A 57,671-nucleotide genomic window follows, 5' to 3' on the forward strand; every position below is an offset into this window, starting at 1 on the left:
GCAGGAATTGATATCCGGCAGCCGAGACTTGGCTGGTTGCTGGATTCCTCCAGACGCCAGGCAGCTCAATCTGCTTATCAGGTACTGGTAGCTTCAAGCCGGGAACGGCTCGATGAGGACCAGGCAGATATGTGGGATAGCGGCAAAGTGAGATCGGATCGTTCGCATGCCATCCGCTATGAGGGGCGCGAGCTGCAGTCCGGCTGCGAATATGTATGGAAAGTGAAGGTGTGGGACCGGCAAGGCGAAGAATCGTCATGGAGCGATCATTCGTCTTGGTCCATGGGGCTGCTCTCCCGCAAGGAATGGGAGGGCAAATGGATCGGATTGAAGTCTCCCCGTCAGCCAACACATGCGGAACCGAAGCCTGCCATCTATATGCGGGGAGCATTCCAGTCCCACAAGCCGATTCGTAGAGCCATACTGTATGCGGCTGCATTGGGGTGTTACGAGCTTTATATAAATGGCAGCCGAATCAGCGACAGCTTCGCGCCCGAGTGGACGGATTATAACATCCGCCTCCAATACCAGACCTTTGATGTGACTGCGGCAATCAGCAGTGGCGAGAATATGCTGGCTGTTCTGCTGGGGCATGGGTGGTACTCCGGCTACATCGGGATGTATGGTTATCAGCGTTACGGCAAGGACCCGCGGATGCTGCTTCAGCTGAATATCGAATACGCTGACGGCTCGCGGCAGTCGGTTGTATCCGGCCCCGATTGGAAGGCTTCATTTGGCCCGCTGATTGCGACCGATTTCCACATGGGCGAAATCTATGATGCCAGTCTTGAAATGCCTGGCTGGCAAGCCGTGGATTTCGACGACGGAGATTGGATGGCTGCAGAAAAATTTTACGACTATAAAGGACGTATCGTCTCTTCATTAAGCCCGCCGATCCATCCCATTATGGAACTCGCGCCTGTATCCGTCACGCCAAGGGAAGGCGGGCGCAGGATCGTGGATATGGGTCAGAATATGGTGGGTTATTTGCGGCTTGCGCTGCGCGGGAAAGCAGGCACCGTCGTCACGATCCGTCATGGAGAAGCGCTTGATGCCAGTCAAGAGCTGTACACGGAGAACCTGCGGTTATCGCGGCAGATTGATATTTATACGATGAAGGGCAGCGAAGAAGGTGAAGTGTATGAGCCTCATTTTACGCTGCACGGGTTCCGTTATGCCGAGATCAGCAGTGGCGGGGACGATCTCGAACTGACCGCTATCACAGGCGTAGTGGTGCATTCGGACCTGACACAAACGGGATTTATGGAGACATCCAACTTGCTGCTCAACCGGCTGCTGCAAAATATCGAGTGGACGCAGCGGAGCAATTTCATCAGTGTGCCGACCGACTGCCCGCAGCGGGACGAGCGTCTGGGGTGGAGCGGGGATGCCCAGGTTTTCTTCCGGACGGCCAGCTATTTGATGGATACCGCGCCCTTTTTCACCAAATGGCTGACAGATTTGACGGACGCGCAGCGTCCGACCGGAGCCTTTACGGACTTTGCCCCGTTTATTGCGGGCGGCAAAACCGAGCATGGCGGTGATATGACCTATGATCATACCGCCTCAGCCGGATGGGGGGATGCCGGTGTTCTCGTACCCTGGATGATGTATCAGGTTTATGGGGACAAAGACATCATCAGCCGTCATTACGAAGCTATGACCCGCTGGATCGAATTTCTCCATGACCTGCATCCCGGACATTTGCGCGAGGATCTGCCGCAGTTTGGCGATTGGCTGTCCATGGCTGAAGCTCGAGGCGCGGATGATTTCCCCAATATCTCGATCCATTCCACCACACCTTACGATGTATTTGCAACGGCATATTATGCCTATTCAACAGAGCTGATGAGCCGAATGGCTGCTTTACTCGGGAAAACGGACGACGCCGTTCGTTTCCGGAAGTTGAACGCGGACATCAAGGAGGCTTTCAATCACGCTTATGTGGATGGGGACGGGAAGATTAAGGGCGATACCCAGTCTGCTTATGCGCTGGCTTTATCCATGAATCTGCTGCCTGAGGAGAAACGAGAGTTTGCCGTTCAACGGATTTTGTATTTGCTGGAGCAAAGCAATTGGCATATGTCGACAGGCATTCATGGAACCAAATATTTGCTTACGGTATTGGCGGAGACTGGTTATGAGGATATCGCATACCGGCTGCTGAACCAGCAAAGCTATCCGTCCTGGTATTATTCGATTTTGCAGGGAGCAACAACAATCTGGGAGCGTTGGGACGGGTGGACGGAAGAAAAAGGGTTCCAGCGGCCGGGAATGAATTCCTTCAATCATTACGCATTGGGCTCGGTAGGCGAGTGGATATTCCGATATGTCGGCGGAATCGATCTGGATGAGGAGCAGCCGGGCTACAAGCATATCCGCATCCATCCCCGCATAGGCGGGGATCTGGAATATGTCAATTGCCGGTATGATTCCATCCAGGGAACGATAGCCTGCAACTGGCACACAACCGCAGCCGGGGTCCTTCTGAATATAAGCATTCCTGCCAACACCACAGCGTCCATCAGCATCCCCAGAGGTGCCGGGCAGCAGGTGAGGGAGAGCGGGCATGAACTGGAGCAAGCCGAGGGCATTATCATTGCAGGCGTATGGGAAGACCGGATTCTGCTCCATGCTGGATCGGGTGAATATGAGTTTGTTGTTTCCTGACCGCATGCCGACGGGCATCCATACTCTAATAGAGGAGCTTACTATGAACAAGCAAACCTATCTGGATTACATTAAGGCGGCTGTGCTTGAGGGCCGGAAGCATTATGATGAAAGCATTGCGCAGTGGCGGCAATCCTATCGTCCCGACCAGTTTCTGGGCATGTATATTCCGCCGGGGAATTTGATGATTCAGGCACAGACCGAAGGATTTCTGTATCATGTCACCGGCGAGGAGGAATATGGCAAGCAAGCCAGAGAAATGCTGCTCGCCATTGAATCGTTCAAGGATATTGTGCCGGAATCACTCCGGAACCGTCACCCGGAATATGAGAAAGGCGTTACTTCCTTCGATCCGATGTTCCAGGGAACCCATTATATCCAGGGATATTTGTTTCTGAAGGATTCGCAGCTGCTTACCAGGGAAGATAAGGAACAGATTGAGGATTCCATCCGCAGCTCCGTGCAAGCCGTCATGCATTATCCGGAATGGGGAGCGCATAATCGCTCCATGCTCCGGGCTTTCACGGTTGCTCTGGCGATAACGGCATTGGGCGATACGGCGGAAACACGAGAATGGGCAAAGATGCGTGATTACCTGGCCCAGGAATCCATCGGGGGCTGGTCGATCGAGGATGCGGAGCTGTATTTGCCCCTGTGGCTTGGCTCTTGCATGATGGTTGCGGATCATACGGGGAAGGAAGCGGCCTATTACGCCAAGCCGCAAACCAAATTTTATTTCGATTATATTACCCATGCGATATCACCCTATGGACAGCTGCCGGATTTTGGCGATGCCCATTACAATTCGTTTTGGTATTTGTGGCTGGTCTGTCTGGAGAAAGGAGCGGCCAAATACCAATGCGGTCATATGAAATATGCTGCAGGCTTAATTTGGCAGTATGCCATGTCCCATCAGGAGGGCGCTCCGTCTGTTTATCTGGCTTCTTATTTCACGAATGCTTATTTGTGGGCGGATGATGACCTGGAACCGGTAAAGCCGGATTGGCAGAGCGAATTGCTGCTGGAGGATCTGATTGGGAAGAAAGTCGCCTTTCGCGACGGCTGGGAGGAGGATTCCACGTATCTGCTGCTCAATTACCGGGACGAAGGCGAATATGCCCATATCGCTAGGGAATATTTGCGGAGAACGATTCAGGCTCCCGCGGAAAAAGCCCATCATGGCCATGCCGATGAGAACTCCATTGTGTTTCTTGCGCGCAAGCAAAACATCCTGCTCCATGACGGAGGATACCGGGAGGCGGCTCCGAATGGTAAATACCGCGCCGATATTTATCATAACCGGCTGGTGTTCCGGGAAGGTGAACGTGCAGAAGGAAGTACGCTTTATGACTTCATTCATGATGATGGAACCTATAAGCGCGTGAGCACCGAGAAGCTGCATTTTCAGACCTTTAAGGAATTGGATTATAGCCGGACCCGGCTGACGGATCCCCATATAGGCATTATTTGGGACCGGGCGATCACGTATTTAAAGCAAGAAGGCGTATTTGTTGTTGTAGACTGGACGAAATCACTGGGAAGCAAGCAGCTTAGCACAGCCAATCTGTGGCATCCGGGAGCTGTACTGGAAGCTGGAGATGCCTGGCATGTTGGACAGGTGCAGCATATCTGCCGTCAACCCGGAGACACCCATCCGTTAATCAACGCCAAAGAGCTTGCCCTCTTGATAGAATTTCCCGGAAGCAGCCGGCCGCAGGGCAGCGAAACGATCCGCAGATGCTACGGAGACAGTGAAATGGTTTATGAGCTGGATAGCGCTTATGTGCAGGTGGGGACGATGAATGCTTTTGTCACCGTACTTACCCCGTTTGCTGCGGATGACAGCGTGTCGGGCGTTAAGGATCGGGTAAAAATAACCCGTCTTGCGGAGGAGAAGGATAGCTTGTCTCTTCGATACGAAGCAGGAGGAACCGTTTTCCACTTGGCCTACAAGCTGGACTTGGATCTAGGCGTTATTGCCGGTACCAAAGATTTCCCCAAATATGCGTGGGAACAGAGCCGGCTGGATTATGGCGCAATTCAAACGGACGCGGATTTTGCTTACATCCATATGGCGCCGTCCGTACCGAGGCGTTACGGCTTTGTGAACGGCTGCGGCATCCAATTCGGAGATACTCTGTTGTTCCGGACGCCGCAGATGTCTTCCTATCAATTTCACAGCTCCGCTTTCCGCACGGCAGATCATAAATGGAGGGCATGGGACGGGGATTTCAACCAATAGGAAACCGGCTGCAGGTTAGCTTCTGTCAATATACTAATGATTGGTTAACCTAGTTCTGGTATAATGGTTAACAAATCAAAGAATTACAGGAGAACAACAGCCTATGACGATCAAACTGCGCGGCCATCATTTGCTTTGCTTGCTCGGATACCGCGGAATGGGGTATTCGGCCGATTTTTGCACAAACATGACCGATATTTATGAGACGCTGCGGTCCAAGCCGGATTCCCTGGTAGAACTTGTAGCTGGACCGGATGATATTTGCCGGGCATATCCGCCCGAACAAGACAATCATTGCAATGGAACGGTCCATCGGCTGGATGGCGACGTACTTGCCAAACTGGGTTTGTCGTCCGGCAACATAATCAGCTGGCAGGAAATATGCGCCGCTGTAGCGCTGAAGGTGGCACCGGATGATATCGGACATTTATGCACCAGCTGCCCCTGGCAATCCTACGGGGTTTGCCAGGAAGGCGTCCGCATGGTAGCGGAAGGAAGACCGCTCCCGGCAGTAAATAGCGGGGAGTCATCGTCCAATTAACATGACAAAAGTCCGAAGGAAAGGATGGATGGCTCATCATAGAAAGCCTTGCTTCCTGCAACCATCCGTTGCCCGCCTTGAGGGATAACGCCGCTTCCGGTCGTTATCCCTCTTTGTTCTCGGATAGGGTCTTCTTTTCTTTATTCGAAGAAAAAGAACGAATCCAATCCACAAGCAAATAGATCAGAGGTATAACTCCCGTAATGATGACCAGGGCAGTTCCGCCGTGACTGAGCATGTGATCGAGCTCCGGAACCGATCTGACCAGAATTAACGACAAGATAACCGCTGCTGTGGACATCGACAAAGCGAAAGGCTTATGGTCCTTCAGGGAAAAGACTTGTGTCAGCCCCACAATCGCAACAAATAAAAACAGGCTGATTTTGATAAACAAGCTGGACATCCAGATAGCAATCAAGGCGGGATCCAGATTTGCAAGATGGGAACGCGGGCTGGAGTACCGGAGCAGTTCGAGCTCCGTATATGACAGGTTGCCCGCCAGATCAGGGCCAAAGACCAGAATAGCCGGGATCAGGCTGGCTAAAATGACTAAAACGGAAGTGAACGTGGCCCATCCAAGCGATCTCATCGTAGTGCCTCCGCGTGTGAAGTAAGGGTATATAAAGGGAATAAACGCCATTTCCCCAAAGAGACTTTCTATAAAAATCGTACCATTCCACACCATTTTAAAGTCAAAATGATTGATCAGCGCTATGACCATATTGCTGTCAATTTGCGTGTAGATCAGGAAGGGAATCACCACGATACCGGCAATACTGAAGAAAAAAATACCCTGTGCGGCGCGGAAAATCGATTCTATTCCGGATCGTACCGAATAGGCCAGGCAGACCCCGAATAAAGCGGCGGCAGCCCACAGCGGCGTCAGAGGCAAATAGAATTGAATGAGCAGGTCCAGGAGCTGGCGCATAATTGCGGATGCTACATACATGTAGGAGATCACCATGAAGATGATTACCGGAACATGCAACCACTTACCCACGATTTCTTTTCCATATACGCCAAAGAATTGGTCCGGTCTTCTTATGGCAAGCCGATAAGAGCCATAAGTAACGGCCAATCCGAAAATTGCGCCCACGATGACACAAATCCATGATGAGAAATGAGCGATTTGGATTAGCGGAGTCAGTAAGAATCCGATAGTGGAAGTAAATAAGTATTGAGTGAACAGCATATAAACCTGCGATTGCGGGATTGTTCCGATTTTCCGTTTCATAAATGTTTATTCCCCAATCAGCAGCATACGATTAATGGGACCGAACAGGAATTCAAGAGTTTGTCCGAACGTCCAGCGGTCTCTCAGAAAAAAAAGGGTCTCCATCACAATAAACAAGATGACAACCGAAGCGATTACCAAAAAAAACGTACGCGGCTTACGCTTTTTCTGACGCAAATACCGGATATCTTGCCATAAAATATAGCCGTACAGAATGCCGATTACGATCATGAGTCCACCGCCATTTCCGGAGTTTTAGCATGAATAGGCTGCTGAATCGTACCCACTCGGCTAATAGAAATATCGATCATCACCTCAATTGCGATCTCCTTGCTGTACAAATCATGCCATTGTGTTTTGATCCGCTTCCACTCACGGGGATAACGCCAATCGAGATAGTCGCCAAAGTGAAAGACATCCGATTTAACTTCTCTGGTCTTGTCAATAGTCTGCATCATGACGTTCTTCACTCTTTTGTTCAGATCTTGCTCCAGCTCTCGCAGATGGTCGGGATCCTTCAAGTCAATCTTTGAATTGGAAGCAATGATTTCCGCAATCGCTTTGCTCCGGATGGTAATTGTTATTTTCTCATTATTTATTTTCGGACGGATTCGGGTATCCAACTGTCGGATAATGACGTCGATATTTTTGCCATCGGTACGTGATGGTATACTGATTTCCGAATCTTTCACCTGCTCGAGTACCCATAACCCACCTCTCATCTCTTGAGTAGTCAGGGATCCCACCATTCTCCCTTGTTTGAAAATTGCCGCTCCTCCCGTGCCCATCCAGGTCTGATTTTCAGCTTGCTCTTGATCAATATGTCGTTTTTCAAAACTCAGCAGCGGTATGATGATATCGCCCCCGCTGTAAGACGCCTTGAGAAAATCGGTTGCGGTCGCACTGAGTGCAATTTTCTCTTCTACGAAAGCCATCAGAATATCGGATACAAATCGTTCGAAAATAGGGGGGACTTTAATGAGCTGTTTCCCTTCACCGGAAGTAACAAACAGATTGGCATTGATGTGAAACGCCGGTTCGCGTGCCAGAAAATCAAGAGCCGATGCTACACCTTCCTTCGCCAGAGCTTCCCCAAAGATAACGATATAGGTTTGGCCGAATGTGATTTTCCGGGATAAATCGGCTTGTATTCTTCGATAGGCCTGACCGATATCCACACCGACCTCGGACAAGAATGTGTAGGGCTTTTGTCCGCCGCTCCCGCCTGAACCGCCTGCTGAACCGGGGATCAACCGGTTGGTAAGCGGGAAAGCAAGCGTCAATTCGACACCCTGTTCTGCTTTATCCAAAATGACCATACTGACAAAAGCCTGCTCATTTAACTCCGCCGAAGACCAGCAGCCTGCTTGCAGACACAAAGGAATGACGCCAAGGAGGAATAACAGAAACCGTTTCATCCGATAGTTCCACTTCAATCCGTATCACCCTCTTCGGCATTTCTCCATGGACGGGTATTCGTTTCCCGTAATTTCCCCTGTTTGTCTGACATTGACGGCCATTTATGCATAAACCATCGGGGAGCTCTCCAAAGAGTATCCTTCAAATCGCTAACATTTAAGGGAGCGACCGGGGTGAGATAAGGAGTCCCGAAGGAGTTCAAATTAATCAGATGTAAATAAATCAGCAGCATCCCGCAGGCAATTCCAAACAATCCGAATACACCGGCTAAAATCATAATGGGAAACCGCAGCAGCCGCAGTGCCAATCCCAGATCGAAATGAGGAACGATAAAAGACGCAATCCCCGTTAACGAAACGATAATGACCATAAAAGCAGACACGATTCCAGCTTCAACCGCAGCTGTGCCGATAATTAACGCTCCAATTATAGATACGGCCTGACCAATCGCTTTGGGAATACGAACAGCTGCTTCGCGAAGCGCCTCGAAAGCAATTTCCATGATAAGCGCCTCGATAAGGGCCGGAAAAGGCACGACCTCCCGGGAAGCCGCAATACTGATCAGCAATCTCTCCGGTATCATTTCAGTATGAAAGGTAGTAATTGCGATATAGGTGGACGGCAGCAGGAGAGAGAGGAACAGAAAGATAAAGCGGATCCAGCGGATCCAACTGGCGGCTACATAACGTTGATAGTAATCCTCAGCGGCTTGCAGCAGCATAAATAAGGTGACAGGTGCCAATAACACGATCGGCGTTCCGTCGACAATGATCGCTACCCTGCCTTCCAGTACGGAAGCGACCACAACGTCTGGACGTTCCGTGTATTGAAGCTGGGGGAATGGCGAATAGGGGGAATCTTCAATAAATTCCTCCAAATACGTATTCCCCAATATGCTGTCGATTTGAATACTCGACAACCGTTTTTTGACTTCATCAACCAGTTCCTGCTTGCAAGTTCCCTGCACGTAAGCGATAACAACTTCTGTTTGCGTTTCAGTTCCGATAAGCATGGATTCCGTCTTGAATTTCCGCGTTTTTATTTTTCTGCGGATGAGCGTCAGATTAACTTCGAGAGACTCGATGAAAGATTCGCGCGGTCCGCGCAAAACAGATTCATTAGGGGCTTCTTCGATCGCTCTTTTCTGGAAAGAGCATACCGGAAAATCGGCCATACGTTGATCACCGTCTATAAGCAGCAGGACATGACCATTCAGAATGGCCATAATTCCTTCGGACCGGTTGGCAGTTATTTTCATGTCGGCAACAGGAAGCTGCTTCAAATCGAATACCTGCCTGCGTAATACCGCGGCATCTGCTGCCTCCAGGGAAAAAAGGCCGTTCAGAATGTCCTCTTGAATGGTCTTCTGATCGACCATTCCCCGGTAATAAAGAATGGCACAGCCCGCTCCGGAATTCGTGCAGAACGTACGTACAATCAAGTCTGAGTTATCAGCAAGCTCCTGGCGAAACCATTGAAGCCTGTCCTTAAAGGACTCCGAAGGGTTTGTGCCGGGAGTATTTATCGTGCCTGCGTCTGGGGAACCAGGTTGAGGCCATGCGGGAGACTTTTGGGAAGAACGTTTTTTTTTATTTCTGAGCCAGGATGATATGGACATAGGATTTCCCTTCAGCTAACTATTCTCTCTATCCTTTTACAGGATTGCTCAAATAAGACGAAAATATTCCGGGTGCTGCTTAGGGGCGCGCTATCTGTGCGGCCAAATTATTTATCTTATTGGGCTCCACTAACGAAACATTTTGTATCATTCATGCGTAAGAAGGATGATTGAATTGCAGAGCAGTCTTCATTGGTGTAATTCGTATGATACTCGAAGAACAAGGGAGAGGGATGAAGTGAGAAGATTACAAATGATTATTTTATCGGTGCTGATCCTTCTGGCAGGTTTGCCTTTAACGCAAGCGGGAGCGGCTGAGCTTAATACCGAGCAGAAATTTCAATTTTTGCGCAATGAAGGTATTTTTACCGGTTTTTCAGATGGGTCCTCCCGTCTAGGGGAAGCCATGTCGCGCGAGCAATTCGCGACCGTGCTGTTCCGTCTGTGGGAGCTCAAGGAAGAGGCAGTCAAACCAACCTATAGTGATGTGCTTAAGACCCGATGGTCTTATGGCGAAATTGAGGCGGTTACGAAATCCGGCTTAATGAAAGGGATGGGGGCCGGCAAGTTCGGTCCAGCCGCAAAAGTGACGGTCGAGCAGCTTGCAGCAGTGCTCGTTAGGGCTTATGGTAATACCGGAGGCGGCTCGACCGTTGTATATGGCAAAGTATCGGCTTGGGCCAAGACAGATGTCAGTGCCGCGCTTGACAAGAGTTGGATTCCCGAGCAATCCGATTATACAGTCGTAGCCAGGCGTTCCTTGCTGGTAGAAGCTTCCTATGCCGTTTATCTGGATATGAATCCCGGTCTGAATCCTGATCGTGATTCATTGGATGCGGAATCGGTAACGGCCAAATCAGCCACGTCCGTTCAGATCAAGCTGAAGTATCCAGTCCAAAGTGCGATCAAAGAGCAATTTGTCATCGCCGATACGGCAGGGAATACGCTGTCGATACGAAATGTTGCATTAAATGCGGCGGGTACCATCGCGACGCTGACGACAGATAAGCAAACCGCCGGAATGGTTTACCGTCTTTATGCAGCGGGGAAAAGCTGGACCTTCACGGGGGCAAGCGATGATCAGTCCAAACCGAAGATTGTTTCATCCAAGATCAACGGCGATGCATCCATCACCGTGGTTTTCAGCGAACCGGTTGAGAGCGCTTCGGCTGAAAAAGCAGCCAATTACAAATTCAATAATGACTTGACTATTACCCGCATCAGCCTTGGTGCAGATAAGAAGACAGTGACGATTCTGACCCAGAAGCAAAAGGCGGGCACGCTCTACACACTTATAGTAACCAATGTCAAGGATCTTGCGGGCAATGTGATGGATCCCGGAAGCCCATTATATTTTGGCGCAGTCGTAGATAATACTCCGCCTGCCATTACCAAAATTTCAGCAGGAACCAATAAAGTCGTGCTGACTTTCAGTGAAAAGCTGGATCCATTATACGCGGAGAACCCGGCCTACTATTTCTTTGACGGCGGACTCGGCTTAGCAACCAAAGCCGTTTACAAGGATTCGGACCGAACGGTTACGCTGTCGACTGGCAATCAGGTTACAGGCAAAAGCTATAAAGTGACGGTTTATGCAGTCCGTGATTTGACCGGCAATGTCATTGCCGACAGTACGCAGCGCTCATTCAGCGGCAATGGAGCCAGCCAGGTGGCTACCATCGCCGTAGAGACGATCCGTGCGGTCAATGAAAATACAGTGGAGGTAGCCTTTAGCAAGTCGCTTAAAGGTATAAGTCTGTCCACACTCAAGCTGACGGTTCTGACGAATGACGGTGCTTCTGTCTCTACAACGGGCTGGAAATATTATCTGGCACGCAAAGAAGGAAATGATAAAATCATTAGCTTTCAAATCCGAACGGCCGATAATAGCAATCCAACTATATTCCGGCAGGGGCATGTTTATATCGCTTCGGTCAGCGGAATAGTAGGACTCCAAACAGCCGACAACGCTAACAGGAAATCGTTCGCGGGGATCGATATGCCTAATTTGCGGCCATATGCGACCGGTGCATCGGCTTCCAATAACAAGACGGTTACGGTCTATTTCAGCGAACCGGTTAAGAATGTAAGTGCAGGGGCTTTCCGCATCACCGGCTCCGACGGGAAAACGGTGGTGATCGCTTCTGATCAATTGAAGGACAAAACCAAGATTGTGACACAAGTCACTCTTAATCTCGGCGGAGTGCTGCAGAGCAATAAAATATATCGGGTGAGCTTTGTCAGCGGCGTCACGGATGCGGCCGGCTGGAACGCGCTGAAGAATAAAGAAGGTACAGCGACTTATTATGTGACCTTCAATGGCACGGATACACCCCGCTAATTTTTCAAGTGACGAATGACAATGCAAGGGTGTAGATGCGGTTCCTTTTCCTCATTTGAGGGAGAGGAGCCGTATTTTTTTATGATCTGTTTATTTTCATGATAAAGGTCATTTCCAGTTGAGGAGAGGAAGCAGGTAAGGCCATTCCGTTATGAATGGCCTTTACCGCTGCTTATGAAAAGTTTGACGCATATTTTTTATACGCTGAAGTTCTTTGATAGACAAAGCTTTTTTTTGCATTTCGGGGGATGTGTGATTGTTAATGAGGTTAAATATCAATAAAATTAATGTCGTTAATTGTTAAAAAAGCTCATAAATTCAGTGAATTATCTGGAATAGTGTCATTTTCTCTGGATGAAGGTTAATGACATTAAATAGATGGGGTTGCATATATCCCAATCTTCAAAAAGCAGGAATACGGGTATCTAGAGTTGAAGAGGGACGCCAAGCAGGTGCTATCGCGAGAGCAGCTTGCTTGTTTGAGCAATTGGAATGGTAAGCGGCAATGAAACGGGTTAACCTATAACAGCCTTGAATCTGAGGCTATGTAAAGCGATTGGAGGTCTGAGCTATGGCCCGCAGCAAAAAGCAATCCATCGAAGCAAGAAATCTGGCTCTGGAGACAAGTTCCCGAGAAGCAGAAAACCATCTGGCTGCTTCCACATCGGAGAATCGCAACCAGAAAGGCCATGTGCCGAACAGCCCTTCAACAGGTTAGCGGCAGACAGGCAAGAATCTCAGGATGAACCGGCACGCGCCGTCAATCGACGGCGCCGTCGGTTCTTTTCTATGGCGGATAAAAAGCAGTTGTCACCGGAAGCGGGAATGCCTATAATGGAACTAAGCAAGAGATTATCGATAATCGATAATCTTATCGGAAGGAGCAGTGGAAGCTATTCGGGGCACTCAGGTGGATTATCCTATCAACTCCATTAGCGAGCATGTGTATGCGGACCTGAAGAAAGGTATTCTTGCGGGCGATCTTCAACCGGGAACCCGGCTGATCGTAACCGAAATAGCCGGCAGATTTCAAATCAGTCAAGCTCCGGTACGCGAAGCGCTGGAAAGGTTAAAGCAGGAGGGGCTGATCACCGGCATTCCCAATAAAGGGTCTGTTGTGTCCTCGATCTCAGCCAAGGAAATCAGGGATATTTTTGTACTTCGCGAAATCATCGAAGGTTTTGCCGTCCGGCAGTCCATGCCTTTATTGACGGAAGAGGACTACAGTCATTTAAACGTCATTATCAGCAATATGGATATAGCGGCCAAACAAAACGAAATTCTGAGCATCCTGGAGCTCGATATGGATTTCCATGGTTTTTTCTATAAGAAGTGTGATAATCAGGCGATTCTGGAGCTTTGGGATCATATGCGCACCAAGGTTATGCGTTTCATGGCCATCTCCAACCGGCATTATACGACGAACGTGCTGGCTGACTGGCATCTCATCCTTATTGATGCGCTCCGGTCAGGCGACGCGGATGCGGCCGAGGCGGCTTTTATCGAGCATATGCACGCCTATAAAATGATCGATCTTGATTAGCTTCATGTAGCGTCATGCACCCGGGAACACGATCCTTTCAAAAAAAGGGGATATGGAGCATGCCAAGCGAAGGGCTATTGTTTAAAGAGGATGTGATTTTGTCCTGGATGAGAGACCGCTTTCTGCAGGATCTGGTACAGGGGCGGAAGGACACCGGTGCTGATTTGAAGGAAAACCTGTCCCGGCTGAATTTAAATCCGTATTACACTTATCCGGCGCTGGCGCTGCTGGAGCCTGTATCCACCAGCGAAGATGAACATGAGAAGATTCTGCTGATTGAGAGGATGCGCGATTATTTGCAGAGGCAGGTTACCGGTGGCGTTGTCGTATTTATGGATGAACAAAGCCGGATTGGATTATTGTTCTCATGGGTATCCAAAGAATTTCTGGAAGCGATTCAAAATACGCTTAGTCAGCATTTCAGTCTTCCGGTCAATATCGGAGTCGGCAAGCCCTGCAGTCATCTGTATGATGTCAACCAATCCTACAGACAGGCGGCCCGGGCGCTGCACAACAAATTTTACCGGGGAACGGGACAAATTATTTATTACAGCGAGCTTCGCCGTTATGTGACGTTTGGCGAGTATCCGGCAGAGAGCGAGAAAGAACTGCTCGACGCGCTCAGAGCAGCCGATTCCGCAGCCGAGATTGAAGAGGCGGTCGGCGTTTTTTATCAAGGCCTGCTTCAGGACGGTCCCATTGATATCAAGACCATGTATGAATTGACGGTCCGTCTGCTTATTGCCATTGAGAAGAAGCTGCTTGCCAATACTGAATATGCGAGCGCTTACGAGAAATTTGAAATCATGTCCATCGTAAAGATGCAGACGCTTCAGGAAATAAAGACGTATGTGGCTCATTTTTTTGCCGGCGTCAGAGAGGTGATGGCGCCCGATCAGAAGGAAAGCCACCGCAGCATTATCAAGAAAACGATGCATTACATGGAGCAGGAGTGCAAGTCGGCTTCCTTGCAGAGTGTCGCCCAGAAGGTTTATATGACGCCGACCTATTTGAGCCTGCTGTTCAAGCTGAACACCGGAAAAACCTTCATCGAGCATTTAACCGACATCCGTATCGATAAAGCGAAAGAGCTGCTCAAAATGGCCCATTACAAAAATTATGAGGTCGCTGAGCAGGTAGGTTATCAGGACCCGCGGTATTTCAGCCAGATTTTCAAGAAAAAGGTGGGACTGTCGCCTTCGGAATACAGGGAATCTGTTGGAAAATGACTATCAAAAAAGGTTTTGAAGAGAGGCTGTCACACCTTTCTCCAAAACCTTTTTTTGCTGCGTTATGTCGATTTCTTATATAGCAAATGCCGGCTACAACCGCACATCGCCTCCAGGTCCGCTTCCGTGCAGCTTGCGTGCTTCCTCCAGCTCCTTCTCCCAGGACAGATGGCGATAACCGGATGCCGCTTCATCGCTGTCAAACCAATCCACAAAGTCCCGGTACAAATCCGAATTCCAGGCAGCATCGATCTGGGCGGTCGAATACACGCCCTCCTTTAGGCGGATAAAGCCGAATATATCCCGGACCTGTGACTTCTCCGCCTGCACAACGGTAAGCTCCGCCAGGTGCGGAGGGATGAAGATGACGCCTGCAGGCGTTCCCAGCACAATGTCGCCGGGGAGGCATATCGCTTTGCCGATCCGCGTCGGCACATTCATGCCGACCATGGTCACATCAGCGATTGCCGTAGGATCGCTGCCCCGATAATAAACGTTAATATTGTCGATTTCTGAGATCTGCTGATTGTCGCGGATGCCGCCCCATATGACGGCGCCTCCGCGTTTGGTCCTCGTGGAGATGGCGGTGGACAGATTGCCTCCCACATACGTCCCCAGCTGGACCTTATCGAACATATCGACAACCACAACATCGTCCTCCACCAGCGAATCAATGACCCATTGATTGAAGAAGCCTTTGCGTCCTTCCTGCCGATGCCCGTAGTCCAATAAAGATTCATGCAGATCCGGACGCTTCGGTACCATAACGGCCGTAACCGCCCGGCCGACCATGATTTGATCGGGATGGATGATTTTGAATTCACCTTCAAATTGAAAAGTATAACCTCTGTGCCATAGGGGACCCCAGGCTTCCTCGACGGTGATTTTCCGCATGCGGCGCAGCACGTCTTCAGGAACCTTCGGACGGCCGTTTGCGAACCGTTCCCCTTCCCATAGGGGAGTGAACTGGATAATATCTTCCGGATTGTCAAATTTCATTTTAGAGCACCTCTTTTTCGCAAAATGTGGAGTGAAGGGTGATACAAGCCATTTATTTTGATGCCGCTTGCATCTATTGTTAGGGAGATTCGGGGATTTGTCGATGCGAGTTTTTTAAGGCATTTCGGAGGACTGCATAATTTTTTCACCCCATTTGGCATACGGCATAAGGAAATAAATGTTAAACAATAGATCTTGAAATAAATCAAACAAATTCATAAATTCGTCACCTATTCCTATGAAACCGCTTTCGTTTAGAGTGGAGAAGTGCATCCCCGCAAGCTGTTCCGAATAAGCGAAATAAGGAGGAGATCCTTGGGTGACTTCTGAGACGCTATCCCAGACATCCCGCCCGGAGGTGGTGAACGCTCCCGGAAAAAAGCGGAAGCATAAGGAAGAAACCAACCTGGCCGGTTATCTTTTCATTTCTCCATGGCTGATCGGTTTTTTACTGTTGACCTTATGGCCTATCGCACAGTCCTTTTATTTATCCTTTACCGAATACTCGCTTCTTGAAGATCCGGTTTGGATCGGTACGGACAATTATGTCAAGATTTTCACCGATGATTCGACCTTTACCAAGTCGCTCAGCGTAACCTTCCTGTTTGTATTGATTTCCGTGCCGCTGAAGCTATTCTTCTCCCTCCTGGTAGCGATGGCTCTGAGCAAAAGCATCCGGGGGATGAATATTTACCGGACAGCGATTTATTTTCCATCCCTGATCGGAGGAAGCATCGCCGTAGCCGCATTATGGCGGAACATGTTCGGTCTGGACGGTTACATCAATCAAGTGCTCGCCTGGTTCGGCATACAGGGGGCAGGCTGGATTTCCAATCCGGATACGTCGCTTGGGACGCTGATTCTTCTGAACACCTGGCAATTCGGTTCGACGATGGTTATTTTTCTGGCTGGACTCAAGCAGGTCCCGCAGGAGCTGTATGAATCGGCATCCGTTGACGGAGCCGGCAAATTCCGCAAATTTATCAGCATTACGCTGCCCATGCTCTCGCCGGTCATGTTCTTTAACCTGGTACTCGGCATCATCGGCTCCTTCCAGACATTCACTTCGGCCTTCATCATTACCAAAGGAGGACCGGTTAATTCCACGTATATGTATGCGCTGTTTTTGTATGAAAAAGCCTTCAAGCATTACCAGATGGGTTATGCATCCGCTTTGGCCTGGATTCTGCTTGTTATTGTCGCCATTCTGACCGTCCTCAATTTTCTGGCCTCGCGTTATTGGGTGTTCTATGAGTCGGACGGGGGGAAGGCCAAATGAATACAGTCCGCAGCAAGGTCTCCAATCATTTATTTCTGACGCTTTTCTCGCTGCTCATGGTATACCCGGTCATCTGGTGGATCGGCGCCTCCCTGAAGAAGACGGCTGAGCTCAGCCTTCCCACACTGTGGCCGTCAACGCCGATGTGGGAAAATTACAGCAATGGCTGGAACTTCTCCAGCGAATACACCTTTGCCCATTTCTTCGGCAATACGCTCCTGATGGAGCTTGGCAATGTGACTGGCGGGGTGCTGACCGCGGCAATCGTCGCCTATGGCTTCGGACGACTCCATTTCAAGCTTCGCGGCTTCTGGTTCTCGATTCTGCTCTTGACCATGATGCTTCCCGGTCAGGTTACCGTTGTTCCCCAGTACATTCTGTTCAACAAGCTTGGCTGGGTAGACAGTTATATTCCGCTGGTTCTGCCGCATTTTTTTGGCGGAGGGGCATTCTTTATCTTTCTGCTCGTTCAATTCATCCGCGGCATCCCCCGGGATCTGGATGAAGCGGCCAAGATTGACGGCGCATCCGTGTACGGCATTTTTCTGCGGATTATTTTTCCGCTCATTAAGCCCGCGCTGGTGACCGTTGCGATCTTCACTTTCATCTGGAGCTGGGATGATTTTTTTGCTCAGGTGCTGTATTTAAGCTCAGTGGACAAGTTTACGGTGGGACTTGCGCTGCGCATGTTTATCGACCAGTTCGATATCCAATGGGGTCAGCTTCTTGCGATGTCGCTGTTATCTATTTTGCCCTCCGCCCTTATTTTTCTTTTTGCCCAGAAGCATTTCGTGGAGGGGATTGCCACTACCGGTTTAAAAGGCTAACACCTTAATCATTACAATATGGAGAGGGGTTATTTGGAAATGAGAAGAAAACGTTCAGCGATTTTGTTGTTCACGAGTATGGCACTGCTGATCATTTTGGCGGCATGCAGCGGAGGAGGCGGGGGAGGAAATGACGGAACCAGCGGCAGCAGTGGCGATAGCAAAACGACCGGAAACAAGGAGGGCAATGCTGCGGGAAGCGAGCCATCCAAGGAGGCGGGAGCCGCCAAGACGTTAAGCATGATGTGGTGGGGGACCGATGCGCGTCATGAAGCAACCAAAAAAGCGCTTGATCTCTACACGCAGCAGCATGCGAATGTGAAATTCAAGCCGGAATTCATGGCATGGGATGCTTATTGGCAGAAGCTGCCGACGCTTGCGGCCTCGAAATCGATTACGGATGTGCTGCAGATGGATGCGGCGTATATCCAGGAATATGTATCCAGAGGACAGCTTGAGGACTTGTCCGATATTGATTTGAGCGGAATTGTGGATGCCAATGTGGTGGAAAATTTGAAAATCGGCGGCAAATTATATGGCATCCCGCTCAGCCAGAATGCACAGGGCATTGCTTTTAACAAGCCGGAGCTGGAGCAGTACGGCATCAGTTTGCCTCAGAAGAACTGGACCTACGACGAGTTCTTCCAGTGGGCCAAGGATGCGCGATCCAAGCTGCCGGAAGGCAAATATCCCATTGGCGATACAACCACCTGGGACGGCTTCAACTACTATCAGACCTCGATGGGGAAAGATCCGATTATGTCCGACGGCGGGAAGAAATTCACGCTGGATAAGGAATTATTCATGACCTTCTATAAAATTTATGAGGATTTCCGCAAAACCAAAGTCGTTCCGCCTGCGGAAAAAGCGGCTGCTTTTCTGGAGAATGATCCGCAGGCCGATCCTATGGCTTCGGGAGTGGTCATGACGCGCGGGGCAACTACAGGTTCCGTAAGCGCACTGGAGCAGCTCATACCAGGCAAGGTCGGCGTCGTCAATATGCCGACGGGACCTTCCGGGGGCGGCTGGGCACAGTCCACGATTTTCCTGAGCGTAAGCGCCAATTCCAAGAACAAGGAAGAAGCCAAAAATTTTGTCCAATGGTTTATTACGGATAAGGAGGCCGGAAAAGCGCTGGGGCTGACACGCGGGATTCCGATCAACCCTGAAATATACAAAGAGCTGGAACCGACGCTTGAGCAGAAGGATAAGCTGGGCAAAGAAATTTATGATTTATCGGTTGAGAAAGCTCTCCCGTTCTATGCGCCGGCAGCCGGTTTCTCCGAGTGGGTAGACACCTACAAGAAAGAGCTGGAGGCGGTCACGTTCGGTCAGCAATCCATTGAAGATGCTTACAACAAAATCGATAAAATGGGCAAGGAGCTGGCTGCAAAAGCGGGAGCGTAAGGATTAATGGATCAGGAGTATAAGTCCGCAATGGAGAGGGGTTTGTTCGATGCAGCTGGCCGAGTTTTTCTCTTCGCAGCCTGACCGTTTATGGCAGCTTGCGAAGCAAATGAATGTAAATGCTGCGGTTGGGGGTCTGCCTTGGGAAGAGAAATCGGAGAAGCCGTGGGATTTCATGCCGCTTGTCCGGATGAAGCAGCGGTATGCGGATCATGGCCTTGCATTGTCCGTTATCGAGTCGATGCCGCCGAGCAATCACATCAAGCTTGGCACCGCCGGGCGCGATGAAGAAATTGAAATCTTCCAGAAATTCCTGCTTCATATGGGCGCGGCTGGCATTCCGGTGCTTTGCTATAATTTCATGGCGCAGTTCAACTGGTTCAGGACCTCTACGACAACTCGCACGCGGGGAGGAGCGCTTGTATCGAGCTACGATCACAGCCTGATGAAGGATGCGCCATTGACAGACGCCGGCGTCGTAACGGAGGAGCAACTGTGGGAGAACCTGCATTATTTCATGGAGCGGATCGTGCCTGTTGCGGAGGAAGTCAAGGTGAAGCTGGCGCTTCATCCGGATGATCCGCCGATTACACCGATACGGGGCGTCTCGCGGATACTGCGCAGCGCCAGTGCTCTGCAGCGGGCGATCGACCTGGTGCCGAGCCCCAATAACGGGATTACGCTCTGTCAGGGAACCTTGGCAACGGCCGGAGACGATATTCCCCGGGTGATCCGCGATTTTGCCGCCCAGGACAAACTATTTTTTGTCCATTTCCGGGATGTACGGGGAACGCCGGAGAAATTCGAGGAAACGTTCCATGACGACGGCAAAACCGATATGCTCCAGGCTATGAGAACGTATTACGAGGTTGGTTTCAAAGGGCCGGCAAGACCGGATCATGTCCCCACCATGGAAGGTGAGGATAATGATAACCCGGGTTACGAGCTGCTTGGCAGGCTCTATGGCATCGGATATATAACCGGTCTGATGGAGGCTGCTGCGGCAGGCTGACGACAGCTGGACAGAAATAGGCGAGGCGGAATCTTCGGATTCCGCCTTTTTGTTGTTAAAATAAGATTTATCGATGATAGCTCAGTCCGCCCGAAGAAGGGTTGGGATCAGGCTGGCGAGTAACGGAATGAACAATCGGAGAAAGTGTGAGGAAACGTTCCTGCAAGAAAGAACCGTGGGGGCATGCGCTTACCAAGACGCTGAAATTGGAGCAGCTAAAGGGGAGCACGGCACAACAGGAAATAGGGCAAGCTCTATCAGGCGGCTACGAGCACTTGCACTAACAAGCGGCTTCGTCATATGCCATCCTTAGTAAGAGCCGGCCCTAAGCGGTAGAAGATATCAATGATCGGCTTGCCTCAGCTCCAGAGCCGGTCATTGGAATAAAACTTGTTCCAGTTGTCCGTCGGTTCCCACAACCCCGAAATATCCGGGTGAAGATGCTGGGCGAGCAGCTCGTCGTTAAGATCGTCGATTCCTAGCCCAGGCGCGTCGGTGATCGTAATGAACCCGCTCTGCACCAGCTTCTTGGGCAGCCTGCTGCTGATAATAATATCATCCCACCATTCAACTTCGCAGGAGTGGTACTCGAGGGCAAGAAAATTCTCCGTCGCCGCGGCAACATGAGCGGCCGCAAGGCAGGCAATGGGGCTTTCCGCCATATGGATGGCCATCGCAACTCCGTAGTCCTGGGCCATATCGCCGATTTTCTTGGTTTCCAGAATGCCGCCTGTCGTCAACACATCAGGATGAATGACAGACACGCCACCGGCCTCCAGCAGAGGACGAAAATTTTCCTTCAAATAAATATCCTCGCCTGTGCATATCGGAGTGGTCACTGCACGCGATAATCTCGCATATTGCTCTGTATACTGCCAAGGAATCATATCCTCCATCCAGGCCAGATTGAATTTGTCCACGCGTCTTCCAAGCTTAATGCAATCCTCCAGACCGATATGTCCGAAGTGGTCAACGGCAAGCGGAACCTGGTAGCCGATCACGGAGCGTACATCAGCCACATACTGTTCCAGCATATCCAGTCCTTTCTCCGTTACATGAATGCCGGTGAAAGGATGCGGGATATTATAGATATCGTAATGGCGGTTCGTGATATCGCGAATCTGCTCATCGGTCATACCATCGAAATTCTGGTTATAGCGGTTTTTGGATTTTTCCCTCATCTCTTCAAGGAAACCGATTGGTGCGCTGAGCGTACCGGGCTCATTGATGATTTGGCCGATCCCAAGGTCCATCTTCAGGAAAGTGAAGCCCATATCCATCCGTTTCCTGAGCGCTTCTCCCATGGCTTTGCCGGTATCCTTGCCGACGACCTCCGTATCGCAATACATGCGGATCTTGTCCCGGAATTTACCTCCCAGCATCTGATAGACGGGTACGCCGTAAGCTTTGCCGGCAAGATCCCACAGCGCGATTTCAAGACCGCTCACACCGCCTCCTTGACGGGAGTGGCCGCCAAACTGCTTGATGCGCCGGAACAGCTTGTCAATATTGCAGGGATTTTCGCCGAGCAGCCTGCTTTTGATCATTTGCGCATAGACTTTATCTGCACCGTCGCGTACCTCGCCAAAGCCGACCAGCCCCTGATTGGTAAACACCTTAATCAGGCTGCTGTGAAAAGGACCGCCGACAATATCGGTGAAACGGATATCGGTGATGCGAAGCTCGGATGGACTTGAATGCGTATGGACGTGGGCAAGCGTTTCTTCAAAAGCTTGTTTGTCAATCATATCATTCCACTCCTTGATTAATGGATTCCGGCAAGCTTACAGCAGCATGCTGGCGCCGTCCAGCCGGATGGCCGCGCCGGAGATGAATTCGCTTTCATCGGATGCGAGAAAACAGACCAGTTGGGCGACATCATGCGGTTTTCCTACCCGGCCGAGCGGAAACTTCATACGGATGTCTTCCGTTCTGGATCTGGCCGCGCCTGTTTCGCCGGAGGATGTTCTGACTTTGAATTTCCCTACGTCGACCGCTCCAGGCTCAATCGTATTGACTGTAATGCCGTATCGTCCCAGTTCAATGGCGCATTCGCGGCCAAGCATGCGGATTCCGCCTTTGGTCATGGCATAGACGGCATCGAAATCCGTGGGACGTTTGGCATGAACGGATGAAATATTAATAATGCGCCCGGTTTTCTTGGCTTTCATATGCGGGACGACGGCCTGAATGCACTGCCAGTATCCTTTGAGATTGATGTGCATCATGGTGTCGAAAGTGGCTTCCGTATGATCGAAGAAACCGTAATTCAACTGCAAAGCGGCATTGTTGACAAGAATATCAATTGTGCCATAACGGCCGATAACCTCCTGAACCATGACGTCAATTTCTTTTTTATGTGCAACGTTGCCCTGGACTACAAAAGCCTGCCCGCCAAAGGCATGAATTTGCTGCAGGGTATCAAGTGCGCCGGCACTGCTCTGATTATAATGCACGGCTACTTTTGCCCCGCGCCGGGCCAGTTCAATGGCGATGCCTTTGCCAATTCCCGTTCCTGCGCCGGTGACAAGTGCCGTTTTTTCTGCTAGTCTCATTCGTCACCACCTTTACCAGTCATAGCGGCCGTTTCATTTTATGATCCATGTAGTGAAGCAGAAAACCGCCGTCAAGGCGAATATCGGTACCATTAATATAACGCGCTTCATCAGAGACAAGGTATAGAACAAGATGAGCCAGGTCTTCATAGCTCCCGGGCTGATCGCTTGGGATTTTTCTTTCATAGCTGTCATAGAGGGCAGAGAGCCCACTTATGAAACGGTCCGGATTTTCTTTCATGGGACCAAGCTCGATCGTATTGACCTGTACACCGTGTCGGCCAAGCTCCAATGCGGCTTCTTTGGAGAGCATCTTAATCGCCCCCTTGGAGGCGCTGTAGGCAAAGGTGGTACCGGTCGGCTTCTCGGCATGAATGGAGGAAATATAAATGATTTTCCCGTTTTGGTTCCCGATCATCTGACGGCCGACCGTCTGTGTACAAATAAATGCAGATTTGGCATTGGCATTAATGATCTCAAGGAAAATATTCTCTTCGCAGGTTTCAGCAAGCGCAGGCTTCAACAGGTCATTGTTGTGAATGAGCACATCGACCTTTCCCAATGTCAGATTAGCCTGATCGAGAACTTCTGCTACCTCGTTGCTCCGGCACAGATTCCGTTGAACGACAAATATTTCCGAGCCGGCCGTACGGGCCTTTACAAGCTCTGCTTCAAGGAGGGAGCCATTCGATTCGCTGTTCAAAATGAAATGAGCGCCTTCCCCCGATAGCCGGTTCACCAGAGCTTTTCCAGAAAAGCTGTCCGCATCTGTAATAAAAATCACTTTATTGCGCAGTTTCATAGATCCCCTCCGAGCGCCATTCGTGAAATGGCAATTGGCCTTTTCAACTTAATCTTATTGAACCAGGCAGGGGGTGGCGATGCCGTAAAGTTATGATTTTGTTTGTTTTTTTTGAAATCTGACCGACCACGCAAGGATGGCCGGCCAGATTATTGTGAGGAGGAGCAGAGTGGTCGGGACTTAAGGGGTCTCCATCTTATCACGGATTCGGGTCCATTCCGCCAGCAGCTGTTCCAGTTTATCGACCAGCAGCTTGACATCACTTCGGAGCTTCTCTTGATCCCCGGCAGTAATCCTGTCTGAAGCGGGAATGGCATCCCCCGGAAGCGGCTCGAATGCCGGCAGGGCGCCGAGAAGCAGCTGCAGCCGCGATTCCAGGATGGATTGCTTAGCAGCTACTGGAGCTGGATCAGGAACGGGAGCAGGGGACGCGGGGCCGGAGGTTTCTTTCCCGGCTTTAATTTTAGTTTCTACAGCCGGTATAGGCTCGGCCGGCTTGGCCCGCTGCGCTTTGCTTTGTTCGCGCGATGACCAGGTCTCAAGCAGTTCATGGCCGGATTTATACAGCAGCTTGTCCTTGGTCGCTGCGGAGAGCTCCTTATCCTTGAACAGGCGGGCGATCTTCTTGACATCGCTGACAGGCAGTTCGTCCCTTGCTGCGATAAGTGCCAGAGGATCACGGTGTTCCAGCGGCAAATCCTTCAGCGGGAGCAGTTGATCCTCTGTCAGCTTGTCTTTCCTGATTTCGGTTCCACTGCCAATCAGTTTTTTGACGGCTTTGCCAAATTTCAGCAGCTCGATTTTATTTTTAATATACGATTCCGGCTTGCCAAGCTTGCTTGAGAGATATTTGGTTGAGCTGCTGAATCTCGGATCGTTCAACAATTTATGGAAGGCATCTGCTTCCTCGATCGGGGAGAAGCCTTCTCTCGTTAAATTTTCGGCGATTTGCTCCAGATAGATTTCCATTTCATCTGTAACGGTAGACACGATGCAGGGAATGGCGGCCAGATTCAGGGTTTGGCAGGCTTTATATCTCCGGTTGCCGTATATGATTTTGTATCGTCCGTCCGGGGTCGTCCTGACTTTAATAGGAGAGAGCAAGCCAAGCTCTTCAATGCTTTTCATTAATTCCTGCAGGGCTTCCTCATCAAATTGGTATCTCGGTTGATCCGTATCCTCATCAATTAAATGCGTGGGTATTTCAGCAATATCCATATGAATAGCTCCCATCCTTGAATTCTTCCGCCTACTTGCCGCTTAGGTGGACATAAGTATTATATACCACGTTTCAAGAGATGGCATAGGCGCGAAGGAGGAGGGAGGCTTGAATAGACTCATTTGTTCCTTGGAAAGCAGTGGCTTGCTTCTTTTCCTATATACACGTAATATAGAGAAGTTTGGCATGCGCGGCTTGATCTTAGAGAAGATGCAAATCGCATCGCTTTAGCTTGTGTGGGACATGCAGAACTTATTCTGGTGCCGCAGGAAAAAGAAAAAGCCGTACCCTCAATAAAGGATACGGCCATTCGGATGGAAGAAGTGAATTAAAAAGTTGCAGCCAGTTTGGAAGCTTTGTCCAAACCTTCCTGTATGATCGAATCTGAGCGGTCTGGGAATTGATTATGACCTTCAACCACAATGACTTCCGGGTTTTGAATGCCCCAGAATGCAAGTGTGTTTTTCACGTAGTTCAGCGACATTTCATGACCGGTCATAGGTCCTTCGCTATATACGCCGCCGCGTGCCTGAAGGAGCGTGATTTTTTTGTCGCCTAACAATCCGACTGGACCTTCAGCGGTATATTTGAACGTTTTGCCTGCTTGATTCAGATAGAAAAGATAAGTCAGCAGTTGGGCTGGAATTGTGAAGTTCCACAGCGGGAATGCGAATACGACTTTATCGGCCCCAAGAAATTGATCGAGGTACGTATTTGCCAAATCTGCGGCTTTCTGCTCCTCTGGCGTTACCTCAATGCCTTTGGCAAGTTTGAAAAGTCCGCCAAGCATGTCGTTGTCATAATAAGGAAGATCGGCTTCAAAAAGATTCAATTCGGTAACGATATCCTCCGGATTGTTTTCTTTATAGGACTTAAGAAAGCTCTCGTAGAGCTTGACTGTGACAGATTGATCAGACGGACGGTTGTTTGCTTTTACAAATAATACTTGTGACATTTTTTTCTGCGCCTCCAATGTTCTAATGTAATTAACTCACAAAATTATAGTAACACAATTTTGGGTGAAATCAAACGATAAGTTTTGGAAACTCAGAAAAAGTGTATGCATCAAGGTGGTTGTCATTGTTTTTCCTAATGGGAATGGATTTTATACAACCTCATATTTATAATAGAAATCATAGAATTCAAGAATGCTAGGGGGAAGGAAATGAAGTCCGTTACCGTTAAGAATTTAATCGATTTATTTAAACTGGAGGTATTGATTGGCAACGAGCATATAGGCAGAGTCATTACCCGCTCCAGAGCGCATCGCCCGGGACTTGAGTTTGTGGGATATTTTGATTTCTTCCCGATGGAGCGTGTTCAGGTGCTTGGCAAGAAGGAAATCAATTATTTGCACAAGCTGACAGAAGAGGAAAGAAACCATCATATCGGCAATATCGTCAAATATCATCCGCCTTGTTTTGTGGTTGCGGCCAATCAGGAAGGCCTGAAGTATCTGATGAAATATTGCGAACAGGAAGGCATTCCGCTGCTTCGGACCGCCGAACCTACGACGGAATTCATCAACAAACTGGATATGTACCTGATTCAGGCATTAGCGCCGGAAATGGCTATCCATGGGGTGTGCGTGAATGTATCCGGAATCGGTATTCTGCTTCGGGGCAAGTCAGGGATCGGCAAAAGCGAGACGGCCCATACTCTGATCCATCGCGGGCACCGCCTGGTCGCCGACGATGTGGTGACGCTTAAGAAGCTTGGGCCTAACACGCTTTTGGGCACTCATAATGAATCCACTAGAGAATTTCTGGCTCTGCGCAGCATCGGTCTGGTTAACGTGGTCCGTTTGTATGGACGCAAAGCTTTTCAGGAGCAATCGCGCATTGTGCTTGATATCGAACTGACCCATTGGAAGGACCAGGCGCTTAACAATGATTTGGAGCTTGAGCCGAAATTCTCGGACTATTTGGATGTGCGCATTCCATATATTGAAATCCAACTGCAGCCTGGACGGGATGTGGCGAGTTTGATCGAAGCGGCTGCCAACAACTGGTATTTGAAGCAGCAGGGCTATAGCGCTGCCGAAGAATTCATGAAGCGGCTGCAGAACGAATAGCATGCGACATGGTTTAACAATGCGAATTAAGCCTTAAATTCTCTAAATGGACGGGGAGGATGCAAAAATGAATCTTAGTATTTGCTCATTCAGTTTCCACCGATTGCTCGCTGCGGGTAAACAGGATATGTTTCAATATATCAAAGACAGCAAAAATCTGTGCTGCACGCATCTGGAGCCTTGGAACGCTCATTTGTCCAGAATCGATCAGGGTCAGGAGGTCCTGCATGCGGGTTCCAATCCCCGCATGTCCCATCATCTGACGGCCATGGACGATAATTATCTGGACGAGGTCAAACAAGCGGCCGATGAAGCGGGCCTCGCATTCGGCTGCATTGCTGTGGACGGTGCCCATATCTATGAAGAGAACGAAGAAGACAGAGCGCGAAACCGGGCTAAGGCATACCGGTGGATTTCGATCGCGGAGCGGTTATCCGCTGCCCAAATCCGGATTGATTCCGGTGGAGGGGATGAATTTGACGAGCGGAGCTTTGAAATTATCATAGAAGGTTACGAGGACATTATACGGCGTGCGGCCGAGTCCGGCATTCAGGTTGTTGTGGAGAATCATTGGGGGCCAACCCGCTTTCCGGACAATGTCGTGAAGCTCAAGGAAGCACTGCCCAAGCTGGGATTGCTGCTGGATTCGTGGAATTGGGCGCCGGGCAAACAGGCCGAGGGCTGGTTGAAATGCGCCAAATATGCCACCGCCACGCATATTAAGACGTTTCATTTTACGGAAGACGGCCAGGAACTTACGCAAAATATTCCAGCGTTCATTCATCTGCTTCAAGAGCACGGTTTTGATGGCATTTGGGGCATCGAGAGTGTTCCGGCTAATCTCGATGAGATCGAAGGGGCACGCAAAACGGTAGAGTTGATCAAGCGCACTTTAAAACAACAATGAATGTACAGGGAAATGAGGCTCTTGGCTAAAGATGAATTCGACTAACCCACGCTCCCGGAGGCAGATTATCCTTATCGTGGTAGCTGTATTCGGAGGACTGATCTTGTTGTCCGCATTGATTTTCATGCTGCTCCTGAACCGGCTGCAATCGGATGGCACAAGGACCAGTGTTTCTCATCCTGCCTCCAAATATGAATATATGACAACACGGGCATCCAACGGATTTGAACTTCATAGTTTAAAAAGTCTTCCCTCCAACGTAACGCTGGAGTTGATTGACAATAATGTAACGTTATCCGATTATTACGGCATCAACGGCGGTTTCTTCTTTGAAGGTGACCTGCTGAGTATTGCCGTCGTCAACGGGCACCCGATAGCCGGAAACAAAAAGGAGTACGGCTCGGGTAATGAAAATGTGAAGTACTCCCGTGGAACACTTACCTGGGACGGGGCCAGTGACAAGCTTAGCGTCCAAGTCGTTGCCAAGGCTGCAGAGCTAAAGGTAACGGACCCTAACCGTTTCTGGGCGCAGGGAGGCATCAGTATGGGAATCGGCCGCGACGACAGCTGGGAGCAGCAGGCTGTTCTGGAAAACGCTCCTTTTCCGGAGGAGAACAGGCTTCGTTCTGCTATGGTTTATGATAAGCGCGGCATGATCTATCTCATTGTGAGCAGCACGAAAGGAACATTGGCGGATTATCGGGACGCGATTCTGGAAACCGTTGGGGATGGACAGCTGGTGGATGGCATATTTCTTGACGGAGATGGTTCCTCGCAGCTTCAAGCAGCCGAAACCGTCCTGCCTGGCGATAACCGTCCCGTAGTCCAGATGATCCGTCTGATCAACTGACAGTCGCAGTGGATTCCAGGACGCACATACTTGCAAAATAGTAAAGTCATCTTATAACTGCAGCTAATAACAGGCCAAATCGTTCTTATAGAGCGAATGAGCCTGTTTTTTGAATAACCGCTAATCGGATGCCCGTTATCAGATATTTATTGAGCTTATAGGGCATCCATTGTACAATAAGGAACATAATATCCAACTTAGGGAGTTGTTGAGATGGCGAGCGAGACCGTCCTATGGGAGGGGAAGCCCTTTAACTTCGGGATTCCCAGCTTCACGAGTTATAAAATAACAGACCGTCGGATCATCGTGGAGAAGGGGATCCTTACCAAGAAACGGGAGGAAATCCAGCTATACCGGATTCGGGATATTTCCTTGAAGCGGAATCTGATGGAGCGGATGATGAAATTCGGCGATATCACTATTTTTTCTACGGACGCAAGCTCCCCTGCATTTTTACTGCGAAATATAAAAGACAGTATTAACGTATCGGATATTTTGGGCCTTGCCGTTGAGGCCGCCCGGATCAAGAACAGGACGCATGAACTGACCGAGATTCAGGTGTAACACATATTGATTGAACCGATGGTATAGTTGATAAAGGGATGAAGCCGCTGATGCGAGCTTCTTTTTTTATGCCAAAATGCATAGTTTCGGCCAAAAAAAACAATGAATAGACCAAATAAAAATTAAGTAGGATTCTATAAAATAGGAAAAAGCTGTGCTGTACATGAATATAAAGGGGATGAAAGATATGAAAACATACAATGGAATTTATGCGGACGGCCGCGAGGAACGAATCGTCTATCCACTTGGCGGAATCGGGGCGGGAATGATCGGTCTGGAAGGGACGGGAGCGCTGTCGAATGTTTCCTTGAGAGGCAAACCTGATTTGCTGAATCAACCCCTGCTGTTCTCTACATTGACGGTGCTAGGGGAAAAGCCGGCTGCGAGAATACTGGAAGGGCCTGTTCCGGAGTGGAAGGTGTTTGATTTCAGAAATGGTCCGAATGGAGGCGCTGCAGGCGGCCAGAACGGGCGGAATTACGGGCTGCCCCGGATGAAATCCAGCTCGTTCATCTCGCGTTTTCCGTTCGCCACCATTGAGCTTGCGGACTCTTCGCTACCAGTCTCCGTTTCCCTGCAGGGCTGGAGTCCGTTCATTCCGTCCAATGCCGATCACTCCAGCCTGCCGGTTGCCGGATTGGAATATACATTCAGGAACGAATCGGCTGAGAACGTGGATATCGTGTACTCTTTCCATACCTATAATTTCATGTCGATGGGGTTGGGAGAGTCTGCGGTCCGGCAGACGCAGGGAGGATTTGTTCTGTCTCAGTCTCCCGCTCCAGGTCAAGCATGGGCGGAGGGAGCCTTCTGCGCAGCTGTTGACCAGCCGAATGCCGCATCCGTTCATACCAAATGGTTTCGTGGCCCGATCTGGTACGATGAGATGACGATGCTGTGGAAAACGATAGAAGCGGGCGGACAGAATCCCGTTAACTTGCCCGAAGGGGAAGAAGAATACTCGGGACCGGGCGGCAGCCTGTACGTCCCTTTACAATTAAAGCCGGGGGAGGCGAAACGGATCTGCCTGCGGCTGTCCTGGTATGTCCCGGTAACGGATCAAAGGCATGGCCCCGTAAGCAAGGAAATCGAAAATGCCGATGACCGATATCATATACCCTGGTATGCAGGCAAATTTTCCGGTATCGAAGAGGTGGATTTATTCTGGCGGGAGCATTATATGGCGCTGCGCGGAAGGACGGACGCATTTACCAAACACTTCTACAGCACAGACGTCCCGGATGAAATTCTGGAGGCTGTCTCTGCCAATTTGTCGATTCTGAAATCCCCTACTGTCATGCGGCAGAAGGATGGACGGCTCTGGGCCTGGGAGGGCAGCTTCGACATGGAAGGGAGCTGTTACGGAACCTGTACCCATGTGTGGAATTACGCGCAGGGCTTGCCGCATCTATTCCCGGTTCTTGAGCGGGGAATGAGGCAGAGCGAGCTCACGGAAGGGCAGAACGAAGCAGGGCATCAGGCATTCCGCCTGCCGCTGCCGATCCAGCCGGCTGTGCATCATGATCATTCTGCGGCAGATGGACAGCTGGGCGGGATCATGAAGGTTTACCGCGAATGGCGCATCAGCGGGGATATCGTGTGGCTGCGGATGTTATGGCCTAAGATTGAGACAAGTTTGCATTACGCGATGGAGACCTGGGACCCGGACCGCCATGGCGTATTGGTCGAGCCGCATCACAATACCTACGATATCGAGTTCTGGGGACCCGACCCCATGTGCTCCTCCATTTATCTTGGCGCGCTCAAGGCGGCTTCTCTTATGAGCGAAGCGCTGGAATTCGATGGTACCATTTATGCGCAATTGTATAGGAAAGGCCGTTCGTATATGGAGAACATACTGTTTAACGGTGAATATTTTGAACAACAGACGATGTGGGAGGGGCTGAGGGCGGAGCAGCCTACAGCCGGTCTGGATGCAGGCAATGTACAATATTCGCCCGAGGCCTACGGCATTTACATGCGGGAAGGTCCCAAATACCAGTACACCCGTGGCTGCCTCGCAGACGGCTTGCTGGGTGCATGGTTGGCTGAAAATTGCGGATTGGGGGAAATTCTGGATCCGCAGCTGGTAAAAAGCCACCTGCTGAGCGTATACAAGCATAATTTCAGAGCGGATTTGTCTGAACATGTCAATCCGCAGCGGCCAGGCTTTGCGTTCGGCCGGGAAAGCGGACTGCTGCTCTGTACATGGCCGCGCGGAGGTGAACCCACCTTGCCCTTGCAATACAGTCATGAGGTGTGGTCGGGCATCGAGTATCAAGTAGCTTCGCATCTGCTGCTCCATGGCTGCCGGGAAGAAGCCTTGAAGATTGTCAGGTCCTGCCGGGACCGTTATGACGGGAGGATCCGCAATCCTTTCGCCGAATATGAATGCGGTCTGTGGTACGGGCGGGCGATGGCGTCTTATGCGCTATTTGGCGCCTATTACGGCATCCGTTATGATGCTGTGGAGAAGACGCTATATATGCGGCAGTCTGCGCCGGATAACTTCAGCTCCTTTATAGCCGTTTCCACCGGCTTTGGCACGGTCGGCAGACGCGGCGGCGTTCCTTTTGCCGAAATGGCGGAGGGATTCATTGATATTATGCATTATTGCCTGGAATAGCTGTGGTGCTTGATCAGGATCAAAGTCTATTAGCGGACAGGCTGCTGAGGCAGCCTGTTGCTTCTGCTTCAAGGGGAGACAAGGAGAGCTGGCCGCAAGGAGGTATTCCCGGCTTATGGCAACCGGCGCAGAGAAATAACTTGACGGATCGGCTGGAAAAGCGTTCTATAAAGAAATCAGAGAATTGCATTCCGCCTTGATACCGCTTACAAATCCGCGGGCAAACAGGCAAAAATGCCCTGAACATAGCTGTGGGGAGAGATTTTCATGAAACCGCTGGTTTGGCTCCGTTCCCGTTTGTTATACAAAATGCTGCTCTCCTATTCGTTGTTGACGCTTATTCCCCTGTCCATTGTCAGCGTAACCTATTACATGAAAGCGGAAGGGTTATTGGAAAAAAAATCGACCCAAGCCGCTCAGGAAACGCTGGATGCTGCCGCCGTCAAATTGGATGGCCTGCTTTCAGCCTTATCGAGAACCATGTATAACATAGGCACAAATCAGTTGATCCTCTCCCTGCTTGAATACCCGGATCATGTACAGCACGATAAGCTGAAGCAAGCGGCACTCAATCTTCTGCAGGGGGAGAAGGAGGAAGTGACCCAGAAGATCGGCGACTATATCGATACGATTTATTTGAAGGATATGAAAGGCAATGTTTATTCCTTGGGCAGCAAGTCGGCAATGGCCTATTCCAAAGCGTTTGATATCATGCCGTTCGATTATGATTATATTCCGGAATGGGCGTTATTCACGGACCGGGGCAGAATGGCCTGCAATATGAAGCTGTTCGATAAATCCACCGGCGCCGAGATCGGGCGTATGGTGCTGATGCTGGACGCCGATAAAATCCCCGGCTTTTACAGCCAATTCGAGCGAAACCATTTTTATGTGACGAATTCCAACAATGTTATCGTTTCAGCCGCCGAAAAGCAGTCCATCGGCAAAATCCTGAATGTGCAAAATGCGGACAAGGTGGTCGCATTAACGCAAAAGTCGCGTTATTCCGATTTTCATTATATTTATCTTGCGCCCGCCAAGCCCGGTGAGATTATCACCAAGCAAGCTTTTTTCTCCGTTTACGTGACGATTCTGGCCTGGCTGTCGGTTATTGTCATTACCTTCTGGATGCTGCGCAAAGTGACCGTGCCGATCACCAAGCTGACCCGTTTAATGCGCAGGGCAGGCAAGGAGGATTATGCCTTGATGGACGGAATCCACACACAGGATGAAATTGCTGTCCTCTGTCACGGTTATAATCATTTGATCGACAAAACACAAGAGCACATCGAAAAAACGTATAAAGCGGAGCTGCTGCAGAAGGAAGCGGAGCTCAAAGCGATCCGCATGTATATCAATCCGCATTTTCTGTACAACACACTGGAACATATCAGCATCTTATCCAGATCGCCTGGAACCGTCAGTCACATTCCGGATGTGGTGGGCAATTTGGCCGACATTTTCCGCTTTTCCATCTATCCCGGAGAGACGATCGTGACGCTCGCGACGGAGCTTATGTTCGCCGAGAAATATTTGCAGATTCATCAATACCGCTACAAGGGCAGGTTGCAATATGAAATTGACATCGAGGAAGAACTGCGCAATATGACGGTTCCGAAGCTGATTATACAGCCGATCGTGGAGAACGCCATCCTTCATGGTATCGACAAGCATCCGGAAGGCGGCAGAATTCTGATCACCGTTTACGAGGAGAATTTGAACCTCATCGTCGATGTGGAAAATACCGTGTGTGAAGAGGAAATGGAAACAGTGGGAGATCGCCGGAAGGGGCTTGGCTCAGGAATGGAGAATGTAAATGCGCGAATCGTTTTCCATTATGGGAACGGGTATGGCGCACAGCTGATCCGATATAACGAGCGGACGGTCGCCAGACTGACGCTGCCTATTATCATTTAGAAGGAGCTGCTGCATAGATGCGTATTCTGATTGCAGACGATGAAGAGGAAATCCGTGAATATATCCATCGTATGCCGCATTGGCAGGAGGCGGGCTGCGAAATAATCGGCAAAGCAGCCAATGGCCGGGAAGCGCTGGAGCTGCTTGACCGATTGAAGCCGGATCTATTGATCACGGATATCCGAATGCCTGTGATGAGCGGACTGGAGCTGGCGCAGCGGATCAAGGAGGAGGGCAGGGAGGTGCCCGTTATACTCCTGACCGCCTTCGGCGACTTTGAATACGCCCGTCAAGCCATTAAGCTTGGGGTCGTCGATTTCATCACAAAACCGTTCCAGCCCGAAGCGATCGTTCAAAGTGTCCGTATTTTGCAGCAGCATGTATCCAAGCGCAAGGAATGGCTCTGGCAGGATGAGTTTTTTGCCTTGTTCGGTGACGGTCAGAATGCGGAGGGGCAGTTGAAAGCATGGATGTCGCTGCACGATGTGAAGGACGGCTCCTATTATTTGCTGTTTGCGGATATCGATGATGAATCGGCGGTGAACGGAGGTCCGCCTCTTTCCCGTCTTGGTCTGAAGGATAAGATCGAAACGATCTTCAAGAATGAGGGTTATGTGTATTGGACGGCGCTTCCCAAGTCAGGCATCTACTTTACGCTGTTTACCGGCGAGGGCAGAATGCAGGAAACCGCTTCAGGTCTTGTAATGGATATTGCGCGGACGATTATGGCGGAGTGCAACGACAATCCTTCTTCCTCCAGTATTTCACTTGGCATCAGCGGCTGGAGCGCTTCCCTGCTGCAGTTTTCCGAAGCGGTGCGGCAAATTGAGCATTGTATGGAGTACCGGATGCTGCTCGGCAAGAGATCCATGATTGCCTATGAATCATTGGATCAGCGGTTTCTTTCCCGGACCCGTCATAAACAGCTGATCGGCGATGAAGTCGCCGAGCTTCTGCACAAAGGCAGTTGGGAGGAAATACAGCGTTTTCTGCGGGCTGCATACAAGAAAATGCTGCTGGACGGTTTCCACAAAATCGAAATCCGCAATCTCAATCTGCATATGATCGAGGCGGCGGAATCTGTCCTGCAGCAGTATGGCATTGCCCCATCGGCGGAAGAACGGGTAGCGGTCAGGGAGCAGGCGCTCACCTGCAATGTGCTGACCGATCTGATGCAGCTGTTCGAGCGGTATTTCCAGCGGGTGCTGGCACAAATAGCCGGCAAGAAAGAGGATTTCTCGTCCAGACTTGTATTCGAGACCAAACAGGAGATTGAGAAACGTTATGCGGACGATCTGACGCTGCAAATGATCGCGGATCAGTTGAACGTCAATTATTCTTATTTGAGCCGGGTGATCAAGAAAGAGACGGGGAAAAACTTCCGCGACCTGCTGTGGGAGCATCGGCTAAAGGAAGCAACGTCCAGGTTGATCCAGACGGATATGAAAACTTATGAGATTGCTTACGCAGTCGGCTTCAAGGATGTCAATCATTTTGGCGAAATATTCAAGAAACGGCTGGGCAAAACACCAACGGAATTCAAAGAGGAAGCGCGCAGGCTTCCCACAGCTTCCGGATCTGCGGTAGATAGGGGGATGTCATGAAAAGCAATCAAGCGGCAGCACTTACCGTTATCCTATCTGTTCTTATGCTCATGACCGGATGCGGGAGTTTATTCAAGGGCAGCGGAGAAGGGCAGACCAATGCCGAAGCTTTCGTACAGAACGAAGCCGAAGGGGACGGATTTATCATCCGGGTCGGTGCCTGGTTCATTGATGACCGGTCAATTATGGCGCAATTTAAACAAAACGTCGAGAGAGCTTATAAGAACAAGTACCCAAAAGCGAAAATACAGTGGGAAGTTACACTTGGCGAAAACTATACGAACAAACTGATCACCGAGCTTGAGTCCGACTCCGCTCCCGACGTGATTTTCAACCAATATTACCAATCCTTTACGGAGTCCGGGTATTTGGCCGATCTGTCCAGTGAAGCATGGACGGACAAGTTGATTCCACAGGTAAAAAAAACGATGACCTACGCGGCTACAGAGAATCGCTTCCGTCCCTACGACAGCAAAGTGTTTGCCGCTCCAATGGGCATGGGAGTCAGAGGATACTGGTACAACAAGGACTTGTTCCGCCAGCTTGGCCTTGAGGTGCCAAAGAACTTGGGCGATCTGCTTGCGGCCAGCGAGACGATCAAGCAGTCCGGCATCATCCCGATTGCGCTCGGCTTCAAGGATACCTGGACAGTCGGCCAGCATTTTAATAATTTGCTGCAATCCATCGGCTACGGAAGCGACAGCAATTACGGGAGAAGCTTACATGAAGGAGGAAAACGGCTGGACGGGGATGAGGTCCAGACAACCATGCAGTTCTTCCAGACCTTGAAAGAACGGCAGTACATCAACAAGAATGCATTAACCATCGATTGGATGCAGTCCGCTGAACTGTTTACCTCCGGACAAGCGGCCATTATTATGCAGGGGCCGTGGATTGGCGGAACGGTTGAGGATAATTTCGCCAAGGGAGACAAACCGTTCGAACTCGGTTTTTTTCCCGTTTCTGACGTGAATGGTTATTACGATTTGCTGCAGTTCGCTGACCAATATATCTCTGTCAACGCCAAGACCAGCCTGATGCAGCAGGCTAAGGATCTTGTCGCAGTCATATTGAGCCCGGAAGTCTATGAACCTTATTGCAAGGGGAATGGCTATATCCCGGCGTTTACGGACATGAAGCCGGTGTTCGGCAATCCGGTGATGGATGAGGTCATCGAATATGCCAACCGCTCGGATTCACATAACCGCTGGGAGTTGTATGTAGCAACGCCAGCGTACAACGAACTGCTGGCAGGAGTGACGCGAATCGTCTCGGGCGTCGAATTCAACCAAGGCGATCTGCGGCTCGCGCAAATAGAGCTGGAAAAGGGCAAAGAATGGGTCAATCCTCCGCCGGAGTGACCGCTTCCGTCGACCTGTTTATGCCGAAAGTAAAAACTGTCCCGTGAAATAGTCAAATGCGGCTATGCGTCGGCAGTCTGAGTGCTTGCTAGAATGATCTATGCAAGGGTCAGACACATGCATTCAGTATTGACAGAACGGGAGAGATCGCATGCGGGAACAACAAATTGATTTTATGAATATTGCTCCTTATGTCCGATTGATTCAGGAAATTGATGCGGATGACGCATACCGGATCCCCAGCCGGGTGATTTATGATCATGAGCTTATTTTCGTTCTGGAGGGCAGCTGCGAATATTGGATTGAAGGCGAACGATACATGCTGCGCGCGGGAGATATGCATTATATGCCTCCTCATACGGAGCATTATTGCTACGTCCCAAGGGGCGGGCGTTTCCACTATTATGCCGTACATTTTGATTGGGTCTACATGGGGGCAAGCTTCGACTTTTCCAGTGATGTCTATACAAAATGGGATTATATCCGTATGGATGCGATTCCGGTGCAACCGGATTTGAGAGACAGACCCAATGTCAGGTTAAGCGAGCTTAACATTCCATATGCCGTACAGCTGAAGGATCATGCCAAATACATACAACCCTTCCGTGAACTGATGGATATCTATGAACATAAAGGGTATGGCTATCATCTGGGCATGCGATCCTGTTTATTAAAAATTATGAACTGGCTCGTCAGCGAGCTTGCGTCGGAAAAGAGAGAATTCAGGGTCGATGCAAGCAGCGGGAATCATCATTATATCGCCGAGATCATTCATTATCTGCATCTGCATTATCATGAGAATATCGAAATCAACGACCTGGCCGAGATCGTTCATCTCTCCACGAATTACTTGATGGTTCTCTTCAAACGAACGACTGGCCAGACCATTTTGGAATATTTGAAATGCCTGCGCATGGAAAAAGCGAAGGCGCTTCTGCAGGAGCGGAAATATACCGTAACCGAAATTGGAAGTATGGTCGGTTTCCAGGACATCCATTATTTCAGCAAGCTGTTTAAGCGCAATGAGGGACTTTCCCCGAAGCTGTATGCGCATATGCTCAAAACAATATCTTAAAAATGGATATGACTTACATTAAAGCTATGCACAGTGAGCACTCCAGCTTTTGGAGTGCTTTTTTGGCGTGGCAAGCGAGAATTGGCATGAATGGTACAAATAAATCGATGAAAAGGCCAAATTCATTTGGTGGCGTTTCTGATACGTTGGAGAAAGAATCGGCACGCATGTTTTGGTAAGCGCTTACTTGTGGCTGCAGAGGGCGTTGGCAGACGGAAGACGGCCATAAGGATATCAATTTGTGCCGGGTCCAAAGGGGGGATGCTGTATCGCAAGCAGCTAGGTATAGCCGGCTTAACCAATAATTGAAAAAAGGGTGAGAAGAGTAATGAGCAAACAAGCGAACAATATGCTGCGTATAGCTGTCGCCGTCATGCTGCTGATGTCTTTGGTGCTGAGCCTAGCGGGCAGTATGCCCCGGGTTCAAGCGGTCGGCACGACCTATTATGTAAACAATAAGGCGGGATCCGGCTGCAGCAACAGTGGAGCCGGTACGTCGATGGCGGCTCCCTGGTGCGATTTCACCGGCTTCGGCGCGAAAACATTCGCTCCCGGTGACCAGATCCTGCTTGCCCGCGGCGCGGTCTGGAGCAACGGCATGACGCTTGCCGGATCCGGTACCTCGGCCAACCATATCAAGGTGGATGCGTACGGCAGCGGGGCCAAGCCGCAGATCAGCGGAAGCTCGGTAATAACAAGCTACGGCATCATCATGACCAATCCATCCTATTGGGATATCGCCAATCTGGAGATTGCGGCTACCGGAAACGGAATCCGGGTGGAATACAACACGCTAAGCCATGATTCCCTGACATTCAGCAGCATCGACATTCACGATGTTCTCTATACAGGCGGAGGGACTGGCATTGATATCTGGGGTTATCCGACAGTCACCTCGACCTCCCAGTATGTGCTTCGTGATTTGAGAATCAGCAACGTGAACATTACCAGCAACAAGACCGGTCTCTTGCTTCGTGTCGGCAATACCAAATACGATGATCCCAGCGTCACGGCTTATCCGAACATTTTGCAAAATGTGCTGATTGCCAATTGTACCTTCGACAATATCAAGGAAAACGGAATCAGTGCTTTGAATGTGAGCCATCTTACACTGCTGGACACGCGAATTAATAATACGAGCCAGGTTTATTTCCCGCAAGGCACAACGGCCGACTTCTTCGTTCAGGTAGACGATGTCCGTTTTGTCAATTCCATCGTCACCAATACGGCGAATACGGGCAGCTTCGACATGTCCGGCTTTGACAGCGAAGCCTTCAACAACAACATACGTTTCGAGGGCAATTATTTTGGCGGGCATTCGGGTCCGGCCATTGAGTATCTGGCCTTGAACCGTGCAGAAGACTTCAATACCAATAACCTTGTTGCATCCAACGCCTTCTACGGCAACAACCTGTCCGGTAGCAGTATGTTCAAGAGCAGCCTGTTGTTCGTCAATGCCGGCACTACGTATCCGACAAGCATAACCGGTACGGCGCGGGACAACCTGTATTACGAGCCAACCGGTTTTGTTTCCGTTAACACCGGGGCCATTAGCTGGACGTTCACGAACAATTTGGGCGTTGGAGCGACCGATATGTACAACGCCGGCAATGACTACAGCGGCACGGGTAATACGGGAGGCAGCAGCTGTACGGCAGGAAGCCACTGCTGGTCTTATCAGAAATATAATGGGACGTCTTATTCTGCGCTTGCTTATGACTCCGTCAACGGGAGGTGGGGCACAACCGGAGGGTACATGAACCGTTTTAATGTGCTGCCTACAGCTGATTCCAGCGAGTGGCTGGCGCGCGCCTGGACGGCGCCTGTAGCCGGAACGGTCAGTCTTCGCGGTATTGTGCTCAAGAACGATATCGCCGGTGGCGACGGCGTAAGGGCACGGATCACCAAGAATGGCAGCGTCATCTGGCCGACTGCGGGCGGATCGCAATCCGTCGCTTCTAATTACCGCACCGGCTATGAGTCGAAGCTGGATTCGGTCAGCGTGAACGCGGGCGATATTATCCGCTTTGAAGTGAACGGAGGTACCGCCGGCAGCAATACGAATGATTTGACCAGCTGGATGCCGACAGTGGCTTATTCGGTCAAGAATGCTTCACTCGGACTGAAAGCGGAATGGAAGCTGGACGAAACGGCCGGCACATCGGCAAGCGATTCTTCCGGCAGCGGAAATACCGGAACGCTGGTCAACGGACCGGTGTGGACGACCGGTAAGAAGAACAATGCGCTCAGCTTTGACGGCATCGACGATTATATGAATGTGCCGGACAGCGCGGCGCTTGACGGGATGGGGGCGCTGACCGTATCGGCCTGGGTCAATCTGGCGCAGCTGCCGGCTCAATCGTATGACATCGTAGCCAAGGATACGTCGGATTATTCCTATCGTCTACTGATCGGAAGCAACGGACAAGGCCATTTTGCAGTGAACACAACGAACAACGGGTGGTACTCGACAGGCACGGTTGCGGAGATCGATCTTGCGATAACCGCCGGCGGGTGGCATCATCTAGTCGGCACCTATGACGGCTCGAGGCTACAGACTTATGTCGACGGCGTTCCTTCCGGCGTGTCGCCTACGCCAATCTCGGGGACGATCGTAAACGGCTCCTCAGCGGTCAGGCTCGGCTTTACGCCTCATCCCACAATCGACTATTTCAAAGGCAATATCGATGAGGTACGCATCTATGACCGGGCTTTAAGCCCGACGGAAGTAAAAAGCCTGTACGATTCGTATTGATTGATTTATAAGCTTGACGTTTGGACCCGCCTGGGGCATCGCTTGGGCGGGTCCTCTTTTCACAGAACCAGAGGGCTCGCCTGTCTCGGTATATTCTGAACACTCGCATACAACAAAACAATCGGACAAATAAAGCGATGGAATGGCCAAATCAATCGGTATGAGGATCCAGTAAGCTGGTCGTATGGAGTTGGGTGAAGCCCAAGCAACCAATTGACTGAAGTGGAAGTGGGGGTGCCCGCTGTGGCCGGCGTGAAATTTCATCATGTATACAAATTTTATAACAAAGAGGACCGACCCTCGGTGGAAGATTTTCATCTGGATATTGAAGACGGGGAGTTTCTTGTCCTGGTCGGGCCGTCGGGTTGCGGCAAAACAACGACGCTGCGGATGCTGGCAGGACTTGAGGACGTATCCCGCGGGGATATTTATATCGGCGACAAATATATCAATTATGTCTCGCCCAAGAACCGCGATATCGCCATGGTATTTCAAAATTATGCGCTGTATCCGAATCTTTCCGTCTTCGAGAATATGGCCCTGGGCCTCAAGCTGCGCAAAGTGGCGAAACATGAAGTTCAGCTCAGAGTGGACAGAGCGGCCAAAATATTGGAGATCGGAGCGCTGCTCGGTAAACGTCCGAACCAGCTGTCAGGCGGCCAGAAACAGCGGGTTGCACTGGGAAGGGCTATTGTGCGGGAGCCGCAGGTGTTCCTGATGGATGAGCCGCTCTCCAATCTGGACGCGAAGCTGCGCACCCAGACGCGGGCCGAGCTGATCAAGCTGCACAGCCAGCTGCAGACAACGGCGGTGTACGTCACGCATGACCAGACCGAAGCTATGACGATGGGTACCCGGATCGTGGTGATGAAGGACGGACGCATTCAGCAGGTGGCGCCGCCGCAGCAGCTATATGACCGTCCGGTCAATATGTTCGTCGCCGGCTTTATCGGCTCGCCGCAGATGAACTTTATCGAGGGGCAGATGACCGAGCGGGAAGGCGATTATTATTTCGAGAACAAGCGGATGAGACTGGCATTGCCTGCTCAGACCGCCGGGCTCCTGAAGCGTTCGGGCGTTAATCTGCGAAACCTCGTATTGGGTATCAGGCCGGAACATATTCTGATGTCCGCCCATGCGCATGAAACTTATCCGCAATGGAAGGTAAGCGGCATTGTGGAAATGAAGGAGCTGATGGGGGCGGATACGTTCGTGTTCCTCGGCATCGGGCAAACCAAAGACCTGATTTTCCGGGTGGAAGCGCATACGCAGGTACAGCTACAGGAACGGATCGAAGTGGTTGTTTTGTTGGATAAAGCCGTTTTCTTCGAAAAAGAAAGCGGGAAGGCGATCCTCGCAGCTAGGGATGATGGCCGATGATTCGCATCAATCGGTCTGTCGCCACACTAATCGGAATTATCGTGCTTGCCGCAGGCTTTCTGGCTTACCGCTCGCTGACGGCTGAGCAGATTGCCTATCCGGTTATGGCTGCCGCCGCACTTGAATCGGTTCCGGACAAGGAAGCTGAAGCGGGAACTGACGGAGCGGGTGCCGTACCGCCTGCTTACCGGGAGCTTGCGCGCAGCTATCCGCAGCCGGGAGACGGCCTTGGGGAGGCGGTTGTCATAACGGCCTCCTCCTACAGCGGCAAGTCATCCGATGCGGCAATCGAACAGACAGAGGAGGAGGGCGGCGGGGATACGGCATTGGCCTGGAACAATGACCAAGGCTGGGTAGAGTGGCATTTCCGCATTCCGGAGGATGGCCTGTACCAGCTGCAAATACAATATGCACCGCAGTCCGGCAGCTACGATTCCATTATGCGGGGTTTTCAGATCGATGGGAGCTATCCGTTCGAGGAAGCAAAGTCCCTTGCGCTGGACCGTTATTGGAAGGACTCGCAATTTCCATACGTGAAAAACAAGCTTGGCAACGAAATACGTCCCGTACAAACGGAAATCGGCGGCTGGAAATCGGGGACGATCAGCAATTACGCCGTTTCATCGGAGCCGCTAATGTGGCAGCTTTCCGGAGGAGAGCATGTACTGCGGATGACGGCAGGCAGCGGGCAGTTGAAGCTTGCGTCTTTAAGCTGGACCCCAGCTAAGATTGCCCCGGCGTATGAGCAATATCTATCCGAAGCGGAAGGAACCGGCACGTCCGCGCCGGGAGAGCCTTGGTTTCACATCTATGAAGCTGAGAAATTCAGCAGCAAATCGAAACCGGGCATCCAGACGGCTTCCGTCCGCGAACCGGCTGTCTCCCCGGATCCGAAGGGGCGCATCGTCTACAACGCGATTGGCGGAGAGCGCTGGAAGAATGCCGGCGAATGGGTGGAATGGACCATGGAGGCACCCAGGGACGGTTTCTATGAAATCGAGCTGAAATATGCGCAGACCTGGCGCAGCAAAAGCAATGTTTACCGGACCGTCGCCATCGACGGCAAAGTCCCTTTCCGCGAGCTGCTACATTACAAGCTGCCGGAAACCGGCCATCTCGAGCTGCTACCCCTTCAGGACGGGGAGGGCCGTCCCTACCGTATTTACCTGAAGCGGGGAGCGCATACGATTCGTTTAACTGCAGATGCGACGCAGTTAGAACCGGCAGCCGAAGCGATGAAGAAATCGATCGCCGAACTGAATTCGTTCGACCGCAAGATCCGCCAAATCTCCGGAAATTACGGCTTTGGACGGGGAGGAACGAATATCGACGTGAACCGGACCTGGAATTTGGCCACCTATTATCCGGGCATTGAAGAAGACTTGAACGCGATGCTCGTAAGGCTGAACCAGACGGCGGCATATCTGGAGGGCGTGCATCAGAACCGGACCGATGCCGTGACTTCGATCCGGGTGGTCGTCGACACGCTTCAAGACTACCTGAATGATATCGATGGCATTCCGGACCGGATTGCCGATCTGTCTGTGGCCCAGAGCTCGCTTGCCCTTTGGCTCAATCAACAGACCGACCAGCCCTTGATGCTGGATTATATCGTACTGCGTACGCCCGGCGCGCAAACCGGCTTGAAAACGGCAAGCACCGCAAGTTATCTCTGGTATTCAGCCGTTGATTTCGCGCGCACCTTCACGATGTCTTATAACGAGAAGTCGCTCAACAAAGAGGACGCCATTACCATCTGGGTACAGCGGGGCAGGGATTACGCCGATTTGCTGAACCAGATGATCGAGCAGGAATTTACGCCGCAGACGGGGATTACGGTTAACGTGAATCTGATGCCCAATCCCAATGCGCTGATTCTGAGCAACGCCGCCGGCGACCAGCCTGACCTGGTATTGGGCGTATCCGGCGATATGCCGGTCGATTATGCAATGCGGGGCGCCGTGGAGGATCTGTCCGGCTATGAAGGTTTCGACGAAGTCATGCAGCGGTTTATTCCAGGCGTCATGAATGGGTACCGCTTTAACGGCGGTGTCTACGGGCTCCCGGAAATTCAGAACTTTTCCGCCCTCTATTACCGCTCGGATATTTTGTCGGGACTCGGTCTTGAGCCTCCTGACACCTGGGAGGACGTATACAGAATGCTGCCGACGCTGCAGGAGCAGGGTATGGCGTTCTATTATCCGCCCAAGGATTTCGCAACCTTGTTTCTGGAGAATAAAGCGAGTTTCTATAACAAGACGGGTACCGGAACCCTGCTCGGGGAGAAGAACGCGCTTCATGCTTTCACCCAATGGAGCGAGTTGTTCGGAAAATATTTGTTCCCGCAGGATGTGCCGTCGTTTCTCGAGCATTTCCGCAAGGGCGACGTTCCGATCGGAATTGCCGATTTCTCGACCTATATCATGCTGAATGTTGCCGCTCCGGATATTGCAGGCCAGTGGAAAATGGCCCCTCTGCCAGGGATCAAAAATTCGGGTGGTGTGGTCGAACGCTGGGCGCAGCAGCCGACATCGGCTGCGATGATCATGAAGAAAAGCGATAAGAAACAGCAGGCCTGGCAGTTTATGAAATGGTGGACCGCAACCGATGTACAGCGCCGTTATGGCAGCGACATCGAGTCCTATTATGGTTTGGAGTACCGTTGGAATACAGCTAATGTCAATGCGCTGTTATCAATGCCATGGCCGCAGCAGGATCTCTCCGCCATGAAGGAGCAGCTCCGCTGGGGGAGCAATGTGCCGATCGTGCCGGGCCATTATTTCCTGCCGCGAATTATGGATTTCGCCTGGAACGACGCCGTGCTGCGGGCCGTACCGGCCAAGGAAGCGCTGGAGGCCGGTGCCAGCGATCTGGAGCGCGAGATGAGACGGAAGCAGGATGATTTCGGCTTGCCGCCGGACACCGATCTTCAAGTCCCTGAAGCTCTTAAGCCGTATGACTTTTCAATTGCAGGAGGTGCAAACCCGTGAATCCGTCTGTCAACACGCCTGTCCATTCATCTGTCCGGAAAGCGCGTGCCGCAGCTGCCCCCATGCACAATTTGAACCGATTTGTCCGCGAGCTGTGGCGGGACCGGATTCTGTATCTGTTTCTTGCACCGTTCCTGCTTTCGTTCGCCGTCTTCATTCTTGTGCCGGTCATGATGGCAGCGCTGCTCAGCTTTACTTCCTTCAACGGATTCGCTTTCCCGCGGCTGGTGGGACTGGATAATTTCATTGCGATTATTTCCCAGGATAAAGTATTCCTGAAATATGCGCTGCCCAATACGCTGAAGTTCGCCATCATCGTCGGGCCGGGCGGCTATCTGCTCAGCTTCGCCTTCGCCTGGCTGATTCACCAGCTGCCCAAGCGGGTGCGGGATTACTACACACTTGCGTTCTACGCCCCTTCCCTGGCTGGCGGCGTAGCGCTGGTAGTGGTGTGGGCGGCAGCCTTCAGCGGGGACCGTGTCGGGTATATGAATCATCTGCTGCTGCAAATGGGCTTCATCGATTCACCGGTGTTGTGGCTGCAGGACCCGCGTTATTTGATGAAAATCATGATTGTCGTCTCACTCTGGACCAGCTTCAGCATCGGGTTTCTGGCGATTCTTGCCGGCCTGCAGACCGTTAGCAGAGAGCTATATGAAGCAGGACGGATCGATGGCATCAAAAGCCCGCTGCAGGAAGTGTTTTATATCACCATTCCTTCAATCCGGCCGCAAATGCTGTTCAGCGCGGTTATGACGATTGTCGGGACGCTGAAAGCGGGAGCGATATCCGTCCAGTTGACCGGTCAGCCGATCACGCCGATGTACGGGGGTCATCTGATGATCAATCATATCGACGATTACGCTTACTTGCGTTTTGAGCTTGGGTACGCTTCAGCCTTGTGCGTCATGCTGCTTGTGGTCAGCTTTCTCGTCCTGAGGTTTTGCTACCGGCTGTTTTTGCCAAAGGAGGACGAATAGAACGTGAACTTCTCCATTAAACGCTTGCGCACCGGACCTATCCTCCTGCTGGTCGCCCTTACGGCACTTGCGCTGTTCATGTTGCTGCCGATCGTGTTTCTGTTCAATCATGCATTCAAGCCGCTTAACGAACTTTTTCTGTTCCCGCCGCGGTTTCTCGTGAGCCATCCAACCGTTCAAAATTTCGAGAGGCTGCTGGGATCGACCTCAGGCGATCTGGTGCCCTTCACCCGCTATCTGTTCAACAGCGTGTTTGTCGTATGCACAGCGCTGGTTGCCGTGGTTGTGGTCAGCTCAATGGCCGCTTATGTGCTGGCCAAATACCGGTTTCACTTTAAAGCTTTTATTATGTCGCTCATTTACGTCTCCCTGATGTTCGCTTCGGAGACGGTACAAATTCCGCGTTACCTGATCATCAGCGGTCTTGGCATCAATGATACGTATTTCGCCCATATCCTGCCTTTTGTCGCTGCGCCTGTGTCCGTATTCCTGCTGATCCAGTTTATCGGGCAAATTCCCGACGCGCTTCTGGAGGCAGCCAAAATCGACGGAGCATCGGAGTGGGGCATATTCATCCGTATCGTCATGCCGCTGGCTATGCCGGCAGTCGCCACCGTATCTATTCTTACGTTCCAGGCGGTATGGGGCGATACGGAAGCATCGACGTTATTCATTCACGATGAAACGCTCAAGACGCTGCCGGCCTATGTGCAGACACTCGGCAACGCGGCGCAGAACAGCGTTTCCGGCCAAGGCATGATGGCCGCGGCCGGACTCATGATGTTCCTGCCGAACCTGGTCATTTTTCTGCTTTTCCAGGGCAGGGTGATGGAGACCATGATCAGCTCGGGCATTAAAGAATAAAGAAGGGGGCAAGCAAAGCAAATGTCATCCATCACAAAAATACTGGCGCTGCTCGGCATTTTCTTCTTGCTCCTGCCCGCGGCCGCTTCCGCATCGCTGCCGTACTGGACGGAGTATATCATCACCTCGACAGGCCAGACCTGGGGAACGCAGCCGTTGTATACGCCGCGTCTTGCGGTTACAGGCATCGGCGAAGGGGGTACCCCGGCTTTGTCGGAGCCGAGCGATCTGTATATTACGGCTGATGACAGCGTCTATGTCGCCGATACCGGCAATAACAGGATCGCCGTCCTGGACCGCACGGGCAACTATATCCGGCAGATCGGCGCGGAGGAAGGAGAAGGCAAGCTGAATGCGCCGGAAGGCGTTTACGTGACCGGCGACGGAACGGTTTATGCAGCGGATACCGGCAACCGCCGGATCGCGGTGTACGACAGCGGCGGAACATTTGTCCGCGCATTCGGCAAGCCGGAATCGGAGCTGCTGCCGGAATCGTATTATTTTGTTCCGGCCAAGGTGGCTGTCGATGAACGCAGTACCATCTATGCGGTATCCAAAGGTTCTTATCAGGGGATCGTGCGAATGAACGCTCAAGGTGCATTTACCGGATTTTTCGGAGCCAACAAAGCAAGCTTGAGCTTCACGCAGTGGATCCAGCGCCAGGTGCTGTCCAAAGAGCAGCTAAAGAAAGAGAAAGCCGCGCTTCCCGGCGAGGTCGGCAATATCGCAATAGACCGGGACGGTTTCCTGCTGACGGCTAATTTCGGCGTATTCAGCGGACAGATCAAGAAGCTGAATGCCGGCGGAGTCGACATGCTTGGCGGCATTACCCTGGAGAAGCTGGATCAGCTGGTGGATGTCGCGGTGGATCCCAACGGCTTTCTGTTCTCGCTGGCCCGCAACCCTGACAACACAGTAGGGATTTATGACCCGTCCGGGCGCCCGTTGTTTCGCTTCGGGGGCATCAGCACTCAGGCAAGCAGACTGGGGTTGTTCAGTTTCCCGACCGCCATTGCGCTGAGCTCAGAGCAGGAAATCTGGATCGCGGACAGCAAGCTGAATACGATTCAGGTATTCGCACCGACCGAATTCGGGCTGACGATCCTCAAAGCGATGGCACTGTATGACAAAGGATATTACGCGGACAGTGAGACTGGCTGGAGGAAGGCCGTCGGATTGAACGAAATGATCGACGCCAGTTACAAAGGACTGGGCGAAGCCGCATTGTACGGCAAACGTTACAGTGAATCCTTGGCCTATTTCAAGCTGGGAGGGGATGCCAAAGGCTATTCGGAATCATTCTGGAATGTCCGGCTGGATTGGATCAGGAGCTACCTCGCGGTTACCGCTGCGGCCGCTCTCGCTGTAGGGTTGATCCTGCGGTTCGCGAAGCGGCCTCTGGCCGCATATGCGGCGGATCATCTGAGCCTGCCGCAAGGTATGCGCAAATACCGGCAGGAGTGGCGCGATTTCCGGTATGTCATGCTGCATCCGTATGAAGGCTTTTACCGGATCAAAGAACGCAAAGTTTCCTATCTCACCTTACTGATTATTATGCTGCTGGCGATCGCATTGACGGTTTGCCGCACCTACTGGACCGGTTTTGTGTTTGATCCGGAACCTGCCGCCTTCAAGGATCCGTGGACCCCGCTGCTGAAACTGCTGGGCGTTTGGTCCACCTGGGTGGTCGCCAACTATCTGGTCAGTACGGTTAAGGACGGCGAGGGCCGCTTTCGGGAAGTGCTGCAGGCCAGCGTATATGCCCTAGTTCCTTACATACTTCTGATGGCGCCGGTGATTGTGCTGACGAATATCGTGGTGCTGGAAGAGCGCATCATTGTTGACGGCCTATTGCAGGTCATGTGGCTGTGGGTAGCGCTGCTGTTGTTTGTCATGACGCAGGTCATCCACAATTTCGACTTTATGGAAGCGTTCAAAAATTCACTGATTACGCTGTTTACGATTGTTGTTATCTGGGTGCTGCTGATTATATTGGGGGCGCTTTCCTATAACGTTTATAACTTCATCTACGAGCTGACAAGGGAGGTGGGCCAATATGTTTGAGGTTGGCGGGCAACTCATGCGCCGGATCAGACCCACCGGCTGGATCGTCATTGCTGCGGTTTTTATGCTGCTTCTTGTCTGGGGAATCAGAGCCTCGGGCAGCGAACATGTGCCGGATTTGGATGAAATGAAGCTGGAAATTCCGTCGAAGGCGTTCCTGCCTGCCGCCCTTGGCGAGAACTGGGTACCCGGACAACCCGATGCGGATGGTTACATCCAGGTTGACGAGAATAAACGGTTTGTGCTTTATCTCGATCCGGCAGCCGGAGGCGGAATCGCCGTTCGCAACAAACAATCGGGCTATTTATGGCGCAGCAGCCCGACAGCGGAGCAGCTCGCAGGCGAGAAGGTGAAAGGACTTCTGCTCTCCAATCTGAAGTCGCCGTTCATTCTGGAATACCATGAAGCCGGCAAGACGCAGCGGCAGAAGGTCAATGCGGCGGACAAAAATATGACGATCGGCTACCAGCGTGCCGCAAGTGCGGTGCAGGTTGATTACAGTCTCCCGAAGCTGAAGCTGTCGTTCGCCATCCGGTACACGCTTACCGGTGAAGGACTGGAGGTGAGTGTGCCGTCGCAGAGCATTCGCGAGGAAGGAAGCATGTTTATCGTCTCGCTGCAGGTGCTTCCTTTTTTCGGTGCGGTGCAAAGCGGAGGGGGCGATAGCGGGTATCTGTTTGTGCCTGACGGACCGGGCGGACTGATTCACTTTGACGACAACCGCACGCCGGGAGGCAAAGGCTACCGCTATCCGCTTTACGGCAGCGGGCTTACCGGCAATACAGATGCGGAGAAGGTACGGCAGACATCTGTTGCTTATCCTGTCTTCGGGCTCAAGCGCGGCAATGACGCATTCGTCGCGGTCATGAAGAGCGGTCAGTATGAAAGCTATGTAACGGCTCAGCCGGCCGGCATCGTCTCCAGCTTCAACGCGGTCAGCGTGGAATGGGTGTACCGCAACGAGTACGGTCAGCGGCTGAGCAAGCTGAGCGCTCCGGTCAATACGATCGAGCGAGAGCGGCTGGACCGTGATCGCACGGTCGAATACCGGCTGCTGTCGGGAAGCGATGTCGGTTATGTGGAAATGGCGGCATCTTACCGGAGTTATTTGCAGGATGCAGGCAGGCTGCCCGGAATGATCGGGCCTGGCGAGAAGATTCCCTTGGAGTTGACGCTTCTTGGCGGGAATTCCGGCAAAGCGGCGTTTGGCTCCCGTTATGCCGCAGCCACCACCTTCAAGCAGGCGGAGGCAATGGTCGGTGAGTTAAAAGAAGGGGGAGTCGAGCGGATGAATATTATCCTGCAGGGCTGGGAGAAAGGCGGCGACCGCGGACAGCCGGATATTTTCCCGGTGGAGCAGGCATTAGGCGGCAGCAAGGGAGCTGAAGCGTTTATCGATCGCATGCATGAATCCGGCTACAAAGTGCTGTTCGAGCATGGTTTTGTCTGGTATGACGAAGCGGCAGACGGGATCTCTGCCAGAACGGACGGCATCCGCAGTATGGACGGCACGGTATTGCTCATGGACGGCGATATTGCGATGGCGCCGGCCCGTTCGGCCGGCCGGGCTTATCAGGCTGTGAACGAGCTGAAGCAGCTTGGCGCCGACGGTATCCTCTTCGGCAGTTACGGCAGTCTGCTGTACCACGACCGCAACCAGGCGGCCAAGGCTGAGCGGGATGATACCGCCGCGCTGTTCGAAAGCGTCATGCGGTATGCTCAGCGTCAATTGGGCAGCGCCTCGGTGAACGGCGGATACGATTATACGCTGGGCTCTGTCGACGGTATTGCCCGGCTTCCTTTCGAGACCAGCTACGATATGAATGTGGACGAAACGGTTCCTTTCTACCCGATTGTGCTGCATGGATCGCTGCCCTATTCGTTCTCACCCGGCAATTTGCGCGACCGTTACGACGAGGAGCTGCTGAAATCGATTGAATATGGGGCCGTACCGTCTTTTGTACTCACTTACGAGCCTTCCATCAATATCCGCTACACGCTGTCCAATGACTTGTATAGCACCCATTTCACCAAATGGAAAGACAGAGTGATAGCGGAATACGGCAAGTTTGTCGAGCTTTCATCCGTTTACGACCAAATGATTGTCGGCCACCGCAAGAAGGCGGAAGGCATCTATATTACCACCTATGCCAACGGCATTCAGGTAGAAGTTGATTATAAAACGCTCACGTTCCGCGTAGATAAGGAGGATTCAAATGGCCGCAGCCGGTAAAGCCAAGCTGGAACAGCGTACAGGCGGGAGAACGGGGCGGCAGCTGTACAAGTGGCGGGAGTATGGGACGGGGTATCTGTTTATGCTTCCTTGGGTGATCGGATTCGGAGTGTTCACCGCCTTCCCGTTGGGGTGGTCGCTGTATATGAGCTTCCACACCGTTTCCTTTAATGCTACAGGATTCACATACCGCTTCGTAGGGTTTGATAATTTCATGCGGGTGCTGTTCGAGGACAGCGAATATACCGTGAAAATGATTCTTTACTTCCAGGAAATGATTCTGATCGTTCCGTTGATTATCATATTCTCGTTTCTCGTTTCGATTTTGCTCAATCAGAAATTTCCGGGCCGGATGCTGCTTCGCGCCGTGTTCTTCCTGCCGGTCATCTTCGCAACCGGCCAGGTGCTGCTGGAGCTGTTCCGTCAGGGGCAGGGCGAGCTGCCCTTCATCAGCCAATACGGACTTGAGCCGCTTGTGGCGAACGCCGTCGGCAAGCAGTTCGCCGAGCCGGTGCTGAATGTACTCAGCCAGGCCGTAATCATCCTCTGGTACTCAGGCGTGCAGATTCTGATCTTCATTGCCGGGTTCCAGACGATTCCGGGCGCCATCTATGAAGCGGTCCGAATCGACGGGGCATCACCCTGGGAGAGCTTTTGGAAAATAACGCTTCCCGGCATGAAACCCTATATCGGACTATGCACCTTGTACACCCTTGTCGATCTGTTTACATTTCCGTTTAATCCCATTATGGAGCTGGTGAGCAAACATATGTTCAAGCAGGATACCGGATATGGCTATTCCAGCGCGATGGCCTGGCTGTATTTTGCGGGCGTGCTGCTGCTGATGCTGCTGGTGATCTGGTTCACCAGCCGGGCTGGCAAAGAAAGGCGGGGATAACGATGAAGTCCGATGCGAATGTCCATAAGAACAAGGCCCCCCGTCTCTTCCCCGGTTCCAGTCTGCGGTCGGCTGCAGCCTTTGTGCAAGGCAAGCAGGGGCAAAAGATCAAGCTGGCGCTGCTGGGCAAGCATACAAATGACGGTTGGATTGCGCGTATCCTCATCTATCTTGTGCTGTTTGTGGTTGCCTTTCTATATTTGCAGCCGCTGCTTTATATCGTAACGACGATGTTCAAAAGTCTTAGCGATCTGATCGATCCGACGGTCAACTACTTGCCGAGGGACTGGAATCTGGACAATATCGTCAAAGCATGGCGGGGATTGAAGTATCCGCAAGCGTTCACCAGCACCTTGACGATTGCCCTGGGCTGCTCGATTTTTCAGGTCTTCGTATGCGCGGTAACAGGTTATGCGCTGGCAAGGCTCCATTTTCCCGGGCGCAATCTGCTGTTCTTTCTCGTTATGGTGACGTTCCTGATCCCGCCGCAGGTGTATGTCATTCCACTGTTCGTCATCTACGGCAAGCTGGGACTAATCAACACGCCGTTCGTTTTCCTGATTCCGGCGCTGCTTGGACAGGGACTGCGGAGCGCGCTGTTTATCATTATTTTCCGCCAGTTTTTTATCGGCCAGCCGCAGGCGCTGGTGGAAGCCGCGAAGCTGGACGGCGCTTCGGCATTCCGTCTGTTCTGGCGGATTATGCTCCCTTTGTCCTCATCGGCTTGTGTGGTCGTGTTTCTGTTCTCGTTCATCTGGTATTGGAACATGTATTACGAAGCGTCGATGTTTCTGTCGGGAAGCTTCACGCCGCTCTCGATCCGGCTGGACAATCTGGAGCTGGTGCTGACCGGCAATCAGTTCAATGCGCTGAATATTCAGCTTAACCCGGTAACCGAAGGCGCCAAGATGGCAGCCGCTTTCCTCATTCTGCTGCCTCCATCGCTTGTGTATATGGCGGCACAGCGGTGGTTTACCGAAGGAATCGAGCGTACCGGGCTGGTGGAATAGCTGGCTTTTGCAGGAGAGTGGGTACGCAGACTGGATAAGGAAATGTATTTGCCCCAGAGAGGGTGCGTTGTTTTTATTCCTTGAGAGGAGGTGGTGCAGGATGTAATCGCTTCGAGACAGCGATCCGTAACTGCGGGAGTATGAAGCAGAATGAAAGAAAAGCCTGTAAGAATGAACCATTAAAGCGAATCAGGGGACCGTTCATTGAAGAGGAAACAATCAACCACATTGGAGGATACGAGTATGGGGATAAAGAGGAAATACAGCCGGATGTCGTTTACGGTCACATTAATTCTTTTGATGATTTTCGCGCTGGCGATGAGCGCCTGCTCAAGCAATACCGATGGGACGAAGACGGGCAATACCGCCGGAGAAGGCAATAAGCAGACGAATTCGGGGACAAACAACACTTCGGAGAAGCAAAATGACGAGCCGGCCGAGCCGGAGAAACATGATCCGGTTACGCTGACGATCATCAACAACTGGACCGGCGAGGAGCCGGGGGTAAAATCGATGATCGAGGATTTCCAGAAGCATTATCCATGGATCACGATCAAAATCGAAACGGTGCTTGAAGGGCCTGCTGCCAAAGTGGCCAAAGCGGTTGCCCTGCAGGCCGCCGGGACACCTGCAGACATTATCGGGGCGGATGAACTGACCTCCGGGCAGGAACTGTTCGAAGATCTTGGCCCATGGCTGGATAAAGACGCCGATCTGAAAAGCGTTAATTTCCCTGTCAGCTTCCTGAATGCTTACAAAGTAGGCGGCAAACAATTGGCGCTGCCTGGAGCAAATGCCGCTCCATTCCTTTTCTTCGTCAATAAAGACCTGCTGGCAAAGCATGGCTTGGAGATGCCTTCACCGGATTGGACGTATGATGATTTGCTCAATATGGCCAAACAGGCGACTGATCCGGCTGCAGGTGAATGGGGGCTTGCTCCGTCCATAGGCATTTCCCGGTATTTGCCCAGTGCTTTGGCTATCGCCAACGGGCATGCTGCCAATCATACCTTCCTCAATGAAGATATGAGCAAAAGCGTAGCGAGCACGCCTGAAGTATTGGCTGACGTGCAGTGGGTGCAGGAGCTGCAAACCAAACACCACGTCATTCCCGATCGCGCCAAAGCGACGGAGCAAAGCTTGTCGGATGCATTTATGCAGGGCAAGGCGCTGTTTGATTCGAACGGAGTCTGGTATACCGGCAACCTCCGCGATCAAGCCCAGTTCGATTGGGATGTACTCCCATATCCGAAAGGATCGGTCTCGCAGCCGACAACGCTGTTCAATGCGCCGTTCACGATGTTAAGCGCTTCCAAGCATAAAGAAGAAGCCTGGTTGTATTACAAATATGGCTTGTCCAAGGAAGGCATTAAATTCGCTATCGATGACGGCCAGACGCCTTGGGGACTTGACCAGGAGCAGCAGGACTACCTTTTATCCAATAAAGCTTGGGAAGGGAAAAATACCGATACGATTAAGCAGCTGTACACCGGAGAAACATGCTGCGCGAATGTAGGAGCAAACATTAAAGATTTCGGCGATTATTACAATACGATTTATGGCGGGCTGGATCAAATTCTGCTGGACTCGGCCAAAGTCAGCGATATCTTCTTGCCGGCTGCCGATAAATTCAACTCCAGCCGTTAATCGGCGATGCATTTAGATGCACATAATGTAACGATATGACCTTACTGTTGTCCGCCTGTTCTGAAAAAGTGCAGGCGGATTTCACGGATAAGGTCTTTTATCCGGCGGCTGATATCACAGCAGAATGTGGCTTTGGCTGAAACGTTATTAGAAGGAGGAAGAAAGGAATGGCAGAATCCTACGTTCCCGAGCCCAGACCTGCCGAGACCCGATACCTGGTTGGTGCTCATTATTTTCCAGGCTGGAAGCAGGGGGAGCATTTTGGATGGGAGCTTATTGAACCGTATCCGGAGCGGCGGCCGCTGCTCGGATTATATGATGAAGGCAATCCCGAGGTGGCGGATTGGGAAATCAAATGGGCGCTGGAGCATGGCATCGGCTTTTTTGTTTATTGCTGGTACCGGGACAAAGGGAATACAGGTTATACGGTCACAGATGATTCGGTATACCTCGCGCATGCGCTTCATGACGGATTTATGCAGGCGCGTTATGCCGACCGATTCAAGTTCGCCATCATGTGGGAGAATGAGAATGCGGGCGGAGCGGATTCCGAATCGGATCTGCTGGACAATCTGTTTCCTTATTGGCTGGAGCGGTATTTCAGCCATCCAAGCTATTTGACGATCGACGGAAAGCCAGTTCTGTATGTCTATCATATCGACAAGTTAATCGATCAGTTAGGCGGTACCGGGAAAGTCCGCGAGGCGTTGTGCATTCTGGAAGCCAAATGCAGGGAAGCCGGATTTCAAGGGTTGACCGCCCAATGCGAATACAGAGGGACCGATCCCGAAATGCTCGCACGCATCGCCGCTTGCGGATTTACCCATAGCTTCGCTTATTGCTGGCATACCGCACAGACCAGGCCGGAGCCAGAGCAGGCAGCCGGAAGCCAGCTGGATGCGATGAAGCTGCGGGCGGAATTTGACACACGCGGATTTGTGCCGACCGTCTCGGTGGGTTGGGATCCGCTGCCCTGGCATTACGGACGCGGGGGCCGCACGCCGGATGAGGTGACGCGTTGGACTCTGGGGCCGGACGAATACCGGCAGGTTCTGTCCGAAACAAAATCGTTGATGGACAGCTTGCCCGAGGATAGTCTTGGCAGCCGAATGCTGCTGCTCGATAACTGGAATGAGTGGGGAGAAGGCCATTATATCGCTCCTCATGAACAAGGCGGATTCCGTTATTTGCAGGCTGTACGCGACGTTTTTGCGGCCGATAGCGGCAATGTACCGGATTATCGCACGCCGGATCAGTTGGGATTCGGTCCTTATGATTCCCTCTACCGGAAAGCAAGAGAACAGGGATTGCTTGCAACAGATGATGTCCGCGTCCTACAGGCACGGGATTATGGAGCCGTACCGGATAGCAGCTCCGATGCCGGGCCTGGCATCCGCGCTGCTATCGAAGCGGCTCGCGTACAAGGGGGGCCAGCTATTATCCGCCTGGAGCGGGGACGTTATCTTGTAAACGGCGAAGAAGGCGAGCGAGCAGCAATCATGATCCAGGCAGCCCGGAATCTGACGCTGCGCGGAGAAGGCAGCGATACGGTGATCGTCGTGACCAATCCCCGGATCGGGGGAGTCGAGGTGCAGGATAGCGAGAATGTGCTCCTGGCCCATTTCGCCGTCGATTATGATCCACTGCCTTACACGCAGGGAACCGTTACGGCCGTTGATGAAGAAAAAGGGATGTACGAGGTTGCGATCGATCCGGAATACCGGCTCCCGAGCGAATCCTATTTTTATATATCCGAGGGACTATGGGGGCTGCTTGTGAACAACGAGGATCCGCTGACTGCCCGCTATGGACCACATCCGCTGTTTACCACCTCATGGGAGCATGTTCGTGACCGGGTATGGAGATTCCATTCCGCCGATCACGCAATGATGCGAAGTGCTGAGATGAAGGTTGGGGATCGGTATGCCCATATGGCCCGCCGTCATTCAGAGAGCGCAATCAATTTCTGGCGCACCCGCAAAGCGGCAGTTGACGGTGTGACCATCTATGCCGGTCCTTCGCTTGCGTCGATATGGGGACAGAACGAAGATGTCTCGATCCGGGCGCTTCGTGTAGAAGTACTACCGGGATCTGGACGGCTTCTATCTGCCAATGGAGATGGCATCCATAATCTGGGAACACGCGGCGGATTATTGATCGAGCAGTGCTCATTCGAAGGAATGGGCGATGACGCGATCAACATTCACGCCAGAGCCGGAGCCATAGTTGAAGCGTCTGAGGGAACGGATCTGGTCATCAGAGGCGGCTTGTTCCAGGCGGATGCAGGCGACATGCTGCAGATTTATGACCCTGGGAGCGGCTGCATCCGGGCTGAAGTGCAAGTCAAGAACGCGGAACCGGATGGTCCTGGGAAATATCTCGTCAAGCTGCAGCGGAGTGTAGAAGGCATTGCTGCGGGAGCCGGCTTCCATGATGCGGATCATGTCTACAACCTGTCCGCCTGCGGGCAGGGAGCCATAATCCGCGGCAATTATTTCGGCCGGCATCGCGGACGTGGTGTGCTGCTCAAGACTGTCAACGCCACGGTTGAAAACAATATCTTCGAGAATGTGGAAGGGTGGGGAGTGGCGGTTCAACACGAGCCGGATTGGGAGGAAGGACCGGTCTCCCATGACATTACGATTCGCGGCAATACGTTTCGCGGGGTGGGATACGGTGGCTGGGTACCGGCAGTATACATTGCGGCGATGGCGCTGACGGGCGCGCCTGCCAATATCAAGAGGGGGAGGGCAACCAGAGGCATTACGATTGCCGGCAATCAGTTCCTCAATCCGCGGAATGTCATTGTGGACGCCCAGTCTGCCGAATCGATCGTACTATGCGATAACAGGATATCGTTCACTGATGGCGAATCGGCAGCAGGACAGCCAGCTATCTTGCTCGATAATGTCCACGGCATCCGTATCGAACGGCT

At 51.6% G+C, this 57,671-nt stretch carries 41 protein-coding genes (2 of these 41 cut by a window edge); 31 read left to right on the forward strand and 10 right to left on the reverse strand.

Translation table 11 applies throughout. The features are described 5' to 3' along the window. The 3 genes from IEY46_RS06645 to IEY46_RS06655 form a co-directional block, all read left to right on the forward strand. Nucleotides 1-2,670, forward strand: the 3' portion of a protein-coding gene (locus IEY46_RS06645) for an alpha-L-rhamnosidase (protein ID WP_188990312.1). Its footprint begins 48 nt before the window's first position; only the last 2,670 of its 2,718 coding nucleotides appear in the window; its start codon lies beyond the left edge, outside the window; it ends in the stop codon at nucleotides 2,668-2,670. After that, nucleotides 2,570-4,912 (forward strand): heparinase II/III family protein, encoded by a 2,343-nt coding sequence (locus IEY46_RS06650; protein ID WP_188990314.1) that lies wholly within the window; start codon nucleotides 2,570-2,572, stop codon nucleotides 4,910-4,912. The genes IEY46_RS06645 and IEY46_RS06650 overlap by 101 nt, the downstream gene beginning before the upstream one ends. Before the next feature lie 103 nt (nucleotides 4,913-5,015). Continuing rightward, nucleotides 5,016-5,453, forward strand: a complete 438-nt coding sequence (locus tag IEY46_RS06655) for a DUF1284 domain-containing protein (RefSeq protein WP_188990316.1) — start codon at nucleotides 5,016-5,018, stop codon at nucleotides 5,451-5,453. 103 nt (nucleotides 5,454-5,556) lie between these two features. Here the strand turns inward: IEY46_RS06655 and IEY46_RS06660 are convergent, their stop codons facing one another. Genes IEY46_RS06660 through IEY46_RS06675 form a run of 4 tightly spaced genes read right to left on the reverse strand, consistent with a single transcriptional unit; the run spans nucleotide 5,557 to nucleotide 9,724 of the window. Then, nucleotides 5,557-6,687 (reverse strand): GerAB/ArcD/ProY family transporter, encoded by a 1,131-nt coding sequence (locus IEY46_RS06660; RefSeq protein WP_188990318.1) that lies wholly within the window; start codon nucleotides 6,685-6,687, stop codon nucleotides 5,557-5,559. A 6-nt stretch (nucleotides 6,688-6,693) separates the two neighbouring features. Continuing rightward, nucleotides 6,694-6,918: a hypothetical protein gene (locus tag IEY46_RS06665; RefSeq protein ID WP_188990320.1), complete on the reverse strand. Its 225-nt coding sequence runs from the start codon at nucleotides 6,916-6,918 to the stop codon at nucleotides 6,694-6,696. Continuing rightward, nucleotides 6,915-8,123: a Ger(x)C family spore germination protein gene (locus tag IEY46_RS06670; protein ID WP_229750110.1), complete on the reverse strand. Its 1,209-nt coding sequence runs from the start codon at nucleotides 8,121-8,123 to the stop codon at nucleotides 6,915-6,917. The genes IEY46_RS06665 and IEY46_RS06670 overlap by 4 nt, the downstream gene beginning before the upstream one ends. Beyond that, nucleotides 8,120-9,724: a spore germination protein gene (locus IEY46_RS06675; RefSeq protein ID WP_188990324.1), complete on the reverse strand. Its 1,605-nt coding sequence runs from the start codon at nucleotides 9,722-9,724 to the stop codon at nucleotides 8,120-8,122. Before IEY46_RS06675 ends, IEY46_RS06670 begins: the two co-directional genes overlap by 4 nt. A gap of 238 nt (nucleotides 9,725-9,962) precedes the next feature. On the opposite strand from IEY46_RS06675, the gene IEY46_RS06680 reads away from it, so the two are divergent. The 4 genes from IEY46_RS06680 to IEY46_RS06695 all read left to right on the forward strand — a co-directional run bounded on the left by IEY46_RS06680 (nucleotide 9,963) and on the right by IEY46_RS06695 (nucleotide 14,837). Next, complete coding sequence (locus tag IEY46_RS06680; RefSeq protein WP_188990326.1) at nucleotides 9,963-12,065, forward strand: Ig-like domain-containing protein; 2,103 nt, start codon at nucleotides 9,963-9,965, stop codon at nucleotides 12,063-12,065. A 571-nt stretch (nucleotides 12,066-12,636) separates the two neighbouring features. Then, nucleotides 12,637-12,783 (forward strand): hypothetical protein, encoded by a 147-nt coding sequence (locus tag IEY46_RS06685; RefSeq protein WP_188990328.1) that lies wholly within the window; start codon nucleotides 12,637-12,639, stop codon nucleotides 12,781-12,783. Between the two features lie 168 nt (nucleotides 12,784-12,951). Continuing rightward, the gene (locus tag IEY46_RS06690; protein WP_188990330.1) at nucleotides 12,952-13,608 is read left to right on the forward strand and encodes a GntR family transcriptional regulator; all 657 of its coding nucleotides are present in this window, start codon (nucleotides 12,952-12,954) and stop codon (nucleotides 13,606-13,608) included. A 59-nt stretch (nucleotides 13,609-13,667) separates the two neighbouring features. Further along, the gene (locus IEY46_RS06695) at nucleotides 13,668-14,837 is read left to right on the forward strand and encodes a helix-turn-helix domain-containing protein (protein ID WP_188990332.1); all 1,170 of its coding nucleotides are present in this window, start codon (nucleotides 13,668-13,670) and stop codon (nucleotides 14,835-14,837) included. Nucleotides 14,838-14,930: 93 nt separating this feature from the next. Here IEY46_RS06695 and IEY46_RS06700 read toward each other — a convergent pair whose 3' ends face one another. Further along, nucleotides 14,931-15,836: an RraA family protein gene (locus IEY46_RS06700; RefSeq protein WP_188990334.1), complete on the reverse strand. Its 906-nt coding sequence runs from the start codon at nucleotides 15,834-15,836 to the stop codon at nucleotides 14,931-14,933. 358 nt (nucleotides 15,837-16,194) lie between these two features. Between IEY46_RS06700 and IEY46_RS06705 the strand changes: the two genes are divergently transcribed. From IEY46_RS06705 to IEY46_RS06720, 4 genes are read left to right on the forward strand one after another with little or no spacing between them, the layout of a single operon-like run. Next, complete coding sequence (locus IEY46_RS06705; protein WP_188991752.1) at nucleotides 16,195-17,115, forward strand: carbohydrate ABC transporter permease; 921 nt, start codon at nucleotides 16,195-16,197, stop codon at nucleotides 17,113-17,115. Then, nucleotides 17,112-17,942: a carbohydrate ABC transporter permease gene (locus IEY46_RS06710; RefSeq protein ID WP_188990336.1), complete on the forward strand. Its 831-nt coding sequence runs from the start codon at nucleotides 17,112-17,114 to the stop codon at nucleotides 17,940-17,942. The genes IEY46_RS06705 and IEY46_RS06710 overlap by 4 nt, the downstream gene beginning before the upstream one ends. A gap of 39 nt (nucleotides 17,943-17,981) precedes the next feature. Next, nucleotides 17,982-19,349 (forward strand): ABC transporter substrate-binding protein, encoded by a 1,368-nt coding sequence (locus IEY46_RS06715; RefSeq protein WP_188990338.1) that lies wholly within the window; start codon nucleotides 17,982-17,984, stop codon nucleotides 19,347-19,349. 49 nt (nucleotides 19,350-19,398) lie between these two features. Next, nucleotides 19,399-20,361 carry a mannonate dehydratase gene (locus tag IEY46_RS06720; RefSeq protein WP_188990340.1) on the forward strand — a complete coding sequence of 321 codons (963 nt, stop codon included), beginning with the start codon at nucleotides 19,399-19,401 and terminating at the stop codon, nucleotides 20,359-20,361. 359 nt (nucleotides 20,362-20,720) lie between these two features. Here IEY46_RS06720 and IEY46_RS06725 read toward each other — a convergent pair whose 3' ends face one another. From IEY46_RS06725 to IEY46_RS06745, 5 genes are all read right to left on the reverse strand, one after another. Continuing rightward, nucleotides 20,721-22,109, reverse strand: coding sequence for a mandelate racemase/muconate lactonizing enzyme family protein (locus tag IEY46_RS06725; RefSeq protein ID WP_188990342.1), 1,389 nt, complete (start codon nucleotides 22,107-22,109; stop codon nucleotides 20,721-20,723). Between the two features lie 36 nt (nucleotides 22,110-22,145). Beyond that, complete coding sequence (locus IEY46_RS06730) at nucleotides 22,146-22,916, reverse strand: SDR family NAD(P)-dependent oxidoreductase (RefSeq protein ID WP_188990344.1); 771 nt, start codon at nucleotides 22,914-22,916, stop codon at nucleotides 22,146-22,148. Nucleotides 22,917-22,935: 19 nt separating this feature from the next. Next, a complete protein-coding gene (locus IEY46_RS06735; protein WP_188990346.1) occupies nucleotides 22,936-23,718 on the reverse strand; it encodes an SDR family NAD(P)-dependent oxidoreductase in 783 nt (260 codons plus the stop codon). A gap of 180 nt (nucleotides 23,719-23,898) precedes the next feature. Continuing rightward, nucleotides 23,899-24,936 carry a ParB/RepB/Spo0J family partition protein gene (locus IEY46_RS06740; protein ID WP_188990348.1) on the reverse strand — a complete coding sequence of 346 codons (1,038 nt, stop codon included), beginning with the start codon at nucleotides 24,934-24,936 and terminating at the stop codon, nucleotides 23,899-23,901. Between the two features lie 329 nt (nucleotides 24,937-25,265). Further along, entirely contained in the window at nucleotides 25,266-25,892 is a 627-nt protein-coding gene (locus IEY46_RS06745; protein ID WP_188990350.1) for an FMN-dependent NADH-azoreductase, read from the reverse strand. 210 nt (nucleotides 25,893-26,102) lie between these two features. Between IEY46_RS06745 and hprK the strand changes: the two genes are divergently transcribed. From hprK to IEY46_RS06845, 20 genes are all read left to right on the forward strand, one after another. Further along, nucleotides 26,103-27,011, forward strand: coding sequence for an HPr(Ser) kinase/phosphatase (gene hprK, locus IEY46_RS06750; RefSeq protein ID WP_188990352.1), 909 nt, complete (start codon nucleotides 26,103-26,105; stop codon nucleotides 27,009-27,011). Between the two features lie 67 nt (nucleotides 27,012-27,078). Continuing rightward, entirely contained in the window at nucleotides 27,079-27,918 is an 840-nt protein-coding gene (locus tag IEY46_RS06755; protein ID WP_188990354.1) for a sugar phosphate isomerase/epimerase family protein, read from the forward strand. A 31-nt stretch (nucleotides 27,919-27,949) separates the two neighbouring features. Beyond that, entirely contained in the window at nucleotides 27,950-28,768 is an 819-nt protein-coding gene (locus IEY46_RS06760) for a hypothetical protein (protein WP_188990356.1), read from the forward strand. 213 nt (nucleotides 28,769-28,981) lie between these two features. Next, nucleotides 28,982-29,332, forward strand: a complete 351-nt coding sequence (locus tag IEY46_RS06765) for a PH domain-containing protein (protein ID WP_188990358.1) — start codon at nucleotides 28,982-28,984, stop codon at nucleotides 29,330-29,332. Between the two features lie 187 nt (nucleotides 29,333-29,519). Continuing rightward, nucleotides 29,520-31,958, forward strand: a complete 2,439-nt coding sequence (locus tag IEY46_RS06770; RefSeq protein ID WP_188990360.1) for a GH116 family glycosyl hydrolase — start codon at nucleotides 29,520-29,522, stop codon at nucleotides 31,956-31,958. 267 nt (nucleotides 31,959-32,225) lie between these two features. Next, nucleotides 32,226-33,875, forward strand: a complete 1,650-nt coding sequence (locus tag IEY46_RS06775) for a sensor histidine kinase (protein ID WP_188990362.1) — start codon at nucleotides 32,226-32,228, stop codon at nucleotides 33,873-33,875. A 17-nt stretch (nucleotides 33,876-33,892) separates the two neighbouring features. Beyond that, nucleotides 33,893-35,479: a response regulator transcription factor gene (locus tag IEY46_RS06780; RefSeq protein ID WP_188990364.1), complete on the forward strand. Its 1,587-nt coding sequence runs from the start codon at nucleotides 33,893-33,895 to the stop codon at nucleotides 35,477-35,479. After that, a complete protein-coding gene (locus IEY46_RS06785; RefSeq protein ID WP_188990366.1) occupies nucleotides 35,476-36,840 on the forward strand; it encodes an ABC transporter substrate-binding protein in 1,365 nt (454 codons plus the stop codon). Before IEY46_RS06780 ends, IEY46_RS06785 begins: the two co-directional genes overlap by 4 nt. Nucleotides 36,841-36,991: 151 nt before the next feature. Continuing rightward, nucleotides 36,992-37,915, forward strand: coding sequence for an AraC family transcriptional regulator (locus IEY46_RS06790; RefSeq protein ID WP_188990368.1), 924 nt, complete (start codon nucleotides 36,992-36,994; stop codon nucleotides 37,913-37,915). A gap of 328 nt (nucleotides 37,916-38,243) precedes the next feature. Then, complete coding sequence (locus tag IEY46_RS06795) at nucleotides 38,244-40,670, forward strand: LamG domain-containing protein (RefSeq protein WP_188990370.1); 2,427 nt, start codon at nucleotides 38,244-38,246, stop codon at nucleotides 40,668-40,670. 243 nt (nucleotides 40,671-40,913) lie between these two features. Then, nucleotides 40,914-42,050: an ABC transporter ATP-binding protein gene (locus IEY46_RS06800; protein WP_188991754.1), complete on the forward strand. Its 1,137-nt coding sequence runs from the start codon at nucleotides 40,914-40,916 to the stop codon at nucleotides 42,048-42,050. Beyond that, the gene (locus tag IEY46_RS06805) at nucleotides 42,047-45,040 is read left to right on the forward strand and encodes an extracellular solute-binding protein (RefSeq protein ID WP_188990372.1); all 2,994 of its coding nucleotides are present in this window, start codon (nucleotides 42,047-42,049) and stop codon (nucleotides 45,038-45,040) included. The genes IEY46_RS06800 and IEY46_RS06805 overlap by 4 nt, the downstream gene beginning before the upstream one ends. Further along, complete coding sequence (locus tag IEY46_RS06810; RefSeq protein WP_229750111.1) at nucleotides 45,037-46,020, forward strand: carbohydrate ABC transporter permease; 984 nt, start codon at nucleotides 45,037-45,039, stop codon at nucleotides 46,018-46,020. The genes IEY46_RS06805 and IEY46_RS06810 overlap by 4 nt, the downstream gene beginning before the upstream one ends. Nucleotides 46,021-46,023: 3 nt before the next feature. After that, nucleotides 46,024-46,884 carry a carbohydrate ABC transporter permease gene (locus tag IEY46_RS06815; protein WP_229750112.1) on the forward strand — a complete coding sequence of 287 codons (861 nt, stop codon included), beginning with the start codon at nucleotides 46,024-46,026 and terminating at the stop codon, nucleotides 46,882-46,884. 21 nt (nucleotides 46,885-46,905) lie between these two features. Further along, nucleotides 46,906-48,948: a YIP1 family protein gene (locus IEY46_RS06820; protein WP_188990374.1), complete on the forward strand. Its 2,043-nt coding sequence runs from the start codon at nucleotides 46,906-46,908 to the stop codon at nucleotides 48,946-48,948. Next, the gene (locus IEY46_RS06825; protein ID WP_188990376.1) at nucleotides 48,941-51,181 is read left to right on the forward strand and encodes a DUF5696 domain-containing protein; all 2,241 of its coding nucleotides are present in this window, start codon (nucleotides 48,941-48,943) and stop codon (nucleotides 51,179-51,181) included. Before IEY46_RS06820 ends, IEY46_RS06825 begins: the two co-directional genes overlap by 8 nt. Beyond that, nucleotides 51,165-52,079, forward strand: coding sequence for a carbohydrate ABC transporter permease (locus IEY46_RS06830; protein WP_229750113.1), 915 nt, complete (start codon nucleotides 51,165-51,167; stop codon nucleotides 52,077-52,079). The genes IEY46_RS06825 and IEY46_RS06830 overlap by 17 nt, the downstream gene beginning before the upstream one ends. Before the next feature lie 2 nt (nucleotides 52,080-52,081). Further along, nucleotides 52,082-53,089, forward strand: coding sequence for a carbohydrate ABC transporter permease (locus IEY46_RS06835; RefSeq protein WP_188990378.1), 1,008 nt, complete (start codon nucleotides 52,082-52,084; stop codon nucleotides 53,087-53,089). 204 nt (nucleotides 53,090-53,293) lie between these two features. After that, nucleotides 53,294-54,736 (forward strand): ABC transporter substrate-binding protein, encoded by a 1,443-nt coding sequence (locus IEY46_RS06840; protein WP_188990380.1) that lies wholly within the window; start codon nucleotides 53,294-53,296, stop codon nucleotides 54,734-54,736. Nucleotides 54,737-54,903: 167 nt separating this feature from the next. Beyond that, on the forward strand, nucleotides 54,904-57,671 hold the 5' portion of the coding sequence (locus IEY46_RS06845) for a glycoside hydrolase family 99-like domain-containing protein (RefSeq protein ID WP_188990382.1). The gene runs 148 nt beyond the window's last position; only the first 2,768 of its 2,916 coding nucleotides appear in the window; the start codon lies at nucleotides 54,904-54,906; its stop codon lies off the right edge, out of view.

Source organism: Paenibacillus nasutitermitis, assembly GCF_014641075.1.
GTDB classification, from domain to species: Bacteria; Bacillota; Bacilli; order Paenibacillales; family Paenibacillaceae; genus Paenibacillus_Z; species Paenibacillus_Z nasutitermitis.

Excerpts from the sequence above, each read along its gene's own strand:
- IEY46_RS06650 (WP_188990314.1), top strand. The coding sequence starts at position 2,570 with ATGAACTGGAGCAAGCCGAGGGCATTATCATTGCAGGCGTATGGGAAG.
- IEY46_RS06655 (WP_188990316.1), top strand. The coding sequence starts at position 5,016 with ATGACGATCAAACTGCGCGGCCATCATTTGCTTTGCTTGCTCGGATAC.
- IEY46_RS06660 (WP_188990318.1), bottom strand. The coding sequence starts at position 6,687 with ATGAAACGGAAAATCGGAACAATCCCGCAATCGCAGGTTTATATGCTG.
- IEY46_RS06665 (WP_188990320.1), bottom strand. The coding sequence starts at position 6,918 with ATGATCGTAATCGGCATTCTGTACGGCTATATTTTATGGCAAGATATC.
- IEY46_RS06675 (WP_188990324.1), bottom strand. The coding sequence starts at position 9,724 with ATGTCCATATCATCCTGGCTCAGAAATAAAAAAAAACGTTCTTCCCAA.
- IEY46_RS06685 (WP_188990328.1), top strand. The coding sequence starts at position 12,637 with ATGGCCCGCAGCAAAAAGCAATCCATCGAAGCAAGAAATCTGGCTCTG.
- IEY46_RS06695 (WP_188990332.1), top strand. The coding sequence starts at position 13,668 with ATGCCAAGCGAAGGGCTATTGTTTAAAGAGGATGTGATTTTGTCCTGG.
- IEY46_RS06700 (WP_188990334.1), bottom strand. The coding sequence starts at position 15,836 with ATGAAATTTGACAATCCGGAAGATATTATCCAGTTCACTCCCCTATGG.
- IEY46_RS06710 (WP_188990336.1), top strand. The coding sequence starts at position 17,112 with ATGAATACAGTCCGCAGCAAGGTCTCCAATCATTTATTTCTGACGCTT.
- IEY46_RS06715 (WP_188990338.1), top strand. The coding sequence starts at position 17,982 with ATGAGAAGAAAACGTTCAGCGATTTTGTTGTTCACGAGTATGGCACTG.
- IEY46_RS06720 (WP_188990340.1), top strand. The coding sequence starts at position 19,399 with ATGCAGCTGGCCGAGTTTTTCTCTTCGCAGCCTGACCGTTTATGGCAG.
- IEY46_RS06725 (WP_188990342.1), bottom strand. The coding sequence starts at position 22,109 with ATGATTGACAAACAAGCTTTTGAAGAAACGCTTGCCCACGTCCATACG.
- IEY46_RS06730 (WP_188990344.1), bottom strand. The coding sequence starts at position 22,916 with ATGAGACTAGCAGAAAAAACGGCACTTGTCACCGGCGCAGGAACGGGA.
- IEY46_RS06735 (WP_188990346.1), bottom strand. The coding sequence starts at position 23,718 with ATGAAACTGCGCAATAAAGTGATTTTTATTACAGATGCGGACAGCTTT.
- IEY46_RS06740 (WP_188990348.1), bottom strand. The coding sequence starts at position 24,936 with ATGGATATTGCTGAAATACCCACGCATTTAATTGATGAGGATACGGAT.
- IEY46_RS06745 (WP_188990350.1), bottom strand. The coding sequence starts at position 25,892 with ATGTCACAAGTATTATTTGTAAAAGCAAACAACCGTCCGTCTGATCAA.
- hprK (WP_188990352.1), top strand. The coding sequence starts at position 26,103 with ATGAAGTCCGTTACCGTTAAGAATTTAATCGATTTATTTAAACTGGAG.
- IEY46_RS06755 (WP_188990354.1), top strand. The coding sequence starts at position 27,079 with ATGAATCTTAGTATTTGCTCATTCAGTTTCCACCGATTGCTCGCTGCG.
- IEY46_RS06760 (WP_188990356.1), top strand. The coding sequence starts at position 27,950 with ATGAATTCGACTAACCCACGCTCCCGGAGGCAGATTATCCTTATCGTG.
- IEY46_RS06765 (WP_188990358.1), top strand. The coding sequence starts at position 28,982 with ATGGCGAGCGAGACCGTCCTATGGGAGGGGAAGCCCTTTAACTTCGGG.
- IEY46_RS06770 (WP_188990360.1), top strand. The coding sequence starts at position 29,520 with ATGAAAACATACAATGGAATTTATGCGGACGGCCGCGAGGAACGAATC.
- IEY46_RS06775 (WP_188990362.1), top strand. The coding sequence starts at position 32,226 with ATGAAACCGCTGGTTTGGCTCCGTTCCCGTTTGTTATACAAAATGCTG.
- IEY46_RS06780 (WP_188990364.1), top strand. The coding sequence starts at position 33,893 with ATGCGTATTCTGATTGCAGACGATGAAGAGGAAATCCGTGAATATATC.
- IEY46_RS06785 (WP_188990366.1), top strand. The coding sequence starts at position 35,476 with ATGAAAAGCAATCAAGCGGCAGCACTTACCGTTATCCTATCTGTTCTT.
- IEY46_RS06790 (WP_188990368.1), top strand. The coding sequence starts at position 36,992 with ATGCGGGAACAACAAATTGATTTTATGAATATTGCTCCTTATGTCCGA.
- IEY46_RS06795 (WP_188990370.1), top strand. The coding sequence starts at position 38,244 with ATGAGCAAACAAGCGAACAATATGCTGCGTATAGCTGTCGCCGTCATG.
- IEY46_RS06805 (WP_188990372.1), top strand. The coding sequence starts at position 42,047 with ATGATTCGCATCAATCGGTCTGTCGCCACACTAATCGGAATTATCGTG.
- IEY46_RS06820 (WP_188990374.1), top strand. The coding sequence starts at position 46,906 with ATGTCATCCATCACAAAAATACTGGCGCTGCTCGGCATTTTCTTCTTG.
- IEY46_RS06825 (WP_188990376.1), top strand. The coding sequence starts at position 48,941 with ATGTTTGAGGTTGGCGGGCAACTCATGCGCCGGATCAGACCCACCGGC.
- IEY46_RS06830 (WP_229750113.1), top strand. The coding sequence starts at position 51,165 with ATGGCCGCAGCCGGTAAAGCCAAGCTGGAACAGCGTACAGGCGGGAGA.
- IEY46_RS06835 (WP_188990378.1), top strand. The coding sequence starts at position 52,082 with ATGAAGTCCGATGCGAATGTCCATAAGAACAAGGCCCCCCGTCTCTTC.